At 58.2% G+C, this 57,671-nt stretch carries 51 protein-coding genes, 1 tRNA gene and 3 pseudogenes (1 of these 55 cut by a window edge); 28 read left to right on the forward strand and 27 right to left on the reverse strand.

Going from position 1 to position 57,671, the window contains the following annotated elements; translation table 11 throughout:
- Nucleotides 1-155: 155 nt before the first annotated feature.
- Nucleotides 156-243: transfer RNA gene (locus BSF44_RS00770), tRNA-Ser, on the reverse strand.
- A gap of 123 nt (nucleotides 244-366) precedes the next feature.
- Between BSF44_RS00770 and BSF44_RS00775 the strand changes: the two genes are divergently transcribed.
- Nucleotides 367-1,038: a Bax inhibitor-1/YccA family protein gene (locus tag BSF44_RS00775; protein ID WP_056724337.1), complete on the forward strand. Its 672-nt coding sequence runs from the start codon at nucleotides 367-369 to the stop codon at nucleotides 1,036-1,038.
- Between the two features lie 59 nt (nucleotides 1,039-1,097).
- On the opposite strand, the gene BSF44_RS00780 is transcribed toward BSF44_RS00775, so the two are convergent.
- Nucleotides 1,098-1,427 (reverse strand): YceK/YidQ family lipoprotein, encoded by a 330-nt coding sequence (locus BSF44_RS00780; RefSeq protein ID WP_095941835.1) that lies wholly within the window; start codon nucleotides 1,425-1,427, stop codon nucleotides 1,098-1,100.
- Nucleotides 1,428-1,483: 56 nt separating this feature from the next.
- On the reverse strand, nucleotides 1,484-1,921 hold the full coding sequence (locus BSF44_RS00785; RefSeq protein ID WP_007987480.1) for an Lrp/AsnC family transcriptional regulator: 438 nt from the start codon (nucleotides 1,919-1,921) through the stop codon (nucleotides 1,484-1,486).
- A gap of 136 nt (nucleotides 1,922-2,057) precedes the next feature.
- On the opposite strand from BSF44_RS00785, the gene BSF44_RS00790 reads away from it, so the two are divergent.
- On the forward strand, nucleotides 2,058-2,951 hold the full coding sequence (locus tag BSF44_RS00790) for a DMT family transporter (RefSeq protein ID WP_095941836.1): 894 nt from the start codon (nucleotides 2,058-2,060) through the stop codon (nucleotides 2,949-2,951).
- A gap of 68 nt (nucleotides 2,952-3,019) precedes the next feature.
- On the opposite strand, the gene BSF44_RS00795 is transcribed toward BSF44_RS00790, so the two are convergent.
- Nucleotides 3,020-4,645, reverse strand: a complete 1,626-nt coding sequence (locus BSF44_RS00795) for an NADP-dependent glyceraldehyde-3-phosphate dehydrogenase (RefSeq protein ID WP_095941837.1) — start codon at nucleotides 4,643-4,645, stop codon at nucleotides 3,020-3,022.
- 264 nt (nucleotides 4,646-4,909) lie between these two features.
- Between BSF44_RS00795 and BSF44_RS00800 the strand changes: the two genes are divergently transcribed.
- From BSF44_RS00800 to BSF44_RS00810, 3 genes are all read left to right on the forward strand, one after another.
- Nucleotides 4,910-5,296, forward strand: a complete 387-nt coding sequence (locus tag BSF44_RS00800; RefSeq protein ID WP_095941838.1) for a cytochrome c5 family protein — start codon at nucleotides 4,910-4,912, stop codon at nucleotides 5,294-5,296.
- A 22-nt stretch (nucleotides 5,297-5,318) separates the two neighbouring features.
- On the forward strand, nucleotides 5,319-6,713 hold the full coding sequence (locus BSF44_RS00805) for a D-arabinono-1,4-lactone oxidase (protein ID WP_095941839.1): 1,395 nt from the start codon (nucleotides 5,319-5,321) through the stop codon (nucleotides 6,711-6,713).
- Nucleotides 6,714-6,787: 74 nt separating this feature from the next.
- Nucleotides 6,788-7,996, forward strand: a complete 1,209-nt coding sequence (locus BSF44_RS00810) for a DSD1 family PLP-dependent enzyme (RefSeq protein ID WP_172435289.1) — start codon at nucleotides 6,788-6,790, stop codon at nucleotides 7,994-7,996.
- Between the two features lie 105 nt (nucleotides 7,997-8,101).
- Here BSF44_RS00810 and BSF44_RS00815 read toward each other — a convergent pair whose 3' ends face one another.
- Nucleotides 8,102-9,019, reverse strand: coding sequence for a transporter (locus BSF44_RS00815; RefSeq protein WP_371918206.1), 918 nt, complete (start codon nucleotides 9,017-9,019; stop codon nucleotides 8,102-8,104).
- Nucleotides 9,020-9,257: 238 nt separating this feature from the next.
- On the opposite strand from BSF44_RS00815, the gene BSF44_RS00820 reads away from it, so the two are divergent.
- From BSF44_RS00820 to BSF44_RS30580, 12 genes and pseudogenes are all read left to right on the forward strand, one after another.
- Nucleotides 9,258-10,298, forward strand: coding sequence for an AraC family transcriptional regulator (locus BSF44_RS00820; RefSeq protein ID WP_095941842.1), 1,041 nt, complete (start codon nucleotides 9,258-9,260; stop codon nucleotides 10,296-10,298).
- Between the two features lie 90 nt (nucleotides 10,299-10,388).
- Nucleotides 10,389-11,276 carry a Dyp-type peroxidase gene (locus BSF44_RS00825; RefSeq protein WP_095941843.1) on the forward strand — a complete coding sequence of 296 codons (888 nt, stop codon included), beginning with the start codon at nucleotides 10,389-10,391 and terminating at the stop codon, nucleotides 11,274-11,276.
- A 16-nt stretch (nucleotides 11,277-11,292) separates the two neighbouring features.
- A complete protein-coding gene (locus tag BSF44_RS00830) occupies nucleotides 11,293-12,261 on the forward strand; it encodes a Gfo/Idh/MocA family protein (RefSeq protein WP_095941844.1) in 969 nt (322 codons plus the stop codon).
- Between the two features lie 220 nt (nucleotides 12,262-12,481).
- A complete protein-coding gene (locus BSF44_RS00835) occupies nucleotides 12,482-13,234 on the forward strand; it encodes a GntR family transcriptional regulator (protein WP_095941845.1) in 753 nt (250 codons plus the stop codon).
- Nucleotides 13,231-14,961, forward strand: coding sequence for a fumarate reductase/succinate dehydrogenase flavoprotein subunit (locus BSF44_RS00840; protein WP_095941846.1), 1,731 nt, complete (start codon nucleotides 13,231-13,233; stop codon nucleotides 14,959-14,961). Before BSF44_RS00835 ends, BSF44_RS00840 begins: the two co-directional genes overlap by 4 nt.
- A gap of 26 nt (nucleotides 14,962-14,987) precedes the next feature.
- Nucleotides 14,988-15,233 carry a ferredoxin family protein gene (locus BSF44_RS00845; RefSeq protein WP_095941847.1) on the forward strand — a complete coding sequence of 82 codons (246 nt, stop codon included), beginning with the start codon at nucleotides 14,988-14,990 and terminating at the stop codon, nucleotides 15,231-15,233.
- A 241-nt stretch (nucleotides 15,234-15,474) separates the two neighbouring features.
- Entirely contained in the window at nucleotides 15,475-16,881 is a 1,407-nt protein-coding gene (locus tag BSF44_RS00850) for an ABC transporter substrate-binding protein (protein WP_172435284.1), read from the forward strand.
- Nucleotides 16,882-17,027: 146 nt separating this feature from the next.
- Nucleotides 17,028-17,810: an ABC transporter permease gene (locus BSF44_RS00855; protein ID WP_095941848.1), complete on the forward strand. Its 783-nt coding sequence runs from the start codon at nucleotides 17,028-17,030 to the stop codon at nucleotides 17,808-17,810.
- On the forward strand, nucleotides 17,810-18,658 hold the full coding sequence (locus BSF44_RS00860; RefSeq protein ID WP_095941849.1) for an ABC transporter ATP-binding protein: 849 nt from the start codon (nucleotides 17,810-17,812) through the stop codon (nucleotides 18,656-18,658). Before BSF44_RS00855 ends, BSF44_RS00860 begins: the two co-directional genes overlap by 1 nt.
- A complete protein-coding gene (locus BSF44_RS00865) occupies nucleotides 18,655-19,617 on the forward strand; it encodes a HEAT repeat domain-containing protein (protein ID WP_095941850.1) in 963 nt (320 codons plus the stop codon). The genes BSF44_RS00860 and BSF44_RS00865 overlap by 4 nt, the downstream gene beginning before the upstream one ends.
- Complete coding sequence (locus BSF44_RS00870) at nucleotides 19,614-19,892, forward strand: gamma-butyrobetaine hydroxylase-like domain-containing protein (protein ID WP_095941851.1); 279 nt, start codon at nucleotides 19,614-19,616, stop codon at nucleotides 19,890-19,892. The genes BSF44_RS00865 and BSF44_RS00870 overlap by 4 nt, the downstream gene beginning before the upstream one ends.
- A gap of 189 nt (nucleotides 19,893-20,081) precedes the next feature.
- Nucleotides 20,082-20,198, forward strand: a pseudogene (locus tag BSF44_RS30580) (deoxyribonuclease); the annotation flags it as partial.
- Nucleotides 20,199-20,205: 7 nt separating this feature from the next.
- Here the strand turns inward: BSF44_RS30580 and BSF44_RS00875 are convergent.
- The 9 genes from BSF44_RS00875 to BSF44_RS00915 form a co-directional block, all read right to left on the reverse strand.
- Nucleotides 20,206-21,555 carry a KamA family radical SAM protein gene (locus BSF44_RS00875; RefSeq protein WP_218194537.1) on the reverse strand — a complete coding sequence of 450 codons (1,350 nt, stop codon included), beginning with the start codon at nucleotides 21,553-21,555 and terminating at the stop codon, nucleotides 20,206-20,208.
- Between the two features lie 162 nt (nucleotides 21,556-21,717).
- Nucleotides 21,718-22,845 (reverse strand): pyridoxal phosphate-dependent aminotransferase, encoded by a 1,128-nt coding sequence (locus tag BSF44_RS00880; protein ID WP_095941852.1) that lies wholly within the window; start codon nucleotides 22,843-22,845, stop codon nucleotides 21,718-21,720.
- An 18-nt stretch (nucleotides 22,846-22,863) separates the two neighbouring features.
- On the reverse strand, nucleotides 22,864-23,952 hold the full coding sequence (locus BSF44_RS00885) for an aspartyl/asparaginyl beta-hydroxylase domain-containing protein (RefSeq protein ID WP_172435285.1): 1,089 nt from the start codon (nucleotides 23,950-23,952) through the stop codon (nucleotides 22,864-22,866).
- Between the two features lie 128 nt (nucleotides 23,953-24,080).
- Nucleotides 24,081-25,481: an MATE family efflux transporter gene (locus BSF44_RS00890; protein ID WP_141249975.1), complete on the reverse strand. Its 1,401-nt coding sequence runs from the start codon at nucleotides 25,479-25,481 to the stop codon at nucleotides 24,081-24,083.
- Nucleotides 25,459-26,298, reverse strand: a complete 840-nt coding sequence (locus BSF44_RS29375) for a hypothetical protein (RefSeq protein ID WP_141249976.1) — start codon at nucleotides 26,296-26,298, stop codon at nucleotides 25,459-25,461. The genes BSF44_RS00890 and BSF44_RS29375 overlap by 23 nt, the downstream gene beginning before the upstream one ends.
- Nucleotides 26,299-26,373: 75 nt before the next feature.
- A complete protein-coding gene (gene blsG, locus BSF44_RS00900; RefSeq protein ID WP_095941856.1) occupies nucleotides 26,374-27,486 on the reverse strand; it encodes an arginine 2,3-aminomutase in 1,113 nt (370 codons plus the stop codon).
- 5 nt (nucleotides 27,487-27,491) lie between these two features.
- Complete coding sequence (locus BSF44_RS00905; protein ID WP_095941857.1) at nucleotides 27,492-29,054, reverse strand: asparagine synthetase B; 1,563 nt, start codon at nucleotides 29,052-29,054, stop codon at nucleotides 27,492-27,494.
- On the reverse strand, nucleotides 29,055-30,446 hold the full coding sequence (locus BSF44_RS00910) for an acetyl-CoA carboxylase biotin carboxylase subunit family protein (RefSeq protein ID WP_095941858.1): 1,392 nt from the start codon (nucleotides 30,444-30,446) through the stop codon (nucleotides 29,055-29,057). It lies immediately after the preceding gene.
- Nucleotides 30,443-30,667 carry a hypothetical protein gene (locus tag BSF44_RS00915; RefSeq protein ID WP_095941859.1) on the reverse strand — a complete coding sequence of 75 codons (225 nt, stop codon included), beginning with the start codon at nucleotides 30,665-30,667 and terminating at the stop codon, nucleotides 30,443-30,445. The genes BSF44_RS00910 and BSF44_RS00915 overlap by 4 nt, the downstream gene beginning before the upstream one ends.
- A gap of 210 nt (nucleotides 30,668-30,877) precedes the next feature.
- On the opposite strand from BSF44_RS00915, the pseudogene BSF44_RS00920 reads away from it, so the two are divergent.
- The 6 genes and pseudogenes from BSF44_RS00920 to BSF44_RS00945 form a co-directional block, all read left to right on the forward strand.
- Nucleotides 30,878-31,036 (forward strand): annotated as a pseudogene (locus tag BSF44_RS00920) (helix-turn-helix domain-containing protein); the annotation flags it as partial.
- Nucleotides 31,037-31,057: 21 nt separating this feature from the next.
- Nucleotides 31,058-31,480: pseudogene (locus BSF44_RS00925) on the forward strand (DUF3010 family protein).
- Between the two features lie 175 nt (nucleotides 31,481-31,655).
- Nucleotides 31,656-32,273, forward strand: coding sequence for a transcriptional repressor LexA (lexA, locus tag BSF44_RS00930; RefSeq protein WP_095941860.1), 618 nt, complete (start codon nucleotides 31,656-31,658; stop codon nucleotides 32,271-32,273).
- Complete coding sequence (imuA, locus tag BSF44_RS00935; RefSeq protein ID WP_095941861.1) at nucleotides 32,273-32,890, forward strand: translesion DNA synthesis-associated protein ImuA; 618 nt, start codon at nucleotides 32,273-32,275, stop codon at nucleotides 32,888-32,890. The genes lexA and imuA overlap by 1 nt, the downstream gene beginning before the upstream one ends.
- A 7-nt stretch (nucleotides 32,891-32,897) precedes the next feature.
- Nucleotides 32,898-34,313, forward strand: a complete 1,416-nt coding sequence (locus BSF44_RS00940; RefSeq protein WP_095941862.1) for a DNA polymerase Y family protein — start codon at nucleotides 32,898-32,900, stop codon at nucleotides 34,311-34,313.
- Nucleotides 34,289-37,387 (forward strand): error-prone DNA polymerase, encoded by a 3,099-nt coding sequence (locus BSF44_RS00945; RefSeq protein ID WP_172435286.1) that lies wholly within the window; start codon nucleotides 34,289-34,291, stop codon nucleotides 37,385-37,387. The genes BSF44_RS00940 and BSF44_RS00945 overlap by 25 nt, the downstream gene beginning before the upstream one ends.
- 80 nt (nucleotides 37,388-37,467) lie before the next feature.
- On the opposite strand, the gene BSF44_RS00950 is transcribed toward BSF44_RS00945, so the two are convergent.
- The 7 genes from BSF44_RS00950 to BSF44_RS00980 form a co-directional block, all read right to left on the reverse strand.
- On the reverse strand, nucleotides 37,468-38,154 hold the full coding sequence (locus BSF44_RS00950) for a flavin reductase family protein (protein ID WP_095941864.1): 687 nt from the start codon (nucleotides 38,152-38,154) through the stop codon (nucleotides 37,468-37,470).
- 12 nt (nucleotides 38,155-38,166) lie between these two features.
- Nucleotides 38,167-39,654: an amidohydrolase family protein gene (locus BSF44_RS00955; RefSeq protein ID WP_095941865.1), complete on the reverse strand. Its 1,488-nt coding sequence runs from the start codon at nucleotides 39,652-39,654 to the stop codon at nucleotides 38,167-38,169.
- A complete protein-coding gene (locus BSF44_RS00960) occupies nucleotides 39,651-40,847 on the reverse strand; it encodes an amidohydrolase family protein (protein WP_095941866.1) in 1,197 nt (398 codons plus the stop codon). The genes BSF44_RS00955 and BSF44_RS00960 overlap by 4 nt, the downstream gene beginning before the upstream one ends.
- Nucleotides 40,848-40,987: 140 nt before the next feature.
- Entirely contained in the window at nucleotides 40,988-42,040 is a 1,053-nt protein-coding gene (locus BSF44_RS00965) for an extracellular solute-binding protein (RefSeq protein WP_095941867.1), read from the reverse strand.
- A 14-nt stretch (nucleotides 42,041-42,054) separates the two neighbouring features.
- Nucleotides 42,055-42,843 (reverse strand): ABC transporter permease, encoded by a 789-nt coding sequence (locus BSF44_RS00970; RefSeq protein ID WP_008050662.1) that lies wholly within the window; start codon nucleotides 42,841-42,843, stop codon nucleotides 42,055-42,057.
- Complete coding sequence (locus tag BSF44_RS00975) at nucleotides 42,840-43,757, reverse strand: ABC transporter permease (protein WP_095941868.1); 918 nt, start codon at nucleotides 43,755-43,757, stop codon at nucleotides 42,840-42,842. Before BSF44_RS00975 ends, BSF44_RS00970 begins: the two co-directional genes overlap by 4 nt.
- A gap of 1 nt (nucleotide 43,758) precedes the next feature.
- Entirely contained in the window at nucleotides 43,759-44,844 is a 1,086-nt protein-coding gene (locus BSF44_RS00980) for an ABC transporter ATP-binding protein (protein ID WP_095941869.1), read from the reverse strand.
- Between the two features lie 140 nt (nucleotides 44,845-44,984).
- Here BSF44_RS00980 and BSF44_RS00985 point away from each other — a divergent pair, with 140 nt between their 5' ends.
- From BSF44_RS00985 to BSF44_RS00995, 3 genes are all read left to right on the forward strand, one after another.
- Nucleotides 44,985-45,674 carry a GntR family transcriptional regulator gene (locus tag BSF44_RS00985; protein WP_007973313.1) on the forward strand — a complete coding sequence of 230 codons (690 nt, stop codon included), beginning with the start codon at nucleotides 44,985-44,987 and terminating at the stop codon, nucleotides 45,672-45,674.
- Between the two features lie 213 nt (nucleotides 45,675-45,887).
- On the forward strand, nucleotides 45,888-47,999 hold the full coding sequence (locus BSF44_RS00990) for a PAS domain-containing sensor histidine kinase (protein ID WP_095941870.1): 2,112 nt from the start codon (nucleotides 45,888-45,890) through the stop codon (nucleotides 47,997-47,999).
- A gap of 164 nt (nucleotides 48,000-48,163) precedes the next feature.
- A complete protein-coding gene (locus tag BSF44_RS00995) occupies nucleotides 48,164-48,397 on the forward strand; it encodes a DUF465 domain-containing protein (protein WP_095941871.1) in 234 nt (77 codons plus the stop codon).
- 272 nt (nucleotides 48,398-48,669) lie between these two features.
- On the opposite strand, the gene BSF44_RS01000 is transcribed toward BSF44_RS00995, so the two are convergent.
- The 5 genes from BSF44_RS01000 to BSF44_RS01020 all read right to left on the reverse strand — a co-directional run bounded on the left by BSF44_RS01000 (nucleotide 48,670) and on the right by BSF44_RS01020 (nucleotide 53,090).
- Complete coding sequence (locus BSF44_RS01000; protein ID WP_095941872.1) at nucleotides 48,670-49,749, reverse strand: SMP-30/gluconolactonase/LRE family protein; 1,080 nt, start codon at nucleotides 49,747-49,749, stop codon at nucleotides 48,670-48,672.
- A complete protein-coding gene (locus tag BSF44_RS01005) occupies nucleotides 49,746-50,891 on the reverse strand; it encodes an SRPBCC family protein (protein WP_095941873.1) in 1,146 nt (381 codons plus the stop codon). Before BSF44_RS01005 ends, BSF44_RS01000 begins: the two co-directional genes overlap by 4 nt.
- 106 nt (nucleotides 50,892-50,997) lie before the next feature.
- Entirely contained in the window at nucleotides 50,998-51,861 is an 864-nt protein-coding gene (locus BSF44_RS01010) for a LysR family transcriptional regulator (RefSeq protein WP_095941874.1), read from the reverse strand.
- 139 nt (nucleotides 51,862-52,000) lie between these two features.
- The gene (locus BSF44_RS01015; RefSeq protein ID WP_007946492.1) at nucleotides 52,001-52,315 is read right to left on the reverse strand and encodes an SCP2 sterol-binding domain-containing protein; all 315 of its coding nucleotides are present in this window, start codon (nucleotides 52,313-52,315) and stop codon (nucleotides 52,001-52,003) included.
- A gap of 64 nt (nucleotides 52,316-52,379) precedes the next feature.
- The gene (locus BSF44_RS01020; RefSeq protein WP_095941875.1) at nucleotides 52,380-53,090 is read right to left on the reverse strand and encodes a histidine phosphatase family protein; all 711 of its coding nucleotides are present in this window, start codon (nucleotides 53,088-53,090) and stop codon (nucleotides 52,380-52,382) included.
- A 201-nt stretch (nucleotides 53,091-53,291) separates the two neighbouring features.
- Here BSF44_RS01020 and sohB point away from each other — a divergent pair, with 201 nt between their 5' ends.
- Nucleotides 53,292-54,314, forward strand: a complete 1,023-nt coding sequence (gene sohB, locus BSF44_RS01025) for a protease SohB (RefSeq protein WP_095941876.1) — start codon at nucleotides 53,292-53,294, stop codon at nucleotides 54,312-54,314.
- A 142-nt stretch (nucleotides 54,315-54,456) separates the two neighbouring features.
- Here sohB and BSF44_RS01030 read toward each other — a convergent pair whose 3' ends face one another.
- Nucleotides 54,457-55,044, reverse strand: a complete 588-nt coding sequence (locus BSF44_RS01030) for a hypothetical protein (protein ID WP_095941877.1) — start codon at nucleotides 55,042-55,044, stop codon at nucleotides 54,457-54,459.
- Between the two features lie 286 nt (nucleotides 55,045-55,330).
- Here BSF44_RS01030 and BSF44_RS01035 point away from each other — a divergent pair, with 286 nt between their 5' ends.
- Nucleotides 55,331-57,671 carry the 5' portion of a dermonecrotic toxin domain-containing protein gene (locus tag BSF44_RS01035; protein ID WP_095941878.1) on the forward strand. Its footprint extends 1,547 nt past the window's final position, so 2,341 of the gene's 3,888 nt are visible here — the first part of the coding sequence; the start codon lies at nucleotides 55,331-55,333; the stop codon falls past the right edge of the window.

Below are 57,671 nucleotides of genomic sequence, written 5' to 3' on the forward strand. Positions count from 1 at the left end.
CTCGTCGTCGCACTCGCCTCTGTGGGCGAAAGGACAAGCGATCTTATGCAGGGAAGGGAGCAGGACAGGGTTTGGCTTCGCGAAACCGGCCCATTCGGCCGCCAAACCCCGGAAACGACAAAGCCCTGAATAATCAGGGCTTTGTCGTATAAAGATGGCGGAGGCGATGGGATTCGAACTCATGGACCTGTTACAGTCGACGGTTTTCAAGACCGTTGCCTTAAACCACTCGGCCACACCTCCGTTTGCGTTGCGGGCGCCATAATACCTGAATGAAACACACTGTCAAACTCTCTGCATAGCTTGTTACAGGGCGTCTGTTATGATCTTTGCGACTGAACGTTTCAAACCAACAGGAGTGTCGCCATGCGCGAACAGGATTACGCAGTTAATAACAGCGTGCAGGCTGAGCAGCTAGAGGTTAGCCGCGTCCTGCGCAACACATACGGCTTGCTCGCCCTGACCCTGGCTTTCAGCGGTGTGACAGCCTACGTTGCCCAGCAGATGCATGTTGGCTACCCGAACATTTTCGTGGTGCTGATCGGCTTCTATGGTCTTTTCTTCCTCACCAACAAACTCCGCGATTCGGCCTGGGGCCTGGTGTCGGCATTTGCCCTGACCGGTTTCATGGGGTTCCTGCTTGGCCCGATCCTCAACCGTTACCTGGGAATGCAGGGCGGCGCTGAAGTGGTCAGCTCGGCGTTCGCGATGACGGCGCTGGTGTTCGGCGGTCTGTCGGCGTATGTGCTGATTACCCGCAAGGACATGAGCTTCCTCGGCGGTTTCATCACGGCAGGTTTCTTCGTGCTGCTGGGTGCAACGCTGGCGAGCCTGTTCTTCCAGATCAGCGGCCTGCAACTGGCGATCAGCGCAGGTTTCGTGCTGTTCTCCTCGGTCTGCATCCTGTTCCAGACCAGCGCCATCATTCATGGCGGCGAGCGTAACTACATCATGGCGACCATCAGCCTGTATGTATCGATCTACAACCTGTTCGTCAGCCTGTTGCAGCTGTTCGGCATCATGGGCCGCGACGATTAATCGTTGGCCTTGAAGTAAAAAACCCGCTCAGGCGGGTTTTTTTTACCTGAAATTCAGGCTCACTCTGCAATGACAATGCTGCCGTCGGCTTGCTGGCGGTAGATGGTGTAGGGCAGCAGCAAGGTATCCATCGCCCCGGACACGACCACGTCGAGCAGCACGATAGCGGGGGCGGGGCCATGTACCTGCGCATCCCGACCGTCTTCGAGGGCCGCGTTCAGGTAGCAGAAATCGTAGGTCACGCCGCTGTAGATTCGTGGTACCGCGCCGCAATAACTCTTGTGGTCCTTGAGGCTTTTTGCGGCCGCTTCGTCACTGCGTACGACCGTCTGAATCGTGCCGCAACCCGCTAGCATCATTGCCACGAGTAGCATTGCCTGAGTTTTCATGCCGTCAATCCTTCGCCGGAAACCATCAATCTACTTCAGTCTGAAACAAATATCACTCACGCCATGGGCGGCAACCGGCGCTTGACCGGGGTTTTCTTGACGATTGCCGTATTGGTTTCAGCGTGGGTGTTGAGGCGGTCGAGCAGAGTGTCCAGTTGTTCCATCGAGCGCACATGCAGGCGCGCAATGAAACAGTCGTCGCCGGTCACCTTGTCGCACTCGGTGAATTCGGGAATGGCCATGATTTGCCGTTCCACTTCCTGCAATTGCCCCGGCAACGGGCGAATGCGCACGATGGCCTGGAGTTGATAACCAAAGCATTTCGGGTCGATTTCTACGGTGTAGCCCTTGAGCACGCCGCGTTCTTCCAGACGGCGCAGACGCTCGGCAACACTGGGGGAGGACAGGCCGCTGATCTGCGCCAGGGCCTTGAGCGAACGTCGCGAGTCTTCCATCAGCGCCGTGATCAGCACTTGGTCGATGTCATCGGTCATGGCGAAATCCTCTGTTAGGCGTTTTTCCGAAACAGCCTTGATAAAAAAGGTAGATTCCGAGTTTAGCCTGCTTTTTGCTCTGGAGTAGCGCCAGGGTGCATTGGCATACTTTGGCCACAAACACAGGAGTCTGATGATGGACAAAACCCTACGCCGCGGTTCGTTCGAAATGACGGCCGCCATGTTGATTTCCGGCACCATCGGCTGGTTCGTGCTGGTGTCCGGGCAACCGGTGCTGGATGTGGTGTTCTGGCGCTGCCTGTTCGGTGCCGGCACCTTGCTGCTGATTTGCGCGGCCTTTGGCTTTCTGCGCCCCGGCATTCTGACCCGCACCACGTTCCTGCTGGCTGTGCTCAGCGGTGTGGCGATTGTCGGCAACTGGGTGCTGTTGTTCGCGTCCTATTCCCGGGCATCGATTGCCATCGGCACCGCCGTCTATAACGTCCAGCCGTTCATGCTGGTCGGGCTGGCGGCGCTGTTCCTCAACGAAAAGATCACCGCGCAGAAACTGACCTGGCTGGGCGTGTCGTTTCTCGGGATGCTGGCGATTGTCAGCGCCCATGGCAGCCAGGGCGAGAGCGGCAGCGATTACCTGGTGGGCATTGCCTTGGCCTTGGGCGCGGCGTTTCTCTATGCGATTGCCGCTCTGATCATCAAGCGCCTGACGGGAACCCCGCCGCATTTGATCGCGCTGATCCAGGTCGGCACGGGCGTGTTGTTGCTCGCGCCATTTGCGAATCTTTCGGTATTGCCGCAGGCACCGAGTGCGTGGGCCAGCCTGGTGACGCTGGGCATGGTGCACACCGGTGTGATGTACGTGTTGCTGTACGGCGCGATTCAAAAACTGCCGACTGCGCTGACGGGGGCGCTGTCCTTCATCTACCCGATTGCGGCGATTTTCGTCGACTGGTTTGCTTTCGGCCATCGCCTGGAGCCGCTGCAATGGATTGGCGTCGCGGCGATTTTGCTGGCGGCTGCCGGCATGCAACAAGGCTGGTCAATGAGGTTTCGGCGCACGGTGACGCCCTGAGCGTCACCCAGGGGCGTCAGATGTTCCGGCGATGTTCGTCGGCGGTAATGGCCTGACCGTCCAATGACTCAGAAGATGTAGTCGGTGGTCAGGAAGCTCGAACTGCGGCCGCTGATGATCTCGCTGATCAGGTCCTTGTTGGTCTCCTGGAATTTGGTGGCCACCAATGTGCGGATCGAAAACACCCGCAGTGCGTCATGGACCGACAAGGTGCCTTCGGCCGAGTTCTTGCGACCATTGAAGGGATAGGTGTCCGGGCCGCGCTGGCACTGGGCATTGAGGTTGATGCGCCCGACCTGATTGGCGAAGGTGTCCACCAGCCGGCCGACCGCCACCGGGTTGGTGCCGAAGATGCTCAATTGCTGGCCGAAGTCCGACTCCAGCACGTAGTCGATCACGGTATCCAGATGACGGTACGGCACGATGGGGATGACCGGGCCGAACTGTTCTTCCTGATAAACGCGCATCTGCGGCGTGACCGGGTACAGCACCGCCGGGTAGAAGAACGACGCACGAGCCTCGCCACCGTTGGGATTGACCACTTTGGCGCCTTTGCTTTCAGCATCCGCCACCAGAGAATGCAGATAGTCGACCTTGCTCGATTCGGGCAGTGGTGTCAGGGCTACGCCGCTTTCCCAGGGCATGCCGGGTTTGAGGTTGGCGAGCCTGGCGTTGAATTTGTCGATGAAGGACTCGACCACGTCTTCGTGGACAAACAGGATCTTCAGCGCGGTGCAGCGCTGGCCATTGAACGACAGCGAACCGGTCACCGCTTCACTGACCGCATTGTCCAGATCCACTTCCGGCAGGACTATCCCAGGGTTTTTCGCATCCAGGCCCAGCGCCGCGCGCAAGCGGTGGGGTCTCGGATGGAGTTTTTTCAGGTCACTGGCGGCCTTGTTGGTGCCAATGAAGGCAAAGATGTCGATCTTGCCGCTGGCCATCAACGCACTGACCGTCTCGCGGCCGCTGCCGTAGATGACGTTGATCACTCCGGTCGGAAAGCTGTCGCGGAAGGCTTCCAGCAGCGGGCGAATCAGCAGCACGCCGAGCTTGGCCGGTTTGAACACCACGGTATTGCCCATGATCAGCGCCGGGATCAGCGTGGTGAAGGTTTCGTTCAACGGATAGTTGTATGGCCCCATGCACAGGGCCACGCCCATCGGCACGCGACGGATCTGGCCGAGGGTGTCCTGTTCCAGTTCGAAACGGCTGGAGCGGCGGTCGAGTTCCTTCAGCGCGTTGATGGTGTCGACGATGTAGTCGCAGGTACGGTCGAATTCCTTTTCCGAGTCCTTGAGGTTCTTGCCGATTTCCCACATCAGCAACTTGACCACGGCGTCGCGCTGCTCGCGCATGCGCCCCAGGAAGGTTTCGACGTGCTGGATGCGTTCGGCCACGCGCATGGTCGGCCACAGGCCCTGGCCGCGGTCGTAGGCACGGACCGCGGCGTCGAGGGCGGTCAAGGCGGTGTCGGCATCCAGCAGCGGCGTGCTGCCGAGGATCACCTGCTCATCGCCATTCGGGCCTGCCACGTACACCGGGCTGCGGACCTGGGCCAGCGGCCCGTTCCAGGTTCTGAGTTCGCCATCGACCAGGTACTCGCGCTGCTCGGTCTGGCCGCCGAGGCGGTACTTTTCCGGGATCTCGGCGGGGCTTGGGAACAGGTTCTGGAGAATATTGGCTGTGGTCATGTCGCTACCCCTCTGGATTGGGTGATGCACTGATGAATCGTTTTAGCAGACCTCGGCAACGCTTGTCATGACTCATCTCAGCGTTTTTCCGCACAGCGTGGTGTTCGGGGATTTATCGGGCCTTGCGTCATGGCCTCAGAAGCTCCCCTTGTTGGCCCCCAATGCCCTCAACCCGCCCGCGCGGGGTGCCTTAATGTTGACTCTCCTTGATCACAACAAAAAAGGCTGTGCCCGACTGGCCGGGCAGCCAATGAGAGAACAGCCATGCGGGCATGCCGATTAACTGAAAAGCCTAGCCTTTGTTTGGCCTTGGTGGGGTGCGTCTTTGCGGCGTTGCTGGCGGGGTGCGGCGAAGCGCCGGACAACCCGCCGACCCGCAGCGAAGCAGGCACCGCGAGGCCCGCCGACGCCGAGCTGGCGCAGGTCTACGACAACAGCTGCAAGCTTTGCCATGCCAACCCGGCGGCCGGGGCGCCGCTGACCGGCGACATCAAGGCCTGGCAACCACGGGTATTGCAGGGCGCCGACACGCTGCTCGACCACGCGATCAACGGTTACAACGGCATGCCGCCGATGGGCATGTGCATGCAGTGTTCGCAAGAACAGTTCCTGGCGCTGATTGCCTTTATGTCCGGCCAGCCCATCCAATGACAAGAACGGCAAGGTGCGATTCATGACGATGGACCTGACACGGCGTCAGTTGTTGCAACGGGCGAGCGTCATCGGCGCCTTTACCGCGCTCGGCTCAACACCGGCACTGGCCGAGCTGCTGCGCGCACCGCGCCTGATTCCCTGGCGCAATTGGTCGGGCGGCCAGAGTTGCCTGCCGGCGGCGCGGCTGGCGCCCAAGAACCTGGATGAGTTGACACACGTGGTGCGCCAAGCCCCCGGCAAGATTCGGCCGGTGGGCTCGGCGCATTCCTTCAGTGCGCTGGTGCCCACCGACGGTACCTTGCTGTCGCTGAGCTATTTCACAGGTTTGCTCGATCACGATGCGCAAACCCTGCAGGCCGAGTTCGCCGCCGGCACGCCGATGTCGCGCATGGGCACGCCGCTCAAGGACATCGGCCAGGCCCTGCAGAACATGGCCGACATCGATTACCAGACCCTGGCGGGCGCGATCTCGACCTCGACCCACGGTACTGGCAAGCACTTTCAATCCTGTTCGGCGCATGTCTGCGGCATGCAGTTGGTGACCGCCAGCGGCGAGGTAGTGGACTGCGACAGCACGCGTCATCCTGAAGTGTTCAACGCCGCCCGGGTATCGCTCGGCGCGCTCGGGGTGGCCACGAAAATTCGTCTGCAAAATCGCCCGGCCTATCGCCTGCGGGAGCGCCAATGGATCGCTAAAACCGAAGAGCTGCTGGAAGACCTGGACAAGAACACCCGGGAAAACCAGCACTGGGAAATGCTCGTGGTGACCCATTCCGACTACGCCTTGTCGATCGCCCTGAACGAAACCACCGACCCGGCCACACCGCCGGTGCCGGCGGATGAGGAGGGCGGCAACGAATTCGTCACGCTGATCGAGAAAATCGACAAATACGCCAGCGACTTCCCGGACCTGCGCCGCACCCTGCTCAACAGCCTGCGCCACCTGGCCAGTTTCGATGATCGGGTGGGCGACTCGTTCGACATCTACGCCAACGTGCGCACGGTGCGTTTCAACGAAATGGAATATTCCGTACCGGCCGAATACGGCCCGGCCTGTTTGCGCGAGATCCTCAAACTGATCCAGGACAAGGACCTGCGCACCTGGTTTCCTATTGAATACCGGTACGTCAAGGCCGACGACATCCCCCTGAGCATGTTCGAAGGCCGCGACAGCTGTTCGATTTCGGTGCACCAGCATTACCAGATGGATCATCACAATTTCTTCGCCGCCATCGAGCCGATTTTCTGGAAGTACAACGGCCGGCCCCACTGGGGCAAGTTGCACACGCTGAACGCGAAAAACCTGCGGCCGCTGTACCCGCGCTGGCAGGAATTCAGCCAGGTGCGGCAGGCGCTCGACCCCAGCGGCAAATTTCTCAACGCGCATCTGTCTTCCATTCTGGGGGTGAACTGATGGCCGTCAATCGCCGCAATTTCTTGCTTGGCAGCGCAGGCGTCGGCGCCTTGTTGGTGGGTGTCGGGGCGTGGCTGCGGCCGGGTGACCGAGGCGCGCCGTACAGCGATTACTTCCGTACGCTGAACCGCGAACTCAAGGACCACGGGCCGATGCGACCGGTGATGCTGATCGACCTTGATCGGCTGGATCACAACATCGATGTGGTGATGCAATCGGTCAAGCGCGCCGGCAAGCACCTGCGCCTGGTGGAAAAATCACTGCCGGCACCGGGGCTCCTGGCCTACATCGCCCAGCGCGCCGGCACCCGACGGCTGATGTCGTTTCACCAACCCTTTCTCAATCATGACGCCGTGCAGTTTGCCGAGGCCGACATTCTGTTGGGCAAGCCGCTGCCGGTGCGGTCAGCCGAGCTGTTCTATCAATCGCACAAGGGGCCTTTTGACCCTTCCAGGCAATTGCAATGGCTGCTCGATACACCACAGCGAATGCAGCAATACCTCGCCCTGGCGCAGGGGCTGGGCACGCGAATACGGGTGAACATCGAACTGGATGTCGGGCTGCATCGCGGTGGCGTCAGCGACCTTGGCGTACTCGGGCAGATGCTGGCGCTGATCAGCCAGCACCCGCAGCACCTGGAATTCGCCGGGTTCATGGGCTACGACCCGTTCGTGGGCATGGGTGTGCCGGGGATTCTGGGCTCGCCCGAGGAACTGTTCGCCAAGGTGATGGTGATTTATCACCGCTGCGTCGATTTCACCCGTCAGCAATACCCCGGTTTGTGGCGCGAAGGGTTGACCCTCAACACGGCCGGGAGCCCGAGCTATCGCATGCATGAGCATGAACAACTGAGCAGCGAAGTGTCGGTGGGGACGGCGATGCTCAAGCCCACTCACTATGATTTGCCGTCTCTGGCGGAGCATGTGCCGGCCGCTTATATCGCCACGCCGGTGTTGAAAAGCACCGGGGAGGTGAATATTCCGGCGCTGGATGAAAAGTCCAGGCTGTTTTCCTGGTGGGACACCAATCAGCGCGAGACGTATTTCATTTATGGCGGTAACTGGATGGCGGAGTTCGAATCGCCAGCGGGGTTGCAGAGCAATGGCGTGTATGGCCGCAGCTCGAACCAGGAAATGGTCAATGGTTCGGCGGCGGTGGGGCTGACGGTAGAGGACCAGGTGTTCTTGCGGCCAATCCAGACCGAGTCGGTGTTGTTGCAGTTCGGGGATTTGCTGGCGGTTCGGGGTGGGAAGATTGTGGAGAGCTGGCCTGTGTATTCCTGAAGAAGATTCTGAGTCTGTTAAACCGCTATCGCGAGCAGGCTCACTCCTACATTAGGAATGCATTCCAATGTGGGAGTGAGCCTGCTCGCGATAGCGTCAGCTCAGTCAAAACGCATAGGGAATACTGACCTTCGCCCAAAGCATTTCCCCTTCAGGCCGGTTTTCCACGTCGAACTCCTTGGCCCAGCGAATCTCCGCGCTGGCGTATTCGAGAAAGGTCCAGTGCAGCGCCGGGCCAATGGCAAACACCTGGCCGCGCACCCCGTCGTTCACGTCCTGGCCATTGAACTGCACGGTGTGGCCGAATTGTTTGTCGTCGGTGGTTTGCTTGAGGTAGTAGCCGTTCAAACCGAGCATCAGGTTGTCGGTGATCTTGAAACTGGCCGAGTAATCGAAGTGGAAAATCTGCCCCGACTTGTAATCGGTGTCCTTGTTTTTCCCGTTGAAACTGTAGGTGGTCTTCATCGACACCTCGGTTCTGTCCGTCGGCAGCCAGGTGAAGGAGAACAAGGGTTTGTAGGTGTAAAAATTGTTGCTGGTGTTGGCCAGGCGATCGACGCTGTATTCGCCGGTCGGCACGGTGACTTCAATGGCGGCGCCGAGGGTCAGGTCTGGGCCCATGTCCCAGAGAATGATCGGCGCAAACGTTGTGTCACCCATGCCTTCACGGGTGTCCTGCGGCAAGCCGAACACCGAGACCTCCTGCTTGAGCCAGGGCTGCGCGATATAGCCCGCCAGCCGGCCGCCAAACACTCGCACCGGGCTGAGGTAGTCCAGGCGCGGAATGACCGCCGTGGACTCGATCTCGACGTTCGGCACCTTGCCGCCGAGGGAGCTGATGTTGAGCTTCGTGGCTTTGTAGTGGTTGTAGTAGAGGTTGAACGCAACCATGTTCTCCGGAAGGCTGTCGGGCGAAAGCGGCAACATGAAAAAGCCGTCGGTGCCGGTGCCGATGTTGTCCACGCCAGCCTCGGTGGCCAGCGCCGGTTGCAGGGCACAGACGCCGGCCAGGCCAATGACCATCAGGGGAAGTGTCGTGCGGGTCGGGATCATGGGTGTACTCATTATTATTGTTAGCGGGCTGTCCGGCATCCATACGAGGGCCGCAACATAGAAATAAGCTGTCTGCGCCCTGCAAGGCAGGGTATTGGCGGCCATTTAGGGGGACTTCTGCGGACAGCCGTCGAACCCTGTGCTAACTTCCTTCGACATAACCGGTTACAAAAATAAGAATGCAGCTCGACCCGGAATGTATGGCCCCATGCAAATGAAAGTGACCGATCCCACCTTTGAACTGGCGCTGGTGTCGCCGTTTCTCCTGCAGACCCTGGCCGAAGTCGCCGAGCAAAAAGGCATCCACCCACAGAGCCTGTGCCGAGGGTTGGGGTTTACCTTTGAAGACCTGCAGGACCCGGCGCAGCGTATTTCCTATCGCCAGGCCGTGGCGATGATTCAGCGCGCGCTCAAGGCTTTGCCCAATCAGGGGCTGGGCTTGTGGGTCGGCGCGCAGAATGTGCTCGGTACGCTGGGGTTGTTGGGGCATGTGTTGTCGCTGTGCAAGACCCTGCGCGATGCGTTCGAGCTGGGCATTCGCCATCAACACACCTCTGGCGGCATTGTCGTGTCGAGTGTGGAGGAGGCGGGGGATCGGGTGTTTGTCGACGTTGAATGCCGCTTGCCGTTCGCCGACGTGCAGTTGTTCGCGGTCGAGGAGTTTTTCGCCAGCCTGCTGGTGTACGGCCGGGCGCTGGTCGGGGCGGATTTCAAGCCGATGGCCGTGGAGTTCATGCATGCCGCGCCGGACTATCTCGGCGAATATTCGCGCCTGCTGGGGGCGGACGTGCGTTTCGGTTGCCTGCAAAACCGCATGGTGATCGAGGCGCATTGGCTGGGCGTTCACCTGCCCAATCACCACTCCCTGGCCCTGCGTCAGGCCGTGAAACTGCTCGAACTGGAAGCCGCGCAGGTGCACCAGAAAATGGATCTGATCCAGGCCGTGGAGCGGGCGATTGCCCGGGACCTGACCGAGGGCAGCCACATCGAGAAAATCGCCGGCGACCTGAACATGAGCAGCCGCACCTTGCGCCGCCGCCTCACCGAACACGCGCTGACCTTCGAAACGCTGCTGGAGCAAGTGCGTCAGGCCCGCACCATGAGCCTGTTGGCCAACCCGGACATGTCCATCGAACGTATCACCGAAGAGGTCGGCTACAGCGACGTGCGCAGCTTCCGCCGGGCGTTCAAGCGCTGGACCGGCATGAGCCCGAGTGCGTTCCGCAACGAAAGCCCCAGCGCGGTTTGATCTTTTGTGGCGAGCGGCTTCTGTGGTCTCTGACGGCACACAAACCCTCGTACTCCGGTTAAACTCTATGCTCTTTTTCAAGGAGTTCATATGAGCCATTACCAGCCGGGCATTCTCGCCACCCCCGTTCCGCCTCAAGCCCGCCATATGTTCTTCGCCCTCGAATCCGCCGAAGCATTGCCGGCTGCACTCGACAACTTGATGCAACGGGTGGACGGGAAATCGGCGGTCGTCGGCTTCGGCGAATCCCTGGTCAAGGCACTGGAGGGGCAGATCGAAGGCCTGCGCACTTTCCCGGCACTGACTGGTGTCGGCGTCGACAACCCGTCTACCCAGCACGCGCTCTGGTGCTGGTTGCACGGTGAAGACCGTGGTGAGTTGCTCAACCGCAGCAACGCCATCACCGCGGCACTGGCCCCGGCGTTACGCCTGGTACAGATGAACGAAACCTTCCGCCACATGAGCGGCCATGACCTGACCGGCTACGAAGACGGCACCGAGAACCCCCACGACGCAGCCGCCGTGGCCGCCGCCCTGGTGGGTGAGGGCGCGGACGGTCTGGTCGGGGGCAGCTTCGCCGCGATCCAGCAGTGGCAGCATGACTTGAAAGGATTCCATGGGCTGTCGGCGGATGAAAAAGACAACATCATGGGCCGCCGCTTGAGCGATAACGAAGAGATTGACGACGCGCCGGTTTCCGCCCACGTCAAACGCACCGCCCAGGAAAGCTTTGCGCCCGAGGCCTTCGTGGTGCGCCGTTCGATGCCGTGGATCGAAGGCGACCGCGCCGGCCTGATGTTCCTGGCCTTCGGTTTTTCCCTCGATGCCTTCGAAGCCCAACTGCGCCGCATGAGTGGCCTGGAAGACGGCATCACCGACGGTCTGTACCGCATCAGCCGTCCGATCACCGGTGGTTACTACTGGTGCCCGCCGCTCAAGGACGGTCGACTGGACCTGCGCGCATTGCGTGTCGGCTAAGCAGCAAGGAAAACCTATGAATGTGGTGCGCTGGGGCATGATCGGTTGTGGCAGCGTCGCTGAACGCAAAAGCGCGCCGGCCTTCTACAAGACGCCCGGATCGGCGTTGGTGGCGGTGATGGGCCGGCGCCTTGAAGCCGTCACCGACTACGCCGAGCGCCACGGCATCGTGCGGGTCTACACCGATGCGCAGGCGCTGATCAACGATCCCGAAGTCGACGCGGTGTACATCGCCACGCCGCCCGACAGCCATCACGCCTATGCCTTGCAGGTGGCCGCCGCCGGCAAGCATTGCTGCGTGGAAAAACCGATGGCGCTGAATGCCGGGCAAAGCCGTGAAATGCAGCAGGTGTTTGCCGATGCCGGGCTGCATCTGTTCGTGTCCTATTACCGACGTTCGCTGCCACGCTTCCGGCAAGTGCGGCAGTGGCTGGAGGACGGGCGGATCGGCGAGGTCCGGCACTTGAGCTGGACCCTCACCAAAGCCCCGTCGGCAGCGGATCAAAACGGCAGCGATAACTGGCGCACCGATCCTGCGATTGCCGGTGGTGGCTACTTCGCCGATCTGGCCAGCCATGGCCTGGACCTGTTTCAGTACCTGTTCGGCGATATCGTCGAAGTCGCCGGGTTCACCGCGCGGCAGGCCGGTTTGTACGCGGCCGAAGATGCCGTCAGCGCCACTTGGCGGTTTGCCAGCGGGGCACTGGGGATGGGCTGCTGGAACTTCGTTGCAGACCGTCGCGAAGACCGGGTCGAAGTGATTGGCAGCAAAGGCCGGATCAGCTTTTCAGTGTTCGATGAACACCCGATCGAGCTGCACGCCGATGAGCACCTCAGCCTGAACATCGAGCATCACGCCCACATTCAGTGGCACCACGTATTGGGCATGAATGCGCATATTCGTGGCGAAGCGCAGCACCCGGCCGTGGCCGAGCAGGCGCTGAAGACCGATTGGGTGATGGACCGGATACTCAAGCGGCACTGAATCTTCAGATCACACAAATCCCCTGTAGGAGCGAGCCTGCTCGCGATAGCGGTTTCACATTCAACATTGAAATCGACTGACCCGCCGCCATCGCGAGCAGGCTCGCTCCTACAGTTTTGGATTGCGTTGCACTTCTAACCTTATGCGCATTCGGTATTTCTCAAGTCTGTCATGACTTCTCTAAGATCACGTCATAACTCGTTATAACAAGTGATCCGCCATGACCGATAACGTTCTATCCCTGAGCAGCGTCCCGTTGCACACCCAGCTGCGTGACGTGCTGCGCGCCCGCATCCTCGACGGCGAATACCCGCAAGACAGCCAGATGCCTTCCGAAAGCGAGCTTGGCACGTTGTTCAAGGTCAGCCGCATCACCGTGCGCCAGGCCTTGGGTGACCTGCAAAAGGAAGGGCTGATCTTCAAGATCCACGGCAAGGGCACTTTTGTCGCCAAGCCGAAAACCTTCCAGAACGTCAGCACCCTGCAAGGCCTGGCCGAGTCCATGACCGGTCGCGGCTATGAGGTGATCAACCGCCTGCGCAGCTTCAAATTCATTGCCGCTGACAAACTCGTCGCCGAGCGTTTGCAGGTGGCTGAAGGCGAGGTCGTGGCGCAGATCAAACGGGTGCGCCTGATCAATCGCGAGCCGATTTCCCTGGAAATCACTTACCTGCCCAAGGCCATTGGTGAACGCCTTGAAAAAGCCGACCTGGTCACCCGCGACATTTTCCAGATCCTGGAAAACGACTGCGGCCTGACCCTGGGGCATGCCGACCTGGCCATCGATGCGGTACTGGCCGACAGCGACCTGACTCGGGCGCTGAGCGTCGAACCCGGCTCGCCGATCATGCGTATCGAACGCCTGACCCACGATGTCGACGGTTGGCCACTGGACTTCGAACACCTTTACTACCGTGGCGATGCTTTCCAGTACCGCCTGCGGATCGACCGGCAAAAAGGGGAGCAGGCATGACGCGCAGCACGCTGGAGCAGGAATACGACATCGTTGTCATTGGCGGCGGCACCGCCGGCCCCATGGCGGCGATCAAGGCCAAGGAACGCAACCGCGACCTGCGGGTGTTGTTGATCGACAAGGCCAACGTCAAGCGCAGCGGCGCGATCAGCATGGGCATGGACGGCCTGAACAACGCGATCATTCCCGGCCATTCGACGCCAGAGCAGTACACCAAGGAAATCACCATCGCCAATGACGGCATCGTCAACCAGGCCGCGGTGTACGCCTATGCCACCCACAGCTTCGAGACGATCGAGCAACTGGACCGCTGGGGCGTGAAATTCGAGAAGGACGAAACCGGCGACTACGCAGTGAAGAAGGTCCACCACATGGGCGCCTACGTGTTGCCGATGCCGGAAGGGCACGACATCAAGAAAGTCCTCTATCGGCAGTTGAAACGTGCGCGGGTGAGCATCACCAATCGCCTGGTCTGCACCCGATTGCTGACGGACGAAGAGGGCGCGGTCAACGGCGTGATGGGCTTCGACTGCCGCACCGCTGACTTCCATGTGATCAAGGCCAAGGCGGTGATCCTCGCCTGCGGTGCCGCCGGACGCCTGGGGTTGCCGTCCTCGGGCTACCTGATGGGCACCTACGAAAACCCGACCAATGCCGGCGACGGCTACTCGATGGCCTACCACGCCGGGGCCGAGCTGGCGAACCTGGAATGCTTCCAGATCAACCCGCTGATCAAGGATTACAACGGTCCGGCCTGCGCCTACGTCACCGGCCCCTTGGGTGGCTACACCGCCAACAACAAGGGCGAGCGCTTCATCGAGTGCGACTACTGGAGCGGGCAGATGATGTGGGAGTTCCATCAGGAACTGGAAAGCGGCAATGGTCCGGTGTTCCTCAAGCTCGATCACCTGGCCGAGGAAACCATCCAGAACATCGAAGAGATCCTGCACAGCAACGAGCGTCCGAGTCGCGGCCAGTTCCACGCCAATCGCGGCACCGACTACCGCACGCAGATGGTCGAGATGCACATCTCGGAAATCGGTTTTTGCAGCGGGCATTCGGCGTCGGGGGTGTGGGTCAACGAGAAGGCCGAGACCTCGGTCAAAGGCCTGTACTCGGCCGGTGACATGGCCGCCGTGCCGCACAACTACATGCTCGGTGCGTTCACCTATGGATGGTTCGCCGGCCACAACGCGGCGGATTTTGTCGCCGGGCGCGAGTTTTCAGCGCTGGATGCCACGCAGGTCGAAACCGAAAAGCAACGGGTCTATGCACCGCTGGATCGCGAGCATGGCCTGCCGCCGGCCCAGGTCGAATACAAGCTGCGGCGCTTCGTCAACGACTACCTGCAACCGCCGAAAGTGACGAAAAAGATGCAGATCGGCCTGCAACGCTTCAGCGACATCCAGCGCGACCTCGACCAGATCAAGGCCCACAACGCCCATGAACTGATGCGCGCCATGGAAGTCAGCATGATCCGCGACTGCGCCGAAATGGCCGCCCGCGCTTCATTGTTCCGCGCCGAAAGCCGCTGGGGGCTTTACCACCATCGCGTCGATCACCCACAACGCAACGACCGCGACTGGTTCTGCCACTGCCACCTGAAGAAAGACGAAAACGGTTTGATGAGCAGCTTCAAGAAAGCCGTCGAGCCTTACATCATCCCGCTGGATGCCGACGAGATGCAGGCCTACGACCGGCTGCGGGTCGGTGCGGATGCCGCCTGAGCATCACCCAAGAGAGAGACCGTGAAATGGCCTATCAAGCCCATGAAATCTTCTTCCGTTCCAACGCCCCCGTCACTGTCGACGAGGACAAATGCATCGCCCACAAAGGCTGCACCGTGTGCGTCGACGTTTGCCCGATGGACCTGCTGGCCATCAACCCGGCCACGCAAAAGGCCTACATGGCGTTCGACGAATGCTGGTACTGCATGCCCTGTGAAAAGGACTGCCCGACTGGCGCGGTGAAAGTCGAAATCCCGTACCTGCTGCGCTGAACACAAATCAATGTAGGAGCGAGCCTGCTCGCGATGAAGCCAGCACTGGCGACATCTCCATTGACTGAAAGGACGCCATCGCGAGCAGGCTCACTCCTACAGTGGATCGTGGGCTGCTCAAATAATATTCAAAGCCATCCGGCCACCACCGGACGCCTGATTCACAACACCCCTCGTTTCCCACCACGCCCTGATCGTGGCGGAGACGAACATCCAATAAATGATTCGAGGGGAAACACTCATGATGTTGCGTGCAGCTTTGGCCGGTCTGGTACTGGCTTCATTCACCCTGTCGGCTTCGGCCGAAACCATCCGCATTGCCATCGGCACCCAGGACACCACCATCAACTGCGCCGCCGGCGGATTGTTGATTCGCGAACTGGGGCTGCTGGACAAATACCTGCCCCACGATGGCCCCTACAAAGACGCCCAGTACGAGGTGCAGTGGAACAACTTCACCAGTGGCGCCCCCCTGACCAACGAGATGGTGGCCGGCAAACTCGACTTCGGCGCCATGGCTGACTTCCCCGGCGCGTTCAACGGCGTGGCGTTCGAAACGGCGGGCAAGCACAGCCTGTTCATCAGCGTGCTGTCGGGCAGCATCAAGGGCAGCGGCAACGGCATCGTGGTGCCAAGCGCATCGGGCGTGCAGTCGCTGGCAGAGCTCAAGGGCAAGACCATTTCCGTGCCGTTCGCTTCCACCGCCCATGGCATGCTGCTGCGCGCCGTCGCGGCCCAGGGCTGGGACCCGCTCAAGGACGTGAACATCATCGCCCAGCCGCCGGAAGTCGCCGGCTCCGCGTTGCAGGCCGGCAAGATCGATGCTCACGCTGACTTCGTGCCCTTCGCCGAGCTGTTTCCGAGCCGGGGTTTCGCCCGCAAGATTTATGACGGTGCCCAGGCCAACGCGCCGACCTTCCACGGTGCACTGGTCGATCAGGCCTATGCGAAAAAGTACCCGGAGATCGTCGTCGCTTACCTGCGGGCGAGTATCGAAGCCAACCAGCTGCTGACGGCTGAGCCGGAGAAATATAGCGAGTTGATCGCCAAGGTCACCGGGGTCGATGCCGAGGTCAATTACCTGTTCCATGGCCCTCTCGGTGTGCAGACCCGCGACCTGAGCTGGAAGCCGGAATACCGTCAGGCCGTGGGCACCGCCATCGATACCCTCAAGTTGTTGAAAAAGGCTGATCGCGGTCTGGATCTCAACACCTTCATCGACGACCAATACATCCGCGCCGCCTTCAAGGCCTCGAACCTGGACTACAGCGCGCAACTGTCCAGTTACGGGCAAGCGCCGCTCAAGGCCGTTGATGCCGCCAGCGGCCAAGCCATCACCGACTTCAGCCACGTGGCGGAAATCTGGGTGCGCGGTGAGCCGAAAGTCCGCCAGTACGCCTCGGCGGAGTCGGCATTTACCGCGCTGACAGCGCTGAAACAGGAAGGCAAGAACATCCGCGCGGTGTACGCCCAGGCCAGCGACAGCGGGATCAAGTTGCTGGCGGATCAGGCGTGGTTTGCCACTGATGGGAAAGGGCAACTGAGCGCGTTCCTGCTCAAAGGCCAGGCCCAACAATTTGCCACGGCGCAGGGCGGCAAGGTCTTTGACTTTACCGATGCCACTGCCCAGGCCGTGGCTGTTCGCTAACCGAGAAAGCACCGCAGTCCCCTGTAGGAGCGAGCCTGCTCGCGAAAAACGTCCGGATAACGCGATCCTTCAGACAGCGCGCGTCATTGTTGGCGTTCTTCGCGAGCAAGCTCGCTCCTACAGGAGGCGGGTTGAGAGGAATAATTGTGTACCGATCCTATTCACGCTGGATTCCCAGGGCCGCATCCTTGCTGCTCTGCCTGCTGTTCTGGCAACTCGCCGCCAGCCACCACTGGAACCTCGGCCTGGTGACCTTCGCCAACGTTCCGACACCTTTGGCGGTCATTGAAGCCGCCCTCGGCCTCGGCGACTCCGGCAAGCTCGCGCAGCACCTGGGCAGCAGCCTCGGCCGGGTGTTCGCCGGCTACCTCGCGGCACTGATCATCGGCGTGGCGCTGGGTCTGGCCATCGGCCGCTCGAAATGGGCCGAGGATCTGTTGCTGCCGCCCCTGGAAGTGCTGCGCCCGATCCCGGCCGTGGCGTGGATTCCCCTGGCGATCCTGATGTTTCCCTCCTCGGAACTGTCGATGGTGTTCATCACCTTCACCGGCGCACTGTTCCCGATCCTGCTCAACACCGTGCACGGCGTCGAAGGCGTTGACCCGCGGCTGATTGCCTCGGCGAAAAGCCTCGGGGCAGGGCGCCGGGCCATCCTGCTGGAGGTCGTTCTTCCGGGCGCTGCGCCCAGCATCATCACCGGCCTGGCCATCGGCATGGGCACCTCGTGGTTCTGCCTGGTGACGGCGGAAATGATCTCCGGCCAATTCGGCATCGGCTATTACACCTGGGAGTCCTACACCATCCAGAATTACGCCGACATCGTGGTCGGCATGTTGCTGATCGGCGTGCTCGGGATGGGCAGCAGCCTGTTGACCAAGCGTCTGGGCGGGCTGTTCACGCCCTGGCATCGACCGCGAGGAAAAGCCTGATGAGCGTTTTTCAACACCTGGAAGGGCGTATCGATATTCGCGGGCTGTCGATCAGCCTGGGCGAGGGCGACACTGCCTTCGAAGCGGTGCAGGGCCTCGATTGCCAGATCGAACCGGGTCAGTTTGTGTGCATTCTCGGGCCGTCCGGTTGCGGTAAATCCACCTTGCTCGGCGCGCTGGCCGGTCACCTGCAACCGCGCACCGGCATCTTGAGCGTGGATGGTGCGCCGGTATCGGGGCCATCGCCACAACGCGGCATGGTGTTCCAGCAGCACACGCTGTTTCCGTGGCGCACGGTGCGTGACAATGTGGCGTTCGGCTTGAAAATGCAAGGCATCGGCAAGGCCGAACGGCACAAGGCGGCGGATGAAATCCTCGCCCTGGTGGGCCTCGAAGGTTTTGCCGGGCGCTGGCCCGATCAGCTCTCCGGCGGCATGCAGCAACGGGTGGAAATCGCCCGGGTGCTGGTCAGCCGTCCGCGCCTGTTGCTGATGGACGAACCCTTCGGCGCCCTCGATGCCCTGACCCGATTGAACATGCAGGAACTGCTGCTGGACATCTGGACGCGCATCCGCACCACCGTGGTGTTTGTCACCCATGACATCGACGAAGCGCTGTTCCTCGCCGACCGCTTGCTGGTCATGAGCTCGCGCCCCGGGCGAATCATCGAAGACCTGCACCTGGACTTCCCCCGGCCGCGCAGCACGGAACTGATGACCCGCCCTGAATTCTCGCACCTCAAACGCCATTGCCTCGAACTCCTGCGGCATGAAGACGGCCGGCAACTGCCGCGTCTGAACCCGCTCGGACTTCCCCCTGAAACCAAACTGCCGCGATTTGCCCTATGACCTCACTATTCGATGTAACCGATAACGACGACATCCTTGCCCTGCAACCGCGCCTGACCGATGACGACCCTGGTGTGCGCCGGATCGCGCTGATCGAACTGGCCGATCTCGAGGAGCCGGACGGCCTGCTGTGGTTGACCGATCGACTGGCCGCAGACCCGATTGCAGAGGTTCGCGCCGAAGCCGCGCGGTTGCTGGAAGCCTGGGAGGACGAGCCAGTGGTCGAGGCGTTGTGCCAGGCCCTGACGGATCCATCCCCGGCTGTGCAGGTGGCCGCTGCGCAAAGCCTCAGCCTGCTCAAGAGTGAAGCGGCGGGCCGGGTCATCCTGCCGTGGACCGGGCACGCCGACAGCGGCGTACGCATCGCCGCCTTCAGGGCGTTGCGCGAGTTGCGTTGCCCCGATGCCGCCGATGCGGCTGCCCGGGCACTGATTGATGAAAGCGCCAGCGTGCGCCGCGAGGCGGTGGGCGTGCTCGGCTGGCTCAAGCAACTCGATGCCTTGCCGGCACTGGCGCGCTTGGCCAGTGACGACCCGGACACCGACGTGCGGCGTGCCGCCACCGGGGCCCTGGGCCTGGCGTCTGACGCACAGGTGCTGCCGGCCCTGCGCCAGGCCTTGCGCGACGATGCCTGGCAAGTCCGCGAGGAAGCCGCCGCCACCCTGGGCAAGGTCGGCCACCTCGACGCCGGCCCGGCCCTGATCGACGCCCTGAACGACGATTACTGGCAGGTGCGCCTGCGCGCCACCCGCAGCCTCGGTCGCTTGCGTTTTGTGCCGGCGCTCGAAGCGCTGATCGACACCCTCGGCCACCCCATCAGCAACCTGCGCAAGGAAGCCGCGTTGGCCCTCGGCGAATTGAACGATCCACGGGCCATTGCGCCATTGCAGGCCGCGCAGGACGACGGCGACCCTGAAGTGCGCAAGGCCGTGCGCATTGCCTTGAGCCAACTGCAATGAACCCGCTGGAGATTGGCAACTCCCGCAGTAAACAGCAGTTGCGCCTGAACTGGCCGGATGGCCGCGAACAGCTATTGGATCATGCGCAATTGCGCCGGCAGTGCCCGTGCTCGCAGTGCCGGGCATTTCGGTTGCGGGGGATGGTGCCGTTGGTGGATGCGCGGGTTCAGGTGATCGAACTGAATCCGCAAGGGTATGGCCTGCAACTGGTGTTCAGCGATGGGCATGAGCGGGGGATTTATCCGTGGGCTTATCTTGCTGGGCTTACCGACTGAATCGAACTCCATACCTCATTGGGAGCTGTCGCGGTCTGCGGTAGCTCCCCCGTGTGCGTTTCCAGTTACTTATGTTGCGAATACAACCCGCTTCGGCGTTAAAACCCAAGGCAGCAGCCGTATGCGGTAATTCCGCACGTATGGATCTGTGCGGGGGGTGGCAGGTGACTGCCATTCCTACCGCGACCAGTTGATCTCGCGTCCTGCGGTTATGAAACGCGGATCCATGAAAACCGCGCACAGAGTATAGAGTGGAAGCACATTGTCCCAGCCTGGCAGTTTGATCATCAGCGGCAACGCTGGCAAAAACGGGTTAAGTAACTTCCCTCTCGAAAAAGAACGCAGTCTCCCCAAAAGCCGGTTTTAGTTGATCGAACCACGTAGCATCGGGATCAAATCGTGCGAAGAATGGCCTCTGCACCCAATCCGGGTTTCGTGCTTGGATAAAACGTAAAACAAACACCTTTTCTCCTCGAATTTCAGCTAAACCGCAGACCTCAACTTTCCCCGGATCTGCGCTCATCGAAGGTCCTCTGGCAGTCCTGGCAATACCTGAAACTTGTTTGACCGCGTCCCGGTAAATTTCCCACGCACATACAAGAGGGACTTCAAAATACCGGCGGGCCCCAGTATCACGCTCGATAAACATATAGTAAGGAATAATGCCTAGTTGAATTTGCGTCTGCCAGAGTCGCGCCCAGACGTCAGCTGAGTCATTGATATGAGCCAGCAACGGGCCCTGGCTACGTATTTGAGCGCCTGTTTGTCGAACACGAAGAATAGCCTCTCGAGCAATGGCAGGCTCAAGTTCCGCCCAATGATTATAATGAGCCATTAACGCTAAGTGTTTACCGCTGTTGATGATCTTCCTAAATAGATCAAGAAGTTCACCTGCGTCGCTGTCAGTCACAAATCGCTGAGGCCAGAAAGAAAGCGCCTTCGTACCAATTCGGATAGTGTGGATGTACTCGAATTCAGGCGTCAAAAGAGGTTCTAGGTAAGCACATAGATTGCTTGTCTTCATAACTAGCGGATCTCCGCCAGTAATTAAAACATCAGTCACTTTAGGGTTGGCCCGAAGATAATCCAATAGCTGGGCGTTTTCCTTAGCAGCAATCTTAAGCGATTGGTCACCCGTGAATTGGGCCCAACGGAAACAAAAAGTACAATAGCTATGGCAAATCTGACCAGCGCTTGGAAAAAACAGCACAGTTTCACGATATTTGTGCTGGACACCCGTTACTGTCACGCCAGACAGTGAAGGAATATTACGCTCCAGCTGTCCTGCTGGATGGGGATTGAGTCTAGCTCTGACCGCTTTTATCGCGACCTCACAGGATGAGCGGTCGGAGTTCCTTAAAAGTAAAGATGCTATTAGATCAAAAGACTCGTTATCCAGCATGTCCTTCTGGGGGAAGGTAAGCTGGTATATAGGGTCGTTTGGAATATTGTGCCAGTCGATCAATTCTTTGATGACATATTCATTGACTCGAAATGGCAGAACGCTTGCCACCACTTTCATCGCCCAAATAGTCCGGCTGTCTAATTTAGCAAGCTGAGGAATCTTGTCAATTTGATTCAAAGTATAAACCTTGAAACGTTCGACCTCGAATTTTTCTGTGAGGCTTTCAACACTTACCGCTATATTTTCAATAGTATACATAATTAGTGACCAATAAAATTTTAGGCCGGAACATAGGTCGCTGTAAGATATGGGGCTGTCTTGGCCTAGAATAAATGCCGCGACCAACTATAATATCTGATGAAACCATGGAACCTCCAAGCGACAACGGTTTCCACACTAGTAACAGCAGTCGTATGAGAATCAGCGATGGTGGACAAGATCAATAATTCTCCCGCACGCTTCTTTAATTTCAGCTTCATTAACGGAAGCAATAGAGATGCGGATATGGTCCTTCATACCGTAAGAAGACCCTGGCGTGGTCGAAACGGATTTAACATTGAGGAGGTCGTCTACAAATTGGGTATCCGAATTCCAAGTAGCACCCAATACTCGGGAAATGTCAGGAAATAGAAAGAAACCACCCTGCGGCCGTACAATGTCAAACGTAGTGCTTAATAATTGATGGCAGTAATAGGCTCGGTGTTGCAACTCATCAATACGTTTTTTAAGGATGCTCTTAGGCAACGCTGTAGCTGCCAAGGCACCGTGCTGCGCAAATGTACACGCATTGTCCGTCATGACGCCCTGAAGCGTGGAGCATCGGTCGATGATTTTTCTATCCGCGAACATATAGCCTATTCTAAAACCAGACATAGAGAGCAGTTTTGAGAACGTACGTGTAACCACCAGCAGGCTAGAGTCCGCCATAAGATCCAGAGGGCTAACATATTCACCGCTACCGAAAATGATGCCTTCGTAGGCTTCATCGGAGATGAGTAGAAAGCCAAACTCTTGAGATAATGCCGTCAACTCTAGAATATCTTGTCGACTGAGAATCAAGCCAGTGGGGTTGTGAGGTGAGTTAATAATCAACGCCTTGGTTTTTAGAGTCACCAACTTACGAATTTCAACTATGTTGAGACCCTTATTTCCCATTTCGTAATCGACGGGAATACCTCCGTTAAGTTCTATATAAGATCTATAGGCGGGCCAGCATGGATTCGGAATCAGAACCTCGTCTGCGTTGGATAATATGCATTTCATCAACATAAACAAAGCCTGGCTTGAACCATTGGAAACTAAAATTTCGGCCGGGTCGCACAACTTACTATGCTGTTGAAAGCATCTCTCGATCAACGCGTTTTTTAAAACATCTATGCCAGTAAGATTACAATAGCCAGTGTGCCCATTTATTAAGGCGTCAATCGTCGCGCGAGAAACTTCCTGCGGGACCTCAAGGTTTAGCTCACCGTCGTGCATCTGAATTAAGTCACGTATTTTAGGACCTTCACTCAAAACCTTCGATAACTGCTGGCTCGGATTTGACATGATTTTCACCAACTGTAATTATTTTAAGTGTCGCAGCATCTGCCGCGAGTAGACTTCAGTGAAAAACGCTTTCGCCGACGGGCTCAGGTCCCCAGGCCAGAAATCAAACATCAGATTTACACGAGTACACTCACTATGGTTCCAAGACTCATGCTGAAAAGTCGTGTCAATGATTGCTATTTCACCCGTTCTCCAACTGACGATCTCTTCCCCGATTCTCAGTCCAGATAATCCATCGTCAGAACAAAGGATAGGAAGATGTAACGTCAGCATAGGATAAACATAATCCAGATGCGGCTCGATGTGACCGCCCGGTTCTAGGCTTGAAAGCACAACCTCTCTGATAGTAGCGCCTTGCACAACATCCTCGACAAAGCGAATCGTATTTGGAACGAGGTCAGCGTATACAGCAACTTTTTGACCTCCTTTATAAAGTGGAACTGATTTCCACAAAGGATCGCCATGAAAGGGATATTTTTCCTGGGTGTTCTTGTGTTTTTCATAGAGCTGGATTAGTTCCTGCGTCATCTCGGCAAGAAGCGTATCAATGCCTGAGAGGAAGCTGAAATCGTCTTTAGACCAAAGAGGCTTTCTGGGGCCGAACGACGACTTAAATCCATTGATATTTATATTCGTAGCATAAGGTATAGGCATGACAGGCTTAAGCAAACCGCTGGATAGGCGGCTAGAGCGTGATAATTCTCTTCCATGAAATTCCGACTCAATTAGATCGAGGATACACTCGCGAGTTTTATCATCAATATCGCCAAGGTCATCTAATGCCTCGTACCATAATGTGAGCACCGGCTCCCGCCACTTTAGAGCAGACCTGCAGGAAATCACAACCGTCGCATATAACCAGATTATGAGGCAAAGTAGTAATAACTGGCTTGATACTAAAAGTCCAAATCCGACTAATTCAGTTCTGTTATAGAGTCCCGCCACCAACGTAAAAATGGAGAGCGGAACGAGCCAGCAGATGTAGCTACTAAAACGTCGCACGGTGGAATAAGGTACGACGATATTGAGCATATCAAATTGGGAGCGAATAATCGGCCAGGCGCTGATGGAATAGAGAAGAAAAAATAACAAGCTGCAGTAAGACACCGAATATATCGACAAAAAACCATTCGGTACCGCCAGAATAAGCAATATAGATAGTGATACTAAGCAAGCTATCACGAATATACTGTGTTTCAGTATGTAATTTATGCCTCGAATGCCGTATAGATTTCTCATGCCGCAACCTGCGCCGGAGCCTTGTATCGGATCCATCTAAATAGAAGTAGAGAGAACAGCGCTATAAGTCCAAGCCCTACGCCACACCATACACCCACTGCTCCTAGGTCAGTACAAAATGCTAAGAAGAGAGCGAGCGGTAGCCCCACTAGCCAAAAACAAATAATCGAAAGCAACATCGGAAAGACGGTCTGTTTCAAGCCCCTAAATATACCGAGCAGTACCATTTGACTTCCATCAAAGAAATGGAATATTCCTAAAATGCAGACAAAAAGGCTAGAAAGCTTGATGAGCTCGTCATCTCCACCTTCACCGCGAGCAACAAATAGCTGAACAATATCATGGGAAAAAATAATCAGGATAGAAGATATTACAGTGAGTACTATCCAGCCGAGCCATAAAGCACTCCACCCGGCGTCACTTGTCCGCCGCGAATACACACCCAAAGGCGAGCAGAGGCTTATTCTCGTAGTAGCAGCTTGAGAAATGCCATTAGGTATTGTAAATACGACTTGAAGAACTTGCATTGCGATACCATGAGCAGCCAACGCAACGACTCCAAACTTACCCACTATGATTGTGAGGATGAAGAAAAATAGCGTGTCATTTACCTGCGTTAAAGAGACCGGAATACCATTTCTTAAAATAGGCAGCATCAACCACCCTCTCACTACTGTCAGGTTTATACAATGCTGCCGCTCCCTGAACTGCGGATTAATTAAGCCTAATAAGACCAGCAATATACAAAGCAAGATGTTTGTTAGCGTTGTGGCGATACCTGCACCGAACAAACCCAAGGGGGGTATCCACAAAAAACCAAATATTAGAATTAGGTTAGCAACGAAGTTAAATATCGCTGCTATAATAATTGCGATAACTGTATATCGCGCTGATCCCATTATTGATAACACATTTCTGAGGTGTACAAATAAAATCGCTGGGCCGATGCTCCACATCAGGCTATTCATGTATCTCTGAGCTTCGAGAGACAAAAGCGGATCCTGGCCAAAAAAAACTAATATTTCTTTCGTAAAATAGAGCATTGCTATGCATATTAAAAACGCAGCTACTATGAGCTGAATGCAGCTGGTCGATACAGACGCATATTGTTCTTCTTTTGCCTTAGATCCCAATGCATCAGTAATAAACGGAATGGTAGAGATGAGTAGCCCGGAGAATAATAAAAACAGAAGATAGTAGAGGCCCTGTGCCAAAGTCGACGCAGCTAACGCCTCGGTACTAATCCATCCTGCCATTATTACGTCTGTAGTCGCAATAATCACATGCGCGATATTGCCAGATACAAAGGCTAGCGAGAGCCGAGAACTCTCGCGCATCTCGGATGTATATCTACGGGAAAGCCTCGCGGCACGGTTATATATCAGTGATAATGTCAAGACTGTACTCCCGGTCTAGGTGTTTAGACACATCCTTGGAAATCTGTACTCTTTTCAGCCATCGATCCGTTCCATCGTACTTTGGCGTAAATTGTGGCCTGCCATGAGCGCACTTATAGTTGTTGATAAACAAAACCTGTGCTTCGTTCATTGATAAGTCAAAGGTTGCTGACTCAACCAGCTTGATAAAATCCTTAAAATCTAGTTCTTCGCAATGAGACATTTTGCTGTAGTCAACATAGACAGGATCATAAATGAAGCTGTAGCCCTCGGTAGGTGATTCTAGCAATACCGCCGTCTCTAGAGCTGTTGGCTTATATCCGATCGTAGAGGGTCGGTCGGAAAGAATGGTATAGCGGGTCTCAGTTAACCTGTGCTTGAGTGTTGCATCAACAGCTGAAAAGTCTGGGCAAGACAGCAAGTTTGGGACTTTATCGTCGTTTCTTACGCATAAAAAACCTAGTACATCGGCCCTATAAGGTAAAGCGGGGTCTTCAGTATGCAGTTCTAAATGCACAGAACCACTTCCCAACTGCTTATTTCTATCTTTGAAAATTGGGAATATTTCTTGAATAAGCTTACCGTTCTGCAGGTCGCTATAACCGAAGACATCACCAATATGCCTTGAAAGTTGAAGAAATAAATCATCGTAGTTTGAATGGCAGTCGTCCCTCCAATGTTTCGGCGTCGGTCGCTGTTGATTGGCTTTAGGAAGCTCTAATATTGTGACATCAGATGAAAAACTAAAGTCCTCTTTAAATTGAGCAGCAATAGACTCTGGGCTTAACATTGAGTAGTCTAATTTAGCAAATATCATATCAGCACCGAAGAAATGGTAAATTGGTTAGTTTCAAAGCCTCCAGGTAGTGACCCACTCGCGAGTCAGTTGACCTCAGGGAACTTCAAGCGTTTTATGATCATAGCCAAGCACAAAATTCTTAGAGCCTAGTTTGTAGAAGTACTGGTTATTCAAAGGGATCTTCCCAAGTTTAGTGGTGTAAACATACTGTGGGACGCTGAAACCAGTTTCATAACCGTGCAGCTGCTGCATAATCTCAAGGCCCTTTTCTATCGACGTCCTAAAGTGCGATACGCCTTGAACATTGTCCGCGTGGTATAGGTAATAAGGCCTTACCCTGCCTTTCACCAGCATCCGGTTCAGCGTTCTAAGTGTCTCGACGTCGTCGTTCACACCACGCAACAGCACTGTCTGGTTTTGAACCGGTATACCGTGGGAAAGAAGTTTATCTACCGCGCTTAAGGCTTCAGGAGTCACTTCTACGGGATGATTGAAATGAGTGCTAAACCAGATCGATTTGAATTCGGACAACATCCTACAAAAATCATCTGTTATCCGCTGCGGAAGGAAAACCGGGTACCGTGAGCCAATGCGTACAAAATCTACGTGGGGGAATGCATTGAGCCTAGATATAATGCTATGTAAAAGCTTATCGGAAAGAATTAGCGGGTCGCCTCCGGTAAGTAATACGTCGCTGATGTTTTTGTTGTTTGCGATGTACTCTATGTCTTGATCATATGAGGCGGGAAGCTCTTTGTTATAATAACTGCCTGACTTGTCAGTTGTGTGAAACTTTCTAGTGCAATGCCTGCAATAAACTGGGCAAGTATCCGACACTAGGAATATGACTCGGTTTGGATACTTATGTACGACGCGTCTGGTTTTCATATAAACCATATCACCCACCGGGTCTACATCCTCCTGCTGATTACTCTCATCAACTTCTTTTGGGTGGGGTATGCTTTGCAGCCGAATCGGACAATTCTCATTGGTCTCGTCCATCAGTGATGCATAATATGGAGTAATCATCCACTTATACTGGCTCTCTGTTTGCTCAATGCCCTTCAATTCTGTATCACTGAGAGTTACCCAGGCTTCCAACTGGGCCTTGGTGCGAATGGCATTCTTCATTTGAAATTTGTGGTCGCCCCATTGGTCGGAAGACAGTAAATCCTGCTTGCTCAAAGTGTCCTTTGCAATAATCATTTTTATTATCCTTCGCTGACAGAGGAGTTGACGAGGTTTTTATCACTGTCTTTAGTTATCGAGGTCGTCCACCCGCCGCTATGATAGTCGAGACCTTGTACCTTATATCGATTGTCTGGAAGCTCAAAGCCGAACTCTTGGAATATCAAAGCAGCATTATTAATTGCATTATCTTCTAATGGAAAAGGCTTGCTATCCAGGCTCTCACTCATTGATTGAAGTGCGTCAAAAATGAGTCCGCCTATACCTGACCCTTCAGACATCCTCATTTTTGGTCGCCGAGTGATATAATCTGGTAACTCGAGGGAAAAAGCGTCCCTCAGTAGAGCTTTTGTAAAATCATCTCTTACATGGAACTCCATCGGTGCCGATATTATAAAATCGAAAAGATCTTTGTCGAGAAACGGTACACGGCATTCCACTGTATTGAACATGCCCATTCTATCCACACGCTGTAGATCAGTTCGATACAAGTTCTTAACTTTATGTAGCTGAAGCTCGCGACGGTCACTGGCCCCTTGAAAGAAGTCATAACCAGCGAATAGCTCATCACTTCCATCTCCAGATAGAGCTATACGTATCCCGTCTTCTTTCATTCGCGAGAAAGCAGAATGTATAGTTAATGCATCAGTTATATCTACGGGTTCAAATTGTTCAGATACATATATGCTGGTTCTAATAGACTGCATCAGATCTACACGATCAACATCAGAAATAACTATCTTAATTCCAAGTTCTTTGCATAGTCTCTGCGCGAATACTACGTCAGCTGAGCCAGCCACTCCGACCGTGTAGGCGGTGACGTTCTTATGGTATAGGTTAGCAAGATAAAGAATTATCGCGCTATCTAGCCCGCCAGAGAAAACTACGCCTACCGGAAGATCCGTATTGACTTGACGCTTTACCGAGAGGTGCAGTAGCTCATTGCATTTATTTACCGTAGACTTGTAATCTAGTCGCGGCCCTATGCTTTCGCCAATTAAATAATATGCGTTCTGTCGACCGTCCACCCAATAATGTCCAGGGAGGATTTCTTGTGTCTTGCTGGTCAACCCAATTAGTGCTTTCAGTTCCGATGCAAAATAGAGGACAGTTCCTTCTTGAGTCAAGTATAGAGGCTTTACGCCCAGCCGATCCCTCGCAGCGAAAACGGTGTTGTCTCCCGGTGAGTAGATAATAAACGCGAATATACCATTGAGTCGGGTTAGACAAGACTTCCCCCAGTGAGTATAGGCTCTAAGAACTAGCTCGGTATCTGAACAGCCTAAAAACTTAACTCCGTGTGATAATAAAATTAATCGCAACTCATTCAAGTTGTAAATTTCACCATTAAATATAATTGCGTGACCAGAAATGTTATCTATGAACGGCTGATTGTTGTCTTCTCTCTCCACGATAGGCAGGCGGTTGGTACCAATAGCAGCATGAGAAAATATAAAGCGCTCTCCAAAGCTTTCAGCAGCGCCTCTATGGGAGATTCTCCCCAACATTTTTAATAAAGTAGCCTCAAAGTCGCGCTTTTCATCAGAACGGGTAGAAGTCTCAAAAATTGCAGCTATCCCGCACATTTAGCACTGCTCCAGTAATTTGTCTTCACGATATTCAGATGTTTCGACTTTAATGTTTCTCTCATACTCTTTATGGATATGAAGTATCTCGTCTATAGACGTTGCCCTCACCCACATTTTTGCGATATAAGCCTCTTCGTTCTCTACATCGAAGAAGCCATCTTTGTGGCCGTTAGTAGTAGGCAGTACCTTTGATAAAATCTCACACGCAGAATCAATTTCTGGTAGCTTTATAGCTTTGATGTAGCCTGAGTAAGTTGGATAGAATAGAAGCATCGCGTAGACGGCGTCCTCCGGCAAGATCGGAAGGTTATCCGCCAAATGGTGCCCTATGGTTACTGGCTTACTTGTTATGTAATTGACGTTTAAGGCATACGCATCACATGAGCACAGATCCTGAAGTGCCTCGTCCACGAAGAATCCGCCCAGCCTCGGGTTCACCTCAATCACTTGGGGGCCGTTTTTGGATAATTTGAACTCAACGTGTAAAAATCCGTTCTTTACCTTCAGTGCTTTTATAGAGTTGCTAATAGTTGATACGATCATCGATATCTGGTCGTTAGAAAAGCTTTGCGGTGGTGTAACTATAACCTTTTCTAAAACCGTATTGGAGGTGTTGCTTGTTATCATTTTTTCAAATATCAACATCGGGTGAATGTTGCCGTCGATAACCAAGCATTCTAAAGAACCTTCTGGCCCCTCAATGAATTCTTCAATTAGCACGGAAACGCCCGGCGTATATAACACAGGACCTTTTTTTGGGGAGCTAAGCCATTTTTCAGCTCCCGAGAAAGAATAGGCTCCAGGCACGTCAGGAAATCTTTGTATGAAGTGATTATATGCTTTCTCAAGACTCTTTCGGTCATCACATATCGAGACAAACGCCGAGCCGCCCCCGTATACCGGCTTCATCACTACGGGAAATACGAGGTCATTCAGAGCTTCGAAATTTCCGTTGAAGAGCCTGAAATCTACCGACCTAATTTCTTTTATATTGCTAAGTTGCGAACGCATTAAGTATTTATTGTTGCAGTTCTCTAGCGACTCGGCGCTGTAATATTTAAGCCCGCATCGCTTGGCGATATCTTCAACTACAGGGTTAGCGTTCCCACGCGGTGTGACATGCGCTGGGTAGCAAAACAGTCCTTTCACACTGTATGTCCGGCTTAAACGTTCTACTGCGCAGAGTACTTCGCTAGTTTCAATACCATCTACCAAGACAACTTCATCACTTTCATCGCTGGCTTCCCTAATATTTTTGCTATCTTTTGCGATTATTGTTATGCATCTGATACCTTCTTTTGCTGCGGCTTGAAAGTGTAATCTTCTATACAAGTATAGTGAGGTTGATAAATAGTCGTTATCTATGAAAATTAATATTTCTGGCTTCATATATATAGGCCCATGATCATATTTTCTTGTTGTAAAACGAGATAGCGAGCATTGGTTGGCTGTGGGGGATGAGCATTGGCGTAAGCCCGTTGTTGCTCAATAATCCTCAAGACGTCTTTGTTCGCCCCGTCAAGTTGCTGCGAGAAAAGGTAATCTTTTTGGCTGCGAAGAAAATCTGGGGAGGCTTCATTGGTGTACACAGATGAGAGGGGAGCATTCATTTCCAAAATCCTTATCTGTGAAGGGTGTCCATGAATGATGCGGCACAAACTAAATAATTCGTACCGCCGAACTCACAGTCACAGGAAGGAAAAAGAAATTTCGCAATAATGGATACTAAAAATCCTACAGAAATTTCTGCTCGACAAGGTGCAAGACAATTTCAATCAAGCTTTCACAGATCCGTTGATCTTCCCTCGGACAGCGCTCCATGGCGCAAGCACTTGAACCTTACACAGGATGAAGTGGCCAAACGGATGGGTGTCTCTCCGCCGGCATTTGCCCAGCAAAAGCCCCTCTCAAAGCCTCGGAAGGCCACTCGCGAAAAAATAGCAGCTGCGTTTGGTATTACCGCTAATCAACTTGAGCTTTCGGCTGTGAAAGGGATCGAAATGAAAATCTGTGGCATCGAAATCAAAGGCAGTGAAGCGATCATCGCCGTGGCATCCTCGACGGTACGGCCCTGAGTCACGTCGCCCTCAACACCAAGAAAATCGCTCTCGATGATGATGATGATGACGAGGCGGCCAACGTCAAGCTGTTCGCCGCGCAGGTTGCGTCGTTCGTCCGTGAAAACTCCGTCGACCGCATCGCGATCAAGAAGCGCGGCAAGAAAGGTGAGTTCGCCGGTGGGCCGACCACGTTCAAGATCGAAGGGGTGTTCCAGTTGCTGGAGAATTGCGAGGTGACGCTGTTGTCGCCGCAGACCATCAATGCCCAGGCCAAGAAGTACAACTTCGAATTTGCCGGGAACGCTGAACAAGTACCAGCATGAGGCGTACAAGGTGGCGTGTTCGGCGCTTCTGAAGAAGTAACCGGCCTTCCTGACAGAGAAGATCAATTGTGGGAGCGAGCCTGCTCGCGATGGCGGTGCACCAGTCGACATGTATGTGTCTGACAGACCGCTATCGCGAGCAGGCTCCCACAGGTTATCGGTTCTGCCATCGGATGACTGACGGCCCTTGCCAGGAAAAAGCCAAAAGAGTACAAATGTACTCCATGACGACTCTGACTCCCCGCCGTACCGCCATCCTGACCTTTATCCGCGATCGCATCGCCGAGCACGGTCAGCCTCCGAGCCTCGCCGAGATCAGCGAGGCGTTCGGTTTCGCCTCCCGCAGCGTGGCGCGCAAGCATGTGCTGGCGCTGACCGAAGCCGGGTTTATCGAGGTCAACCCGCATCAGGCCCGGGGCATTCGCCTGCTCGGGCAGCCGCCGCGCCCTGAGTTGCTGGACATCCCGGTGCTCGGTCGGGTGGCGGCTGGTGCGCCGATTGGTGTCGATGCGCAAATCCATAGCCGCTTGTTGCTCGATCCGTCGATCTTCTCGCGGGTACCCGACTACATGTTGCGGGTGCGCGGTGATTCGATGATCGAGGACGGCATTCTCGACGGCGACCTGGTGGGCGTGCACCGCAGCCCCGTGGCCGTCAATGGCCAGATCGTCGTGGCGCGGCTCGACGGCGAAGTCACCATCAAGCGCTTCGAGCGGCTCGGCGATGTGGTTCGCCTGTTGCCACGCAACCCGGCCTACCGGCCGATCATTGTCGAGGCCGACCGGGACCTGGCCATCGAAGGCGTGTTCTGTGGCCTGGTGAGGCAAGGCTGATGGGCGCCGTCGTTGCGCTGGATACGCTGTTCAATGGTGGCCAGGTCTGGAGGGGTCGGCCTGCGCCACCGGCCGCCAGCCCGCAGCCCACCGGGCATGCCGCGCTGGACACCGCGTTGCCCAGCGGTGGCTGGCCGGAGGCGGCGCTGACGGAAATCCTGTTGGCCGGGCAGGGTGTGGGCGAGCTGCAACTGGTGTGGCCGACGCTGGCACGGTTGTCGGCGGCGGGCGAGCGCATCGTGTTGGTGGCGCCACCGTATGTGCCGTACCCCCAGGCGTGGCAGGGCGCCGGGGTCGATCTGCGTCAGTTGTCGATCATCCAGGCCGGCGAGCGTGATGCGCTGTGGGCGGCGGAACAATGCCTGCGTTCGGGCAGTTGCGGCGCGGTGCTGTGCTGGCCGTACAAGGCCGATGACCGCGCCTTGCGCCGCTTGCAGGTGGCGGCGGAAACCGGCCAGACCCTGGCCTTCGCCTATCGCCCCCTCGGTGAGGCGGTCAACCCTTCGCCGGCGGCCCTGCGCATCGCCATCGATGCCCGACCGGCACAACTGCGTGTGCTCAAGTGCCGCGGCGGCCTGGCCCGTTCGGCGCCGATTGCCTTCGCCGTGGGGCATTGAGGTTGCCATGCGCTGGGTTTGCATTGTTTTCCCGCAATTGGCGCTGGACGCGGTACTGCGTCAGCGCGCCGATCCCGATGAACCCCTGGCGTTGCTGACCGGCCCGGCCCAGCGCCGGGTGCTGCAGGCCGTCAACGGTGCGGCGCGGGCGCTGGGTTTGCGTCCCGGCCAGTCCATGAGCGCGGCACAGGCCTTGAGCAAAGGCTTTGTCACGGCCGAATACGACGCCGCCGAAATCGAACACTGGCAGCAGTTTCTCGCCGCCTGGGCCTATCGATTCAGTTCCCAGGTCAGCGTGCATTACCCCCGGGCCCTGGTGTTCGAGATCGAATCCAGCCTCGGCCTGTTCGGCGCCTGGCCGCAATTCGAAGCGCTTTTGCGCCGTGAACTCGGCGAACTGGGATTTCGGCACCGCATCGTGGCCGCGCCCAACCCGGTGGCGGCACGGGTGCTGGCCAACGCCTATGACGGTCTGGTGGTCCCGGACGATCAGGCCTTGCAGCATCACCTGGGGCAAATGCCCGTCGACCGGATCGGCCTCGAAGCCTCGGTCGCCACGGCCTTGTCGCGCATGGGCCTGCGCACCTTGAGCCAGGTGCAGGCGCTGCCCCGGCATAGCCTGGCCCGGCGTTTCGAGGCCCAGGTGCTCAAGCATCTGGATGCCCTGTTCGGTTTGCGGCGGCTGGCGCTGGCGTTTTACCTGCCGCCGGACCGCTTCGATGTGCGTATCGAACTCAATTTCGATGTGCAGTCCCATCAAGCCTTGCTGTTCCCGTTACGCCGGTTGACCGGCGACCTGTCGGCGTTCCTCTGCGGTCGCGACAGCGGCGTACAGCGTTTCGACCTGCATCTGGAACACGCCGGGTTGCCGGATACGCTCATCAAGGTCGGCCTGCTCAGCGCCGAGCGCGATCCGGCGATGCTCTTCGAACTGGCCCGGGGGCGGCTGGAGCAAGTCCAGGTCGAGGCGCCGGTGCGCGGCTTTCGTCTGCGCGCCGAGGATTTGCCGACCTTCGTGCCTCAGCATCAGGAACTGTTCGACGATCGCCCGCAGCAGTCCTTGCCCTGGGAGCAACTGCGCGAACGCCTGCGTGCGCGGCTGGGGGATGACGCGGTGCATGGCCTGCGCTTCCAGGCCGATCACCGCCCCGAGTGTGCGTGGCAGGCCTGTGCCGACAGCCAGCCCTGCGCGGTGCCAGCGGCGGTGAAACGGCCGGGCTGGTTGCTGACTGAGCCGCTGGCCGTGCATCAGGGCTCGGCGCGCATCCTCATGGGGCCGGAGCGTATCGAGTCCGGCTGGTGGGACGGCGACGACGTACGCCGTGACTATTACCTGATCGAAACCCGTGCCGGCCAACAGGGCTGGGCCTACCGGGCGGTCGGTGAGGACGGCCCGCTGTGGTTGCAGGGCTGGTTCGCATGAGCAGCGACTATGCCGAACTGCACTGCCTGTCGAACTTCAGCTTCCAGCGCGGTGCCTCCAGTGCCCTCGAGCTGTTCCAGCGCGCGAAAAAGCAGGGTTATCAAGCGCTGGCGATCACTGACGAATGCACCCTGGCGGGCATCGTTCGCGCCTGGCAGGCGGCGAAGTCCGTGGAGTTGCCGCTGATCATCGGCAGTGAAATACGCATCGAGAACGGTCCGAAACTGGTGCTGCTGGTGGAGAGCCTCGAGGGGTATCAGGTGCTGTGTCGATTGATCACCCGCGCCCGGCGCCGCATGCAGAAAGGCCAGTACCAGGTGCTGCGTGAGGACTTCAGTGAACCCTTGCCGGGGCTGTTGGCGTTGTGGGTGCCGGACGCTGTCGATGCCTTTGAACAGGGCCACTGGCTCAAGCAGGTCTTCGCCGAGCGCCTGTGGCTGGCGGTGCAGTTGCATCGCGGCCAGGACGATGCCCGGCGCCTGAACGAACTGCTGAGCCTGGCCAGGGAGTTGCGCATTGCGGCCGTGGCCAGTGGCGATGTGCACATGCACGCGCGCGGCCGGCGCGCCTTGCAGGACACCATGACCGCGATCCGTCATCACCTGCCGGTGGCCGATGCCGGGTTGCGCCTGCATCCCAACGGCGAACGCCATCTGCGCAGCCTCGACGTGTTGCAGGCGCTTTACCCACCGGCCTTGCTGGCGGAAACACTGAATATCGCCCGGCGTTGCACCTTTGATCTTGGCCAGTTGCGTTATCAGTACCCCCGCGAACTGGTGCCGCAAGGGCACTCGGCTACCTCATGGCTGCGTCATTTGACCGAAGAAGGCATCGCGTGGCGTTGGCCAAAAGGGCCGAAAAGCGAAGTGCTGGAGCAGATCGACAAGGAGCTGCAACTGATCGCGGAGCTGGGCTATGAAAGCTATTTCCTGACGGTCCACGACATCGTCCGCTTTGCCCGTCAGCAACAGATTCTTTGTCAGGGGCGTGGTTCTGCCGCCAACTCGGCGGTGTGTTTTGCCCTGGGCATCACCGAAATCGATCCGGATCGCACCACGCTGTTGTTCGAGCGCTTTCTGTCCAAAGAGCGCAACGAGCCGCCGGACATCGATGTTGATTTCGAACATGAACGCCGCGAGGAAGTCTTGCAGTACGTGTTCCAGCGCTATGGTCGGGCCCGCGCCGCGCTGACGGCGGTAGTCAGCACTTACCATGCGGCCGGTGCGGTGCGCGATGTGGCCAAGGCCTTGGGCTTGCCGCCGGACCAGATCAACGCCCTGGCCGATTGCTGCGGTCACTGGAGCGATGAGACACCACCCGTGGAGCGTCTGCGCGAGGGCGGGTTCGACCCCGAGAGCCCGACGCTGCACCGGGTGCTCCGCCTGACAGGGCAACTGATCGGCTTCCCCCGGCATTTGTCCCAGCACCCCGGCGGTTTCGTGATTTCCGAGCAGCCGCTGGACAGTCTGGTGCCGGTGGAAAATGCCGCCATGGCCGAGCGCACCATCATCCAGTGGGACAAGGATGACCTCGATGCGGTCGGTTTGCTCAAGGTCGATATCCTGGCGCTGGGCATGCTCAGTGCGATTCGCCGATGTTTCGATCTGCTGCGCCGGCATCGGGGCCTGGACCTGAGCCTGGCGACCATCCCGTCCGAAGACGCGGCTACCTACGAAATGATCGGTCGGGCCGACACCATCGGCGTGTTCCAGATTGAATCCCGGGCGCAGATGTCGATGCTGCCCAGGCTCAGGCCGAAGACGTTTTACGATCTGGTGATCGAGGTCGCCATCGTTCGGCCGGGGCCGATCCAGGGCGGCATGGTGCATCCGTACCTGCGGCGACGGAACAAGGAGGAACCGGAGGTCTATCCGTCGCCGGAGCTGGAAGTGGTGCTCAAGCGCACTCTCGGCGTGCCACTGTTTCAGGAGCAGGTGATGCAGATCGCCATCGTCGCCGCCGACTACAGCCCCGGCGAGGCCGACCAGTTGCGTCGTTCCATGGCCGCGTGGAAACGCCACGGCGGGCTCGAACCGCACAAGGAACGGCTGGCCGCCGGGATGAAAAAAAACGGCTACACCGCCGAGTTCGCCGCGCAGATCTTCGAGCAGATCAAGGGGTTTGGCAGCTACGGTTTTCCCGAGTCCCACGCGGCCAGTTTCGCCTTGCTGACCTACGCCAGTTGCTGGTTGAAATGCCACGAGCCGGCGGCCTTCGCCTGTGCGCTGATCAACAGTTGGCCCATGGGGTTCTACAGCCCGGACCAGATTCTGCAGGACGTTCGGCGTCATCATTTGCATGTTCGCCCGGTGGACGTGCGCGCCAGTGACTGGGATTGCAGCCTGGAGCCGATCGCCGGTGCACAACCGGCGATTCGCCTGGGGCTACGCATGATCAAGGGCTTTCGCGAGGACGATGCCCGACGCATCGAGGCGGCACGCTCCAAAGGCGCGTTTGCCGACATCGCCGACCTGGGCGAGCGGGCGCGACTCGATGCCCGCGCCCAGGAGCAACTGGCCGATGCCGGTGCGTTGCGCGGCCTGGCCGGTGATCGGCATCGGGCGCGCTGGGAAGTGGCCGGGGTACAAAAACAGTTGGGTCTGTTCGCCGGCCTGCCGAGCCAGGAGGAGGGCGCGGTGTCGTTGCCAAAGCCCACCGTGGGCGAGGACCTGCAAGCCGATTACGCCAGTGTCGGCACCACCCTCGGACCGCATCCGTTGGCCCTGTTGCGCGGTGAGTTGAAGGCGCGGCGCTGCCGCAGTTCGAAGGAGTTGCTGGAAGTCGAGCACGGTCGGCCGGTCAGCGTCGCCGGGCTGGTCACCGGCCGACAACGCCCGGCCACCGCCAGCGGCGTGACGTTCGTCACCCTTGAGGACGAGTTCGGCAACGTCAACGTGGTGGTCTGGCGCGACCTCGCCGAGCGGCAGCGCCAGGTGTTGGTCGGCTCGCAGTTGCTCAAGGTCGATGGGCGTTGGGAGAAGGAGGGTGAGGTCCGGCATCTGATTGCCGGGCGGTTGAGTGATCTGAGTTCATTGTTGGACGGGATCACTGTGCGCAGCCGGGATTTCCACTGATCCATGCATACCCTGTAGGAGCGAGCCTGCTCGCGATGAACTTGAGAGCGCCGCGTTCATTCAGTTAGCCCGCGTTATCGTTATCCACCATCGCGAGCAGGCTCGCTCCTACTCAGCGGCCAAAACCGCTCGCCACCTCCCGGCGCATCGGTCCACGCCTGCAATGACCTTGTCGGCAAATCGAAGTAGTCCCGGGTGCGCGCATAGCCATGCCCACCCATGCGTCCGATGGCATCCAGCCCCAACTGGTCGATGTACAGGGTTTTCGGGTCGATCAGTTCGTCCCGCACATGGGCCATCAGCACTTCACCAAAGATGATCTCCCGGGATTGGCCGATGGACAGGGCCATCATCCGCCGGCACTCCAGTGCCACCGGGGCTTCGCCGATGCGCGGGCATTTGACCGTGGTGCCGGGGATGGCGGTGAGGCCGGCGGCGGTCAGTTCGTCGAAACCGGGAGCGAAGGGCACGGCGCAGACGTTCATGGCTTCCACCAGGGCATCGCTGACGATGTTCACGGTGAATTCCTGGTTGAGCTGAATGTTGCGGGTGGTGTCCTTGGGGCTTTGGTCGCCGTAGTTTTCCACGCCCAGGGCGAGGATGGGCGGATCGGCCGACAGCGCATTGAAGAAGCTGAACGGCGCCGCGTTGATCCGACCTTCGCCGTCGACGGTGGTGACCAGTGCAATAGGGCGGGGCACCACACTGCCGATCAGAATCTTGTATTTGTCCCGTGGGCTCAGTTGGCTGAAGTCGAAGCTTTGCATAGGCAGAAGTCTCTAAAGGAGAGGGTCAATGACGCACAGTGGCGCCTGTGCGCTGTAGTCGTCGGCGAACGGAATGGCTGGCTGGAACAGGCTTTTCCAGTCCGGTTGGCCAAAGGCCCGGTCGCTGTGGCTGCGCATCAGTTTCTCGAATTGGCGTTGGGCCTGGCGTTGCAGGGCGGGGTAGTCGACGCCTTCGACCTGGCCGTCCCGCATCACGCAGCGGCCGTCGATGTAGCTGGCGATGCAGTCGTCACCGCGGCCGGCCAGTACCAGATTCTTCAGCGGATCGAATAGCGGCCCCAGGTGCATCTCGCGCAGGTTGAATACGGTGATGTCGGCCTTGCACCCCGGTGCCAGCCGGCCGAGATCGTCGCGGCCCAATGCCTTGGCACCGCCGAGGGTCGCGGCGTTGTACAGGTCCAGGGTGCTGGTCAGGTCGTTACCGCCCTCCATCAGTCGAGCGATGTTCAAGCCCTGGCGCATGTTGTCCAGCAAGTCCGCCGGCCAGGTGTCGGTGCCCAGGGCGAAGTTGATGCCTTTGGCCCGATAGCGGCCAAACGAATTCAGCGCCTCGCCGTCCCGGGCAAACACCACCGGGCAATGCACCAGGCTCGCGCCACCTTCGATCACGCGTTGCAGGTCATCATCGCCTCGGGTGTAGATGCCGTGGGGCAGCAGGCTGCGCGGGTTCAAAAGCCCAAGCTGCTGCAACCAGCCCAGTGGCGAAGTACCGCGAAGTTGCTCGACCATCGTCACTTCACCGAGGCCCTGACAGCAGTGTAAGCGTATCGGCGCGTTCAGTTCCCGGTTCAGTGCGGCGGTGCGTTGCAGCAACGCCGGGGTGCAGGTCTGGATGCGATCGGGCAGCAGCGCGCCGCGAATCAGGTCGTTGTGCGCGCCGTCGAAATCCCGGAAAAACCGTTCGGCGGCATCGAGGCCGGCCATGCCCCGGGCTTCGTCCCAGTGGTGCGCCAGGGTTCCACCGGCTTGCCAGTAGCTCATGCCGCTCATGTAGCAGGGGCCGAGGTAAGTGCGCAGTCCCAGTTCGACCGCCACGCCTGCCACCGCCGCAAATTCGTCGTAGGTCTCGGCCCACTCGCGGTAATACATCGAAGTGATCGGCATGGCCGTGGTGATGCCGTTGCGGATCAGTTGCGTGAAGGCGTAGCGGTATTTGAAGACTTCTTCTTCGGGGCTGTAGCTTTCCCGCGATCCATGCGCCAGATACTGCGCCGACCACATCCGGCCCATGTCGCGCTCGTCGCCGTTGTCCAGGGTCAGCACCGTGGAGTCGAGATCGCCGAGGGCATCCAGATCGATGAAGCCGGGGCCGATCAGCGCATTACCGTAATCAACCCACTGATCCACCGGCCCCGCATAACCGCGCCCGACAAACTCGATGCGAGCGCCTTGGAACACCACTTCGCCGTCGCGCCACAGTACATGCTGCGTGCCGTCGAAGCCGACCACGCAACTGGCCCGCAAGCCGATGCGCTTCACAGACGGCTTTCCAGCAAACGGCCACCCGCAGCAATCAACCGACCCGCACGATAGACCTGACGCAGCGGTCGCGAAACCACCGCCTCACCCAGTGTCTGTACCGGCATCAACAGGAAGTCCGCCGGCTGGCCGATCTCCAGGCGATTAGCTTCGCACCCCAAAGCCTGGGCGCCGTTAACGGTTGCCGCCTCGAACGCTGCCGCCAGCTCTTCGTCCTTGCTCAAATCGAAACGGAACGCCAGCAACATCGCCCGTTCGAGCATGTCGCCGTTGCCCATGGGCGACCAGGCATCACGAATGCCGTCGGAGCCCAGGCACACATTCACGCCGGTTTCGCGCAGGGCCAGGAACGGAGGCACCGCACAATCGGCCGGTGCCGAGCTCATCAACGAAATACCCAACGCCGCGAGGCGCTCCGCCACCGGTTTGACCTGGCTCCACGGCAACATCCCCAGGCAATACGCGTGGCTGATCATTACCCGGTTTTGGCGGCCGAAGCGCTCGGTGTAGTCGGCGATCAGGGCAATCTGCCACAGGCCCAGCTCACCCTTGTCATGCAGGTGAATGTCGACGCCCCGGTCGAACTCGTTGGCCAGTTTGAAGACGAAATCGAGTTGAGCGACAGGATCGTTGTCAATGCCGCACGGGTCCAGTCCGCCGACGTTCTCCACACCGAGGGCCATGGCTTCGCGCATCAGTTCGGCGGTGCCGGGGCGGCTGATCAAGCCAGTCTGCGGGAACACCACCAGTTGCAGGTCGATCAGGTCGCGGTAGTTTTCACGCAGTTGTTGCATGGCCTCGACATGCCGCAGGCCGAATTCCGGGTCGATGTCGACGTGGCAACGCATGGTCAGTGAGCCCCGGGCGATGCAGTTCTCCAGCAGGGCGCCAGCCCGTTGCGCGATGGGCGCGGTGACTTCACGCAGGATGCGCCGCTCGTTGGCGATGTAGTCCTTGAGGGTCGGGCCGGCGCTGTTCGGGCGCCAGGGTTGGCCCCAGAGGGTTTTGTCCAGGTGCACGTGGCTTTCCACCAGGGTGGGGGTGAGCAACTGGTTCTGGCCGTCGATGTCGGTGGCGAGCAGCTCGGTGGTCGAGGCTGGGCGGCGTTGGCTGAAGCGGCCGTTTTCGATCAGCAAGTCTTCGGCAGGGACGCCGTAGGGGCGCACGTTGCGCAGCCAGCGGGGGTGAGTCATGTAGAACCTCAAATTCTGTGTTGTTCGGGAGGGCCTCTTCGCGAGCAGGCTCGCTCCTACAGGGATTTTGTGAACGCCGAAGATCCACTGTAGGAGCGAGCCTGCTCGCGATGGCCGCGACTCGGTTTCAAGTCAGTCGATCAGCCCTTGAGCTTGGCCCAGATCCGGTCCTGCAGCTCCCGCGCCTTGTTGCTGCATTCCTTTTCCGGGCGCAGGCGCGAGGCGAATTCGTCGGGCATGTTGATGGCGTCCATCACTCGCCATTTGGTGTCGATCAGCTTTTCGCTCTGAATGCCGTTGTCGTAGGCGATGGCGTTGGACACGGCGGCGGCGTTTTCCGGTTTCATCATCCAGTCGATGAAGATCTTCGCGTTGCCGGGGTGCGGCGCGCTTTTCGGCACGGCGAAGTTGTCCTGGAACATCGCCAGGCCTTCCTTCGGATACACGTACTTGATGGTGCTCTTCTGCAGGGTGGCCCGCGCTGTAGAACCGTTCCAGTTCTGCATCATGATCACTTCACCGGAGGCCATGCGGTCGACGGTGTTGTCCGAGCTGTACATCTTCAGGAAGGGTTTCTGTTTTTGCAGCAGTTCGAGGATGCGCTTGGCGTCCTGGGGGTTTTCGCTGCATTCGTCGACATTCAGGTAGTGACTGGCGGCATTGATCACGCTGCTGGAGGTGTCGAGGGCGGCGAGTTGGCCTTGCAGTTCCTTGCGCGGTTCGAAGAACTCTTTCCACGAGTCATCCAGCTTGCCGCCAGGCACCCGCGCGCTGTCATAGGAGAACCCGGTGGTGCCCCACAGGTACGGTGCCGAAAATTTGCGGCCGGGGTCGAAGCTCGGGTCGCGGAACGCCGGTTTGACGTACTGGAAGTTGGGCAGGGCCGAGGCGTCGATTTCCAGCAGCAGGTCCTGGTTGATCAGGGTGCGCATGATCGATTGCGACGGAACGATCACGTCATAGGCCGCGCCACCGGCCTGCAACTTGGCCAGCAGGGTTTCGTTGCTGTCGTAGCCGTCCATGGTGACCTTGATGCCGGTCTCCTTTTCGAACTTGGCCAGCAGCTCGACCGGGTAGTAGTCAGTCCAGTTGTAGAAGAACAGTTCCTTGGGCTCGGCGGCCTGTGCACTGAAGGTGGTGAAGCAACTCAGGGCCAGACCGGCTACAGCGAAACACATGCTTTTTGTTTTCATGCTTTGCTCCAGCATCATTGGTTTTTGCCGCGCTGTCCCAGCCAGAAGGCCAGCACCACCAGCACGATGGAAATCACCAGCATCAGGGTCGATATCGCATTGATCTCCGGCGTCACGCCGGCCTTGATCGCCGAGAAGATGTACACCGGCAGAGTGGTCGAACCCGGTCCGGCGACGAAGAAAGTCATGATGAAATCGTCGAGGCTGACCACAAACGCCAGTACCGAACCGGACAGCACCGCCGGCCACAGCAGCGGCAAGGTCACCCGGCGAAACACCTGCCAGGGGTTGGCGTACAGGTCGTTCGCCGCCTCCAGCAGGCTCTTGTCCAGGTCGTTGAGCCGCGCACGGATCGGCAGGTAGGCGAAGGGAATGCAGAAGCCGATGTGGGCGACGATCACCGTCAGCAAACCGAGCTTGATCCCCAACGCCATGAACAGCAGCAGGGTGGCCACGGCGGTGACAATCTCCGGCAGGATCAGCGGCAGGTTGATCCCGCCCTCGACCATTTTCTGTCCGTAGAACGGCCGGTAGGTCGCCAAGGCCGCGAGCAATGCAATCGCCGTGGCGCATACCGTGGCGATGCTGGCGACGATGATCGAGTTGAGCGCCGCGGTCTGGATCGACGGGTTGGCCAGAATTCGCCCGTACCAGTCGAACGAGAACTCGGTCCACACTGTTGCCGAGCGGTTGGCGTTGAAGCTGTAGGCGATCAGCACGAATATCGGCAGGTACAGATAGGCCAGCATCAACAGGCTGACTTCACGGGTCAGGGGCAGTTTCTTCAGGTGCAGGGCGATCATGCTTGGGCTCCTGGGCGCTGGGGCTTGGCGGCATTGCGGCTATAGAGGGCGTAAAGCACCAGGGACAGCAACATGATCCCCAGCAACAGGAACGACAGTGAACTGCCCAGCGGCCAGTTGCGCGCGGTGCCGAACTGCTGCTGGATCAGGTTGCCGATCATCAGCGTCTTGCCGCCGCCGAGGATCGCCGGGGTAATGAAGGCACCCAGACTCGGCACGAACACCAGCAAGGCCCCGGCGATCACCCCCGGCATCGACAGCGGCAGGATGATCCGCCGTAGCGCGTGCCAGCGGTTGGCACCGAGGTCGTAGGCGGCTTCCACCAGACGCCAGTCGAGTTTTTCCAGGGTCGAATAGATCGGCAGGATCATGAACGGCAGGAAGCTATAGACCAGGCCGACGCTGACCGCGAAGTCGTTGTAGAGCAGGGTGATGCCACCGGCCTGGGGGAGTAGCGCGTTGAGGCTCTGGGCGACCCAGCCGTGCTCACGCAGGATGATCAGCCAGGCGTAGTTGCGGATCAGCAGGTTGGTCCAGAACGGGATGGTGATCAGCAACACCATCAGGTTGCGCCGACGGGGTGTCAGGCTCGACATCCACAGCGCCACCGGGAAGCCGAACAGGAAACACAGGACCGTGGTGCCACCGGCCTGGAACACCGAACGCAGCAACGCCTGGGCGTAGACCCAGTTCAGTTCCAGTTCGCCATCGAAACCTTCCTGGAAAAACAGTTGCACGTAGCTTTGCAATTGCCAGTCGGCCTGCCAGTCGACGCCGCCATAGACGTTGCGCGGCAACAGGCTGATGTAGCCCATGATGCCCAGCGGGATGGCGATCAGGGCCAGCAGGGTCAGAACCACCGGGCTGAGCAACAGCGCGCGGTTGAGGGCTGGGGAAGTGCTGCTGACGCTCATCTCAGGCCTCCATCAACAGGCAGGCGTGGGGCGGCAGGTTGACCGCGACGCGATCGCCCACCACCCGCCCGTGGTTCAGGCCTTCGTTGTTCTCGCGCAGCATGACCTTGATGTCGTTGTTCAGGCGGCATTGATAGAGCGTGGCCGTGCCGACATACAGCACGGCTTCGATCACACCGCGCAGGTGATGGGGCTGTGTCGGCTCGACCAGTTGCGAACGCTCGGGGCGGAACGCCAGTTGCACCTTGCTGCCGTCAAAGCCCTGGGCCGGGCAGGGGATTTCCACGGGCATGCCGTTGGGCACGAAAAGCTTTTCATTCTGCTGGCCGCGCTTGAGGTGACCGGGGAGGAAGTTGATGTCGCCGATGAATTGCGCAACGAACCGGTGCTGCGGGCGCTCGTAGATTTCATTGGGCGTGCCGATTTGCAGGATCTTGCCGGCGGACATCACGGCAATGCGATCGGACAGGGTCAGGGCTTCTTCCTGATCGTGGGTGACGAAAATGAAGGTGATCCCGGCTTCTTTCTGCACGCGCTTGAGTTCGACCTGCATTTCCTTGCGCAACTTGAGGTCCAGGGCCGACAACGGTTCATCCAGCAACAGCACTTTGGGTTTCGGCGCCAGGGCCCGGGCCAGAGCCACCCGTTGCTGTTGGCCGCCGGACAGTTCGGCCGGTTTGCGCCTGGCCAGGTGCTGCATTTGCACCAGCGCCAGCATCTCATCGACGCGCTGCGGGATCAGTTTGCGATCAAGGCCCTGCATCTCGAGGCCGAAGGCGATATTCTGCGCAACACTCATGTGTGGAAACAGCGCGTAACTCTGGAACACCGTGTTGACCCGACGCTTGAACGGCGGCAAATCGTTGACCGGTTCGCCCGCAAGAAGGATCTCACCGTCGCTGACATGCTCGAAGCCGGCGATGGTGCGCAACAGGGTGGTTTTGCCGCAGCCGGAGGGGCCGAGCAGGGTGAAGAATTCGTTGTCGGCAATGTCCACCGAGACGTTATCGAGGGCTGGCGCCAGTCCTGGATCGTCGGAATATCGCTTTGAGACGTTTCGCACTTCGATTGCTGTTGGATGACCCATTATGGTGCATTCCTCTAATTATTGTATGCAAAATCTGGATGCAATTTAGAAATACCCGGATTAATCTGCCCGTGCAAGCCCCTTTTTCAATGGCTGTTCATTCGCCAGGGGCGGTTGCGCAGGGCGCGAGGAGTTGATGAATGACGGAAAAGAAACTGGAAACCACGGTCGACCGCGTCTACCAAGGGGTTTACGAGGCGATCAGCAAGCGTTCGTTGCGTCCGGGCATGAAGCTCGGCGAAGCCTCTTTGGCCGAACTGTTCAATGTCAGCCGCACGTCTGTCCGGGCCGCGCTCAAGCAATTGGAGGCCGACGGACTGGTCACCACCGAGCCCAATAAAGGTGCATCGGTGTCGCTGCCCAGTGACGAAGAGATCCGTTCGCTATTCGAAACCCGTCGCCTGGTCGAGATCGGTATCGTCAGCGAACTGTGCCGTCGTCGCGATACGGCGGTGACCCAGGACCTGCGCGATCACTTGCTGCTCGAAGATGAAGCGCATCAGAGCGGTGATCACGAACGGCTGATTCACCTGCTCGGCGAGTTCCACATCAAACTGGCCCGCAGCCTGAACAATCCGGTGTTGCTCGACTGGTTCCAGAAGCTGATTTCCCGGGCTTCGCTGTATGCCGCTGCGCTGGATGACGACAGCCACGAAGCCTGCCGCGACGACGAACACCTGCGGCTGATCGAGTACATCGAAGCGGGCAACCAGAGCGCGGCCATCGAGCTGACCTGCATGCATTTGAACGGGATCGAGAAGGCCATTCTGGATGTCGCGGCCACGCTGAAAAGCAGTTACAACCCGCTCAAGCATTTGATTGAGGTCTGACCCCTCTGAACACCAAACTGTAGGAGCGAGCCTGCTCGCGATAACGACGGTACAGTCGACTTGGATGTCGTTCGACGCACCGCTATCGCGAGCAGGCTCGCTCCTACAAGGATTCTGCAAAGGCCCGCGAGAATCAGCTATACCTCTATGAAACGAATAGCGCGCAGGATGCTCGAAACAAACGGGTGCAACTTACCGGGATAGAGCCAAGCCATGCAGTTTCTAGAGGATAGCCACGGATGCTCCGGGTGGAACGGCGAAATGGCCGGGCGCATTCGTGCGTTCGACTGGAGCCTGACCGAACTTGGCCCGCTCGATTCCTGGTCCAGGAGCCTGAGCAGCGCGGTGCAGTTGATGCTCGCGTCTCCGCTGCCCATGGTGATGCTCTGGGGCCAGCCCGGGTACATGATCTATAACGACGCTTATTCGAAGTTTGCCGGTGGGCGTCATCCATATCTGCTCGGCTCCTCTGTGGAACTGGGTTGGCCGGAAGTCGCCGAATTCAATCGCCACGTGGTCGACACCTGCCTGGCGGGCGGCACCTTGTCCTATCGCAACAAAGAACTGGAGCTGCTGCGTGACGGGGTTCCGGAAGATGTCTGGATGGATCTCTATTACAGCCCGGTGGCCGACGATGACGGACGTCCGGCCGGGGTCATGTCCATGGTGGTGGAAACCACGGAGCGGGTGATCTCCGAGCAACGGCGACAAGTGGCTGAAGATGCCTATCGTGCCGACAACGAACGGGTACGCCTGGCGCTGAACGCTGGCGCCTTGCTCGGTTCCTTTGTCTGGGACATCAAGGCCAACGTGCTGTCGGGTGACGAGCGCTACGCCCGCACATTCTCTTATCCGCCCGGGCAAGACCTGCAAAACCTGTCTCGGGAAATCGCAGAAAGCCGGATCCATCCGGATGACCGCAGTTGGGTTCAGGAACGCGTCACACTGTCGGTCGAGACGGGCGAGCCTTACAACGTCGAATACCGGATCCAGCGCCCCGACGGCAGCTACCTCTGGGTACTCGCCAGTGGTTGTTGCGAGTTCAATGAGCAGGGCGAGGCGTTTCGTTTCCCCGGCGTGCTGATCGATATTCACGAACGCAAGAACGCCGAAGAGTCCCTGCTCAAGTTCACCCGCAACCTGGAACAGCGGGTGGCCGATGAGGTCGAGGCGCGGCTGGCGGCGGAAGAACAACTGCGCCAGGCACAGAAGCTGGAAGCCATCGGCAGCCTCACCGGCGGTGTGGCCCATGACTTCAACAATCTGTTGCAAGTGATCGCCGGCAACCTGCACTTGCTGGCGCGCCATGAGCGGGGTAACACCAATGTGCAGCGCCGGGTCTCGGCGTCGATCGCCGCCGTCGAGCGCGGTGCCAAGCTGTCTTCGCAATTGCTTGCATTCGCCCGACGCCAACCGTTGTCGCCCGCGGTCTTCACGTTGCGGCAGATTTTCGATGGCCTGGCGGAGCTGTTGCTGCGTGCCCTGGGTGAAACCCTTCAGGTTCACATGACGGCACCCGAAGACGCCTGGAATGTGTTTGTCGATCGCAATCAACTGGAAAACGCCATTCTCAATCTGGCGATCAATGCCCGTGACGCCCTTCAAGGCGAGGGCAGGATTGACCTGTGCGCGGAAAACATTGTCCTCGACCACAAATTCTGCGCTGCAAAGGGCATTCCCCCCGGGGACTATGTGCGGGTGTCCGTGACGGATACCGGGGTCGGCATGCCGCCGCAGGTGCTGGCCCAGGCATTCGAGCCGTTCTTCACCACCAAGGCTGACGGGCAGGGCACCGGCTTGGGCCTGAGCATGGTGTTTGGCTTCGTCAAGCAGAGTGGCGGTCATATCGAAATCGCCAGCGACGTGGGGCAGGGAACCCGGGTGCAGTTGTACTTCCCTCGCACCTTGCGCGCTGCGGCCAGCGAAACACCGAACCCTGATGTGCCGCAACGGGGTGGTCACGAACGCATCCTGGTGGTCGAGGACAATGAGGCCGTACGGGGGGCGGCGGTGGAGTTGTTGCGCGAAGAGGGCTATCAAGTCCTCACGGCCACCAACGGTGACGTGGCCATGCAAATGTTGCTGGAAGGGCTGGCGGTGGACCTGATATTCACCGATGTGGTCATGCCCGGCCTGATCAAGAGTTCGGACCTTGCGGCCTGGGCGAAAGTGCAGGACCCACCGGTGGCCGTGCTGTTCACCTCGGGGCATACCCGCGACATCATCTCGCGCAATCACCAGCTCAGCCCTGACACCCACTTGCTGAGCAAACCCTACAATCCCGAAGCACTCAGGCAAATGGTGCGCATGGTGCTCAACGGCTGAAACCGCTGGCGCAGGCAAAGGTTTTTATCGCCTGGGGACCGGACGACGAACGGACGCCGCTGGTCTGACAGGTGGTCGACAGAACGGCCAAACCGAGGCCATTCTGATAGTTGGTGAACGCAATTGATCGCGTTTCGCTGCCGATCAACTAACGGAGGTGTTCCATGCCGGTGCCCCATGACCTTTATCAGGATCTGAAACGCTCAAAGGAAGAAATCCAGCAGAAACGCACCAAGGATCCGTTACTGGATTCACTGCTTAACAAGTATTCCCAGGCGGATGCCGAAGTGGTGAAAGCAGAGGAGGCCAAGTCCAACGATGACACCGTAAGGAAGCTCAAGGAGACACGTTTGCTGGTCAAGGACAAGATCGTCAAGCAACTTGGCTCGTCGTCCTGACCCAGCGTGCCTGTCACCGACGGCCGGTGGCTGAACAGTTGAAGTGGCACAAAAAAACGGCACCTCGAATACCCGGAGACCGATGTCACGGCTCTCAACGAGGTGCCTCATGACCCGGCCCGAATATCCCGAAACTGAACGCTGTCCCTGTAGGAGCGAGCCTGCTCGCGATGGCGGGCCGACAGGCGATGCATGTGTTGACTGGCCCGGCGCCATCGCGAGCAGGCTCGCTCCTACAGTGGTTCTGCGGTGAATTCAGATAGGGGTGCTGCTCATTGCAATGCCTTGCTTAACGGCAATCGCACCATGTTCGGGGCTTTCAGCGAACCGAAGTACAACCAGTCCCCATACTCGCGCACCGTGGTGATCGGAGAGTAATTGTCGCTGCTGCCGTCCTGCAGGTTGGCGATCACTTTGCCGTCAAGGTCCAGGCCCAGGGCTAAGCCGCGCTTTTCCACGGGCTTGGGCAAGACCGTCATGGCCCGCACGATCATCTTGCGCACGAACGGATGCGACGCCGTGGCGTCGAGCAAGGCATTTCGGGGGGCATATAGGGCCACCCAGAAGCGGTCGCGGCCATTGAACGACAGGTTGTCCGGCAGCCCCGGCAGGTTATCGATGAACAGGTCGTGGGTGCCGGCCTTCGGACCGCTGAGCCAATAACGGCTGATGCGGTAGGCACCGGTTTCATTGACCAGTACATAGGCATCGTCCGGTCCCAGGGCCACGCCGTTGGCAAACTCCAGCTTATCCAGCACAACCGACGTCTTGCCGGTCTGGAAGTCGTAGCGCAGCAGGCGACCATCGCCACCGTGTTCGATCACGGCCTCACCGTCGTGCCCATAGCCGAAGCGGCTCGAAGCATCGCTGAAATAAGCGTAGTGACCGGGTTTGTCGATGACCACATCGTCGGTAAAACCGAAGGGAACGCCGTCGGCCTCTGTGGTCAAGGCCACCAGACGCCCCTGGGCATCGAGGGACAACAAGCCTTTGACGGCATCGGCGATCACCAGCAGACCATTGGGATGCCGGGCCAGGCCCAGTGGCCGGCCACCGGTAACGGCCAGAACTTTGGTGGTCTTGCCGTCCAGGCTCGTGCGGATCAGGCGACCGTCGTGCAGGCCGGTGATGAGCGTGTCGTTTTCGAGCAACAAGGCTTCCGGCCCGTCGATGTTGGCGGCACCCACGCGTTCCACGTCCTTGAGCCGCTGATTGTCGGCGTAGATTCCGCTGGTCAGGGACGGTGCAGGTTGTGGCGTCCAGGCGACCGGTCGCACCTTGGTTGGCATCAGCAGCAGGAAGGCGCCGACGGCGACGACGGCCAGCAACAGACATTTGGAAGTTCTGCTCACGCGCCGACTCCTGTCGCCGTCAGATACTTCTGCGCCATGTCGCGCAACGCCAGCATCGACGCCGCCGATTCCCGATCGATGCGCCGCTTGAGCAACAAGCGGTTGGCAAGCCGCATCGCCAGGCCGCTGAATTGATACTCAAGGGTGCGGACAAAGCGTGTGGCCTCGCCCGTGGCCTCGCATTCATAGGTCACCACCAGCGACAGCCCATGATCGCCCCGGGCTTCGGCGCTCCAGCGTCGTCCGGGCAGGTACTCCGCCACCTCCCAGCGCAAGTGCCCGTCGCGCCCGCCGGCACGAATGTCTTCCTCGAAACGTGCACCGGCATGCAACGGACCTTTTGGCCCATCGATGTGCAGCGAAGACGGATGCCATTGCGGCCAAAGGGTCACGGTACTGGCGTAGGCCAGTACGTTTACCGGGTTTGCGGCAATGACAATCTGATGCTGCATGCGGGTCATGGGGGGGCTCGTCGGGTTGAGCGGCTCGGGTTCCGGCTCCCAGTAGAGGGTGCCGAACAGGTAATCCATCAGCGGGAAAACGATGTTGAAATTACGCTCCTGCATCAGTTCGCGACGGTGATGCAGCTCGTGCAGCCGGCGCATCTGGCGGATCCACGGCAGCCGTGTGAGCGGGTTGCGCGACGGCAGGTGCTCGCAGGCATGAAACACTTCGTAAGTCAGGTAGCCGAGGACAAGAAGGCCGCCGACCAACCCGGCGACGTTGCTATTGATGTGCTTGAGCAGCCACCAGAGGGGCAGGGCGACGGCGAGGGTGTGCAGCACGATCAGCCAGGCCGGAAACAGGATCACCCGCCAGTCGCGGGCGCTGTCGTAGGTCATGTGGCCGGGGGTGAAAAAGCTGTGGTGGTCGACTGCGTGACGGGCATAAAACAGCCGGGCGAAGCTCTTTTTATGATGCCCCAGGTGGCGATGCACCGTGTACACGCCGAGGTTGAACAACAGCAGCGTGACCGGCACTGCCAGCCATTCCGCTGGTCGCACCTGATGTACGTTGCTCCAGAAGACGCTCATCGCCACTGCCCCGAACATCAGGACAAACGCGCCGTGCAGCCAGGGGTTGTAGAGCGGATGAATGTCGGCGCGGTAACGACTGCGGAATCCTTCGGTGGTCTGCCTCACTGCAATCACCTGTCGTTTTTGTTATCTCTCTCAGATTAGCCGATCCCGGTGATTTGACGGACCGAACCTTGAGGACACAACGGCCATGATCCGGTGCAAACCGGTCTCAGGTCAGCGGATCCCAGCGCTGCGACCAGTCTTCGTCGGAGTCGATGACCTTGCGCAGCAGGTCGAAGGCGTGTTGCAGCGTCGGCGAGTCACGATCGCGCGAGTAGACCAGATAGGTCGGGTAGTTGAATTCCGGTGCCTTGGGCACCCGTTCCAGGGCGCCGCTTTGCAGATAACTCTGCACGACGCGGGTGCGAAAGTAGCCACTGCCGCCGTTTTCGAGAAGGTACTGCAAGCCCAGCGGACCGAGATTGAAGCTCAGCGCTGCCTTGGCTTTTTCCGGCAGCGCGGCATCGTGCTGGCGCCGGAAATCAGCGCCCCAATCGATGTACACATAAGGATCGGGCTTGTCGGCCTGGCGCACGAGAATCAGCTTTTCTTCGAGAATCTGCTCGACCTGCAGACGCGGCCAGTACTCGGGCTGATACACCAGCGCGGCATCCAGAACGCCCAGCTCCAGTTGCCGCAGCAGGTTTTCGCCGTCGCGGATTTCCATGCGCAGGGCGTGGCTGGGGATGTTCTTGCGGATTTCGCCGGCCCAGCCGAGCATCAGCGGGTTGCACAGACTCACCTCGCCACCGATGTGCAGCACATCGCGATAACCCTCGGGCAACGGCAAATCACGCCGCGCGGCTTCCCAGGTTTGCACCAGCTGATTGGCGTACACCACGAAGGCTTCGCCGTTGGGCGTCAGACGGGCGCCGGCACGGTTGCGCACGAACAGGGTGCCGCCCAGTTGGCTCTCGAGTTTTTGCACCCGTGCGGTGATCGCTGTCTGGGTGACGTGGAGTTTTTCCGCGGCGCCAGCCAGGCTGCCATGGCGGACGATTTCGAGGAAGGTGCGGGCGAGGTCGATGTCCATGGGGTGGCCGGTGTGGGGAGTGCGGATATTGTATGAGCACCACCGAACCTGTGGCGAGGGGGCAAAAACGACGAATCCCGCCACTAAGGGCGGGATTCGTTTACAGCAGGCACGCTCCCGACAGCCGGGAGTCAGGTGCTTACGACGGGAACAGCTCGGACAGTTTCATCGCCAGCATCATGTCGCCTTCAGCGCGCAGTTTGCCGCCCATGAACGCTTGCATGCCGTCAGTCGAACCATCGACGATGCCTTGCAGGGTTTCGCCGTCCATCACCAGAGTCACTTGGGCGTCCGGGTTCTCGCCTTCCTGCAGCTCGCAGGTGCTGTCCTTGACGATCAGCGAGAAGTTCTTGGTGTCGTCGATGCGGAAACCGAAGACCAGGTCCAGACCGGCAGCGGCGGCTGGGTTGAACTTGGCTTTCATTGCTTGTACGGCATCAGCTACGGAGGTCATGGTTCGATCCTTTCTTGGGTAATAAGAGCTGGGTGATTACAGCCAGGGTCACAATAGTCCGGACTCAGCGAAATGTGATGAGTTCCGGGGCCTTCAACAGTTGCAGGTGTGCATGACTGTTGAAGGAAGCCAGCGACACCTCGCGACCACGAAACTTAAGCTGGTTGAGCGAGGTGTTGACGATTTGCCAGTTCAATTCAAAGGCCTGCCGGGCAGGCATTTGCGTAATCAGGTGGAGCAGGGCGGTGATGGTGCCGCCGGAGGTGAACACGGCGATTTTCTGAGTGTTGTCGGCCTGGTCGAGGATGCGCTGCAAGCCCGCCTGCACCCGCTCGACAAACCCCAGCCAGCTTTCCAGGCCCGGTGTGTCATAGGTTCCGGCCAGCCAGCGCTCGATGATCAGGGCGAAGATACGCTGGAATTCACCACGGTTTTGCGTGGCGTTGCGCAGGATGTCCAGGGCTTCGGGTTCGTCCGGCAGCATGGCCGGCAACAGCGCGCGGATCACCGCATCGGCGTCGAACTCGTTGAAGGCGGAGTCGGTTTCCAGCAGCGGCACCGGCAGGCCCGCCGCGGCGAATTGTTCCAGTGCGCTGTTGGCCGTGTGCTGCTGGCGACGCAGGTCCCCCGCCAGGCAGCGGTCGAAGCTGATCCCGAGTTCGGCCAGGTGCCGGCCAAGGATTTCAGCCTGACGAATGCCGGTCGGCGACAGGACGTCGTAGTCGTCTGCACCGAAGGAGGCCTGGCCATGTCGAATCAAATAGATGCTGCCCACGTCCGCGTCTTCCCGGTACGTTGAAGGTTTGGCGAGGTTATGAGGATGGCGGTGTGCTGTCAATGAAAAAACATACGCTTGTTTGAAATGCTTGTTACAGGCCTATTGCCAGAGGTTTCACGGCTGGTCGCAAGGTCGGCGCATGGGTATGCTGGAGGTATCCCGCGCGCGATCATGCCGCGCATCGTTTGAGGAGTCCCTGTGGAGTTTTTTTCCGAGTACGCCATTTTTCTGGCCAAGACCGTGACCCTGGTGATCGCCATTCTGGTGGTCCTGGCCAGTTTTGCGGCCTTGCGCAGCAAGGGACGGCGCAAGTCGTCCGGCCAGTTGCAGGTCAGCAAGCTCAATGATTTCTACAAAGGGCTGCGCGAACGCCTGGAGCAGACCTTGCTCGACAAGGACCAGCTCAAGGCGCTGCGCAAATCGCAGGTCAAGACCGAGAAAAAACAGAAGAAAAAACCCGAGGCCAAACCACGGGTTTTCGTGCTGGACTTCGACGGTGACATCAAGGCGTCAGCTACCGAAAGCTTGCGTCACGAAATCACTGCGCTGCTGACGCTCGCCACGCCAAAAGATGAAGTGGTACTGCGCCTGGAAAGCGGCGGCGGCATGGTTCACAGCTACGGCCTGGCGTCTTCGCAACTGGCGCGTATCCGTGAGGCTGGCGTGCCGCTGACCGTGTGCATCGACAAGGTGGCAGCCAGCGGCGGCTACATGATGGCGTGCATCGGCGAGAAGATCATCAGCGCACCGTTCGCTATTCTGGGTTCGATCGGCGTGGTGGCGCAGTTGCCCAACGTCAACCGCTTGCTGAAAAAGCACGACATCGACTTTGAAGTGCTGACCGCCGGTGAATACAAACGCACCCTGACCGTGTTTGGTGAAAACACCGAGAAAGGCCGGGAGAAATTCCAGCAAGACCTGGACATCACCCATCAACTGTTCAAGAACTTCGTGTCGCGCTATCGCCCGCAGCTGGCGATCGATGAGGTGGCCACCGGCGAAATCTGGCTCGGTGTCGCGGCGCTGGACAAGCGCCTGGTCGACGAACTCAAGACCAGTGACGAATACCTGGCAGAGCGCGCCAAGCAGTCCGAGCTCTATCACTTGCACTACGCCGAGCGTAAGAGCCTGCAAGAGCGTATCGGCATGGCGGCCAGCGGTTCAGTCGATCGCGTGTTGCTGAGCTGGTGGAGCCGTTTGACCCAGCAACGCTTCTGGTAATTATGCGCTCAATCAACTAAACGCTATTGTCCGCTTTTGTACCATGAACGATTAAAAGGCCTTGAACGATGCCATGCAGGCAATATTCAAGGCCTTTTTTATGGAGACTGAAAACTTAAGGGGGCAAGTGTTTATCCGTTGCTCAGTGCTGCCATGTTATTTTTGGAGTTCGGACAAGGCTGTTATTGATATTCCAATCCAGGATCCTTCCATTATCGCCATAAGTGGCCGACGCCTTGATCAGTGAATCGATGTCGGCAAAGCGAATTTCATCCATGGCGCTGATCAGTCCTTTTCTCAGATAAACACTATCGTCATCAACCGATATTGGAAACGCCGATGGTCCTGGCGCATGGCGATTGAACTGAAACTGGAATTTATAGAGGCGGTCGAGCATAAACATCCCGGGTTCATTGAGTTGCTCTTGTAATGTAGTCGGGAGATCAGGATATGAAGACCATGTCAGCTCTAAGCTGTCCATTTCACCTGGAACCTGTTTAAAGCCATTTGCCTCCAGGGCATCAAGCAGGCTTTCGAGGCTCTTGAAGCGAACATCGTCAATTTTTGGCCATTCCTCGTGTTTAATATAGATGAGAGTGTTATCAGTCTTGATGGGAGTGTAGCCAATATCGCCATTGGCATCGCAGTATAAAATGGCGAGATAACTAAGATCTTCTTCTTTCCAAAGTGTCTTGAATGCGGAGTTTCGGGCTTGATCGGAAATATACATTGTGCAAAATCCTTTTGCGGTTAGTTGGTGGGGCAAACTCTATCGCGAAAAACTTAAAAGTATTGCTCGGAGTTTATTACTGGGGTTTTCAAGTCAATATTGCGACGTTGGCTGTCTGGCCGATTAGCTGGTTTGAGTTGTGTCCCGTTTTTTTGCCTGCGAACGCTTGCCCGATGTCCTCCACGGCCTGGCGAAATCTCCGTAGGCAGCAGGCGACCGTTCCTGCTTTCGGCAAGGTAGCGGCTGGTTATGTTGGTGTTCCAAAAACAGTTGCCATGGAACGCACATGAATGACCATCGGACACCGCTTCACGCCGAACATCTGCCGCTGGGCGAAACACTCAAGTCTGTGGTGAGCGCGGCTTTGCCGCAGTCTCCCGAGCAGTTCGGTGCACAGTTGATCAAGGAAAAATGGGGGCAGGACATCGATCCGCACACAGCGCTGCTGGTCACCCTGGATTATCGCTATCGCGGGCACCCGCCGCAGGACGGTATCGAGCAAGGCCAGGTGGCAAATTCGCAAACCCTGGTGCAGGCGTTGCTGGAGAACTACCAGAGTGTCGGTGACGGGCGTTTTGCCGAAAGTCTGTTTGGCTTGTTCACGCCGCCCGATGTCGGTCCGTCCATTCGCATCGTGGATCATGTCGATGAATTCGCCGACCACGGCAATGGCAACCACCACACCTACGAAGGCATCTATCGCCGGACCACGCCCCAGGTGTATGGGCCGGCAACACAAATTGCCCTGAGGCCGGCGGCGTTCAAACAGTGGGTATGGGATCTGGATCTGCAGACCCGCTATCAGGCTTACCTTGATCGCGCCTGGCCCTCCGATAAGCGAATCCTCCAGGCGGCGCCTTTCGATCTGAGAACCTCGGCCAGGGCCGCTTTCATCATGAGCGCCTGCCTGCAACATCAGGAGGGCAGTTTGAGTCAGGAGGGGCTGGCCCTGGCCATGCAGGCCGCCGGTTTGCCAGCGGAGCAGGCCTGGAGTGCGTTGACCATCGAACAGGTACAGGCACCCACTCGCGTCAGCCCGCCGATCGAGGTCGGGCGGCTGACGATCTATCGTTACACATCGGACGATATCTGGTGTTATTGCCACCGCCGCAGCGGCCGGATCTTGTTGAATATCCCCGGCAACTCCTCACCCTTGCATGAGTTCGCCGACTGGTCGCAGCTGCGCCAATGGGTCGTGGCCCAAGGCCGGGTTGTCGCGACACGGCAAGCGCTGGTCGCGCATTTTGCGGAGGACGATCGTGAAGACGGCACTTTCCATGCGGGCGTGTTGACGGCGCTGGACGGCATGGCGGTGTACCCGAAGGAACACTGGCTGAAAAAGAACGCGGGGTTCTTCAACAACGATGGTTTCTGGGACCCGCAGGACTACATAGACCTTGAGCGTGCGCCGTCCGATACCGATCCGTTCGCGCAACTGGTGCTGACCATGAAGCAGGCTTCCATGGCCAGCGTCAAAACCATCCGCGACGATGCCCAGGTCAATCGCGACAACCTGAGCGCGGTGGTGGAGCCGCTCGTGCAGTGGATCAACCGGCTGGGGCCTTTGGCATTGTTCATTCCGGGCGGTGAGGGCGTCCTGGTGCTGGCCGGGCTGATCGACGCCGGTTACGGCCTCAATCAGGCCATCAACGGTAAAACACCCGGGCAGCGCTCCGAGGGCGTGACGCGCACGGTGTTCGGCTTGCTCAATGCGCTCCCGTTGGCCGGGGCGGTGGCGGCACTCAAGGGCGAAGAAAAAATCGCCGGAACGCTGCACGAGCCGGGGGAACCGGGGAGCGAACCTCATCCCGGAGCGCCGGCCGAGCCCACGCCCGGTTCGTCTGCGGTGCCCATGCCGACGCGTGTGGAGCTGATGCGAGGCGTTTGCGCACCGCTTGCTGCCTTCAGTGACGAGGTATTGGCGCAGATCGCCCGGGTCAGCACGGTCGACGACGATATGTTGCGCCTGATGCAGACCGGTCGCGCGCCGACGCCGATGCTTGCCGACACCATCACTCGCTTCAAGCTCGATCAGGCGCTCGAGACCGTCGCCGATCCGCAAGCGCGGGCCGGATTGTTCAATGCCCGCTATCAGGCGCTCCAGCACACGGATCAGGATTGGATTCGCCTGTTCCAGCGCGAGTACCAGGGTTTGCCGAAAAGTGCCGTGGAGCAGATCCTCGACCGTTCGGGAGTCGACATCGATCGGCCCATCGATGCTGTCGAGGCACTGCAACTGTTCAAGCGCCTGGACAACAAGGCGCGCGAGTATCAGCAGCATGTACGACTCAACCGGGCCTATGAGGGCCTGTACTTGCGCTCGGTCAGTCATCCCGATTCCGATGTCCTGGCGCTGCATTCCCTGCAGCGTCTGCCCGGTTGGCCGAAAGGCTTGCGCATCGAGGTGCTCGACGGGTCGATCAGTGGCCGGGTCCTGGACCGTTGTGGCCCTCGTGATTCAGCGGATTGCCGGCGCTTGATCAAGGTCGGTGATCGCTATCGGCCTACCAGGGTGGCAGCTACCGACGGCGAGGGTTCGGATCTGTTTACCGCGCTGGTCGATCTATTGTCCGGGGAGGAACGCGCGGCAATGTCGCTAAGCGCGTCCGACACGGCCAGCCAGTTGC

The organism is Pseudomonas sp. ACN8, from assembly GCF_002303925.1.
In the GTDB taxonomy this organism is placed as follows: Bacteria; Pseudomonadota; Gammaproteobacteria; order Pseudomonadales; family Pseudomonadaceae; genus Aquipseudomonas.

Coding starts and splice junctions, on each gene's coding strand:
- BSF44_RS00775 (WP_056724337.1), top strand. CDS start 367: ATGCGCGAACAGGATTACGCAGTTAATAACAGCGTGCAGGCTGAGCAG.
- BSF44_RS00780 (WP_095941835.1), bottom strand. CDS start 1,427: ATGAAAACTCAGGCAATGCTACTCGTGGCAATGATGCTAGCGGGTTGC.
- BSF44_RS00785 (WP_007987480.1), bottom strand. CDS start 1,921: ATGACCGATGACATCGACCAAGTGCTGATCACGGCGCTGATGGAAGAC.
- BSF44_RS00790 (WP_095941836.1), top strand. CDS start 2,058: ATGGACAAAACCCTACGCCGCGGTTCGTTCGAAATGACGGCCGCCATG.
- BSF44_RS00795 (WP_095941837.1), bottom strand. CDS start 4,645: ATGACCACAGCCAATATTCTCCAGAACCTGTTCCCAAGCCCCGCCGAG.
- BSF44_RS00800 (WP_095941838.1), top strand. CDS start 4,910: ATGCGGGCATGCCGATTAACTGAAAAGCCTAGCCTTTGTTTGGCCTTG.
- BSF44_RS00805 (WP_095941839.1), top strand. CDS start 5,319: ATGACGATGGACCTGACACGGCGTCAGTTGTTGCAACGGGCGAGCGTC.
- BSF44_RS00815 (WP_371918206.1), bottom strand. CDS start 9,019: ATGGTCATTGGCCTGGCCGGCGTCTGTGCCCTGCAACCGGCGCTGGCC.
- BSF44_RS00820 (WP_095941842.1), top strand. CDS start 9,258: ATGCAAATGAAAGTGACCGATCCCACCTTTGAACTGGCGCTGGTGTCG.
- BSF44_RS00825 (WP_095941843.1), top strand. CDS start 10,389: ATGAGCCATTACCAGCCGGGCATTCTCGCCACCCCCGTTCCGCCTCAA.
- BSF44_RS00830 (WP_095941844.1), top strand. CDS start 11,293: ATGAATGTGGTGCGCTGGGGCATGATCGGTTGTGGCAGCGTCGCTGAA.
- BSF44_RS00835 (WP_095941845.1), top strand. CDS start 12,482: ATGACCGATAACGTTCTATCCCTGAGCAGCGTCCCGTTGCACACCCAG.
- BSF44_RS00840 (WP_095941846.1), top strand. CDS start 13,231: ATGACGCGCAGCACGCTGGAGCAGGAATACGACATCGTTGTCATTGGC.
- BSF44_RS00845 (WP_095941847.1), top strand. CDS start 14,988: ATGGCCTATCAAGCCCATGAAATCTTCTTCCGTTCCAACGCCCCCGTC.
- BSF44_RS00850 (WP_172435284.1), top strand. CDS start 15,475: ATGATGTTGCGTGCAGCTTTGGCCGGTCTGGTACTGGCTTCATTCACC.
- BSF44_RS00860 (WP_095941849.1), top strand. CDS start 17,810: ATGAGCGTTTTTCAACACCTGGAAGGGCGTATCGATATTCGCGGGCTG.
- BSF44_RS00865 (WP_095941850.1), top strand. CDS start 18,655: ATGACCTCACTATTCGATGTAACCGATAACGACGACATCCTTGCCCTG.
- BSF44_RS00870 (WP_095941851.1), top strand. CDS start 19,614: ATGAACCCGCTGGAGATTGGCAACTCCCGCAGTAAACAGCAGTTGCGC.
- BSF44_RS00875 (WP_218194537.1), bottom strand. CDS start 21,555: ATGTATACTATTGAAAATATAGCGGTAAGTGTTGAAAGCCTCACAGAA.
- BSF44_RS00880 (WP_095941852.1), bottom strand. CDS start 22,845: ATGTCAAATCCGAGCCAGCAGTTATCGAAGGTTTTGAGTGAAGGTCCT.
- BSF44_RS29375 (WP_141249976.1), bottom strand. CDS start 26,298: ATGATATTTGCTAAATTAGACTACTCAATGTTAAGCCCAGAGTCTATT.
- blsG (WP_095941856.1), bottom strand. CDS start 27,486: ATGATTATTGCAAAGGACACTTTGAGCAAGCAGGATTTACTGTCTTCC.
- BSF44_RS00905 (WP_095941857.1), bottom strand. CDS start 29,054: ATGTGCGGGATAGCTGCAATTTTTGAGACTTCTACCCGTTCTGATGAA.
- BSF44_RS00910 (WP_095941858.1), bottom strand. CDS start 30,446: ATGAAGCCAGAAATATTAATTTTCATAGATAACGACTATTTATCAACC.
- BSF44_RS00915 (WP_095941859.1), bottom strand. CDS start 30,667: ATGAATGCTCCCCTCTCATCTGTGTACACCAATGAAGCCTCCCCAGAT.
- lexA (WP_095941860.1), top strand. CDS start 31,656: ATGTACTCCATGACGACTCTGACTCCCCGCCGTACCGCCATCCTGACC.
- imuA (WP_095941861.1), top strand. CDS start 32,273: ATGGGCGCCGTCGTTGCGCTGGATACGCTGTTCAATGGTGGCCAGGTC.
- BSF44_RS00940 (WP_095941862.1), top strand. CDS start 32,898: ATGCGCTGGGTTTGCATTGTTTTCCCGCAATTGGCGCTGGACGCGGTA.
- BSF44_RS00950 (WP_095941864.1), bottom strand. CDS start 38,154: ATGCAAAGCTTCGACTTCAGCCAACTGAGCCCACGGGACAAATACAAG.
- BSF44_RS00960 (WP_095941866.1), bottom strand. CDS start 40,847: ATGACTCACCCCCGCTGGCTGCGCAACGTGCGCCCCTACGGCGTCCCT.
- BSF44_RS00965 (WP_095941867.1), bottom strand. CDS start 42,040: ATGAAAACAAAAAGCATGTGTTTCGCTGTAGCCGGTCTGGCCCTGAGT.
- BSF44_RS00970 (WP_008050662.1), bottom strand. CDS start 42,843: ATGATCGCCCTGCACCTGAAGAAACTGCCCCTGACCCGTGAAGTCAGC.
- BSF44_RS00975 (WP_095941868.1), bottom strand. CDS start 43,757: ATGAGCGTCAGCAGCACTTCCCCAGCCCTCAACCGCGCGCTGTTGCTC.
- BSF44_RS00980 (WP_095941869.1), bottom strand. CDS start 44,844: ATGGGTCATCCAACAGCAATCGAAGTGCGAAACGTCTCAAAGCGATAT.
- BSF44_RS00985 (WP_007973313.1), top strand. CDS start 44,985: ATGACGGAAAAGAAACTGGAAACCACGGTCGACCGCGTCTACCAAGGG.
- BSF44_RS00990 (WP_095941870.1), top strand. CDS start 45,888: ATGCAGTTTCTAGAGGATAGCCACGGATGCTCCGGGTGGAACGGCGAA.
- BSF44_RS00995 (WP_095941871.1), top strand. CDS start 48,164: ATGCCGGTGCCCCATGACCTTTATCAGGATCTGAAACGCTCAAAGGAA.
- BSF44_RS01010 (WP_095941874.1), bottom strand. CDS start 51,861: ATGGACATCGACCTCGCCCGCACCTTCCTCGAAATCGTCCGCCATGGC.
- BSF44_RS01015 (WP_007946492.1), bottom strand. CDS start 52,315: ATGACCTCCGTAGCTGATGCCGTACAAGCAATGAAAGCCAAGTTCAAC.
- BSF44_RS01030 (WP_095941877.1), bottom strand. CDS start 55,044: ATGTATATTTCCGATCAAGCCCGAAACTCCGCATTCAAGACACTTTGG.